Source organism: Vibrio ordalii ATCC 33509, assembly GCA_000257205.1.
Lineage (GTDB): Bacteria > Pseudomonadota > Gammaproteobacteria > Enterobacterales > Vibrionaceae > Vibrio > Vibrio ordalii.
Genome location: AEZC01000083.1, coordinates 1 through 57671, shown reverse-complemented (window position 1 = coordinate 57671; position 57671 = coordinate 1). Strand labels below are relative to the sequence as shown.

The 57671-nt window shown below is 45.6% G+C and carries 58 protein-coding genes and 1 pseudogene (1 of these 59 running past the window's edge); 48 read left to right on the top strand and 11 right to left on the bottom strand.

The window, feature by feature from the left end; genetic code table 11:
- From VOR_RS0105485 to flhB, 24 genes are all read left to right on the top strand, one after another.
- On the top strand, positions 1 to 519 hold the final stretch of the coding sequence (locus VOR_RS0105485; RefSeq protein ID WP_010318723.1) for a flagellin. Its footprint begins 615 nt before the window's first position; the window shows 519 of its 1134 coding nt (coding positions 616-1134); the start codon falls outside the window, past its left edge; its stop codon occupies positions 517 to 519.
- A gap of 284 nt (positions 520 to 803) precedes the next feature.
- Positions 804 to 1934: a flagellin gene (locus VOR_RS0105480; RefSeq protein ID WP_010318722.1), complete on the top strand. Its 1131-nt coding sequence runs from the start codon at positions 804 to 806 to the stop codon at positions 1932 to 1934.
- A 74-nt stretch (positions 1935 to 2008) separates the two neighbouring features.
- The gene (flaG, locus tag VOR_RS0105475) at positions 2009 to 2437 is read left to right on the top strand and encodes a flagellar protein FlaG (RefSeq protein ID WP_010318721.1); all 429 of its coding nucleotides are present in this window, start codon (positions 2009 to 2011) and stop codon (positions 2435 to 2437) included.
- A gap of 21 nt (positions 2438 to 2458) precedes the next feature.
- Positions 2459 to 4459, top strand: coding sequence for a flagellar filament capping protein FliD (gene fliD / locus VOR_RS0105470; RefSeq protein ID WP_010318720.1), 2001 nt, complete (start codon positions 2459 to 2461; stop codon positions 4457 to 4459).
- A gap of 1 nt (position 4460) precedes the next feature.
- Positions 4461 to 4766 (top strand): flagellar protein FliT, encoded by a 306-nt coding sequence (fliT, locus tag VOR_RS0105465; protein WP_010318719.1) that lies wholly within the window; start codon positions 4461 to 4463, stop codon positions 4764 to 4766.
- A gap of 10 nt (positions 4767 to 4776) precedes the next feature.
- Positions 4777 to 5187, top strand: a complete 411-nt coding sequence (fliS, locus tag VOR_RS0105460) for a flagellar export chaperone FliS (protein WP_010318718.1) — start codon at positions 4777 to 4779, stop codon at positions 5185 to 5187.
- A 248-nt stretch (positions 5188 to 5435) separates the two neighbouring features.
- Positions 5436 to 6902, top strand: a complete 1467-nt coding sequence (locus VOR_RS0105455) for a sigma-54 dependent transcriptional regulator (RefSeq protein WP_010318717.1) — start codon at positions 5436 to 5438, stop codon at positions 6900 to 6902.
- 128 nt (positions 6903 to 7030) lie between these two features.
- Entirely contained in the window at positions 7031 to 8089 is a 1059-nt protein-coding gene (locus tag VOR_RS0105450) for a sensor histidine kinase (RefSeq protein ID WP_010318716.1), read from the top strand.
- Positions 8089 to 9498: a sigma-54-dependent transcriptional regulator gene (locus VOR_RS0105445; RefSeq protein WP_010318715.1), complete on the top strand. Its 1410-nt coding sequence runs from the start codon at positions 8089 to 8091 to the stop codon at positions 9496 to 9498. Before VOR_RS0105450 ends, VOR_RS0105445 begins: the two co-directional genes overlap by 1 nt.
- Positions 9499 to 9582: 84 nt before the next feature.
- On the top strand, positions 9583 to 9894 hold the full coding sequence (gene fliE, locus VOR_RS0105440) for a flagellar hook-basal body complex protein FliE (protein WP_010318714.1): 312 nt from the start codon (positions 9583 to 9585) through the stop codon (positions 9892 to 9894).
- 14 nt (positions 9895 to 9908) lie between these two features.
- A complete protein-coding gene (gene fliF, locus VOR_RS0105435; RefSeq protein WP_010318713.1) occupies positions 9909 to 11651 on the top strand; it encodes a flagellar basal-body MS-ring/collar protein FliF in 1743 nt (580 codons plus the stop codon).
- Entirely contained in the window at positions 11644 to 12687 is a 1044-nt protein-coding gene (gene fliG / locus VOR_RS0105430; protein WP_010318712.1) for a flagellar motor switch protein FliG, read from the top strand. The genes fliF and fliG overlap by 8 nt, the downstream gene beginning before the upstream one ends.
- Positions 12688 to 12717: 30 nt before the next feature.
- Positions 12718 to 13521, top strand: coding sequence for a flagellar assembly protein FliH (gene fliH / locus VOR_RS0105425; protein WP_010318711.1), 804 nt, complete (start codon positions 12718 to 12720; stop codon positions 13519 to 13521).
- Positions 13521 to 14843, top strand: a complete 1323-nt coding sequence (fliI, locus tag VOR_RS0105420) for a flagellar protein export ATPase FliI (RefSeq protein ID WP_010318710.1) — start codon at positions 13521 to 13523, stop codon at positions 14841 to 14843. The genes fliH and fliI overlap by 1 nt, the downstream gene beginning before the upstream one ends.
- A 3-nt stretch (positions 14844 to 14846) precedes the next feature.
- Complete coding sequence (gene fliJ / locus VOR_RS0105415; protein ID WP_010318709.1) at positions 14847 to 15299, top strand: flagellar export protein FliJ; 453 nt, start codon at positions 14847 to 14849, stop codon at positions 15297 to 15299.
- Positions 15300 to 15535: 236 nt separating this feature from the next.
- Positions 15536 to 17581: a flagellar hook-length control protein FliK gene (locus VOR_RS0105410; RefSeq protein ID WP_029626936.1), complete on the top strand. Its 2046-nt coding sequence runs from the start codon at positions 15536 to 15538 to the stop codon at positions 17579 to 17581.
- Between the two features lie 33 nt (positions 17582 to 17614).
- On the top strand, positions 17615 to 18112 hold the full coding sequence (gene fliL, locus VOR_RS0105405) for a flagellar basal body-associated protein FliL (protein WP_010318707.1): 498 nt from the start codon (positions 17615 to 17617) through the stop codon (positions 18110 to 18112).
- A gap of 7 nt (positions 18113 to 18119) precedes the next feature.
- Positions 18120 to 19172, top strand: a complete 1053-nt coding sequence (gene fliM, locus VOR_RS0105400) for a flagellar motor switch protein FliM (RefSeq protein ID WP_010318706.1) — start codon at positions 18120 to 18122, stop codon at positions 19170 to 19172.
- Positions 19173 to 19189: 17 nt separating this feature from the next.
- Complete coding sequence (fliN, locus tag VOR_RS0105395) at positions 19190 to 19600, top strand: flagellar motor switch protein FliN (RefSeq protein WP_010318705.1); 411 nt, start codon at positions 19190 to 19192, stop codon at positions 19598 to 19600.
- A gap of 33 nt (positions 19601 to 19633) precedes the next feature.
- Positions 19634 to 20014, top strand: a complete 381-nt coding sequence (gene fliO, locus VOR_RS0105390) for a flagellar biosynthetic protein FliO (RefSeq protein ID WP_010318704.1) — start codon at positions 19634 to 19636, stop codon at positions 20012 to 20014.
- A complete protein-coding gene (fliP, locus tag VOR_RS0105385; RefSeq protein WP_029626935.1) occupies positions 20001 to 20900 on the top strand; it encodes a flagellar type III secretion system pore protein FliP in 900 nt (299 codons plus the stop codon). Before fliO ends, fliP begins: the two co-directional genes overlap by 14 nt.
- 11 nt (positions 20901 to 20911) lie before the next feature.
- Positions 20912 to 21181 (top strand): flagellar biosynthesis protein FliQ, encoded by a 270-nt coding sequence (gene fliQ, locus VOR_RS0105380; RefSeq protein WP_010318702.1) that lies wholly within the window; start codon positions 20912 to 20914, stop codon positions 21179 to 21181.
- Positions 21182 to 21189: 8 nt separating this feature from the next.
- Positions 21190 to 21972 (top strand): flagellar biosynthetic protein FliR, encoded by a 783-nt coding sequence (gene fliR / locus VOR_RS0105375; RefSeq protein ID WP_010318701.1) that lies wholly within the window; start codon positions 21190 to 21192, stop codon positions 21970 to 21972.
- Positions 21973 to 21981: 9 nt separating this feature from the next.
- Entirely contained in the window at positions 21982 to 23112 is a 1131-nt protein-coding gene (gene flhB / locus VOR_RS0105370) for a flagellar biosynthesis protein FlhB (RefSeq protein WP_010318700.1), read from the top strand.
- A gap of 56 nt (positions 23113 to 23168) precedes the next feature.
- Here flhB and smrB read toward each other — a convergent pair whose 3' ends face one another.
- Positions 23169 to 23699: an endonuclease SmrB gene (gene smrB, locus VOR_RS0105365; RefSeq protein WP_010318699.1), complete on the bottom strand. Its 531-nt coding sequence runs from the start codon at positions 23697 to 23699 to the stop codon at positions 23169 to 23171.
- 63 nt (positions 23700 to 23762) lie between these two features.
- Between smrB and prmB the strand changes: the two genes are divergently transcribed.
- From prmB to VOR_RS0105340, 5 genes are all read left to right on the top strand, one after another.
- On the top strand, positions 23763 to 24695 hold the full coding sequence (gene prmB, locus VOR_RS0105360; RefSeq protein ID WP_010318698.1) for a 50S ribosomal protein L3 N(5)-glutamine methyltransferase: 933 nt from the start codon (positions 23763 to 23765) through the stop codon (positions 24693 to 24695).
- Positions 24696 to 24891: 196 nt separating this feature from the next.
- On the top strand, positions 24892 to 25977 hold the full coding sequence (gene aroC / locus VOR_RS0105355) for a chorismate synthase (RefSeq protein WP_010318697.1): 1086 nt from the start codon (positions 24892 to 24894) through the stop codon (positions 25975 to 25977).
- A gap of 353 nt (positions 25978 to 26330) precedes the next feature.
- Positions 26331 to 26861, top strand: coding sequence for an elongation factor P hydroxylase (locus VOR_RS0105350; protein WP_010318696.1), 531 nt, complete (start codon positions 26331 to 26333; stop codon positions 26859 to 26861).
- Positions 26862 to 26893: 32 nt separating this feature from the next.
- On the top strand, positions 26894 to 27169 hold the full coding sequence (locus VOR_RS0105345) for a YfcL family protein (RefSeq protein WP_010318695.1): 276 nt from the start codon (positions 26894 to 26896) through the stop codon (positions 27167 to 27169).
- Positions 27170 to 27286: 117 nt separating this feature from the next.
- Positions 27287 to 27811, top strand: a complete 525-nt coding sequence (locus VOR_RS0105340) for an NADPH-dependent FMN reductase (protein ID WP_010318694.1) — start codon at positions 27287 to 27289, stop codon at positions 27809 to 27811.
- Positions 27812 to 27924: 113 nt separating this feature from the next.
- Here VOR_RS0105340 and mnmC read toward each other — a convergent pair whose 3' ends face one another.
- Positions 27925 to 29952 (bottom strand): bifunctional tRNA (5-methylaminomethyl-2-thiouridine)(34)-methyltransferase MnmC2/FAD-dependent 5-carboxymethylaminomethyl-2-thiouridine(34) oxidoreductase MnmC1, encoded by a 2028-nt coding sequence (gene mnmC, locus VOR_RS0105335; RefSeq protein ID WP_010318693.1) that lies wholly within the window; start codon positions 29950 to 29952, stop codon positions 27925 to 27927.
- Between the two features lie 127 nt (positions 29953 to 30079).
- Here mnmC and fabB point away from each other — a divergent pair, with 127 nt between their 5' ends.
- The 3 genes from fabB (at position 30080) to VOR_RS0105320 (ending at position 33660) form a co-directional block, all read left to right on the top strand.
- Positions 30080 to 31291 carry a beta-ketoacyl-ACP synthase I gene (gene fabB, locus VOR_RS0105330; protein ID WP_010318692.1) on the top strand — a complete coding sequence of 404 codons (1212 nt, stop codon included), beginning with the start codon at positions 30080 to 30082 and terminating at the stop codon, positions 31289 to 31291.
- Between the two features lie 226 nt (positions 31292 to 31517).
- Entirely contained in the window at positions 31518 to 32663 is a 1146-nt protein-coding gene (locus VOR_RS0105325; RefSeq protein ID WP_010318691.1) for a 4-phosphoerythronate dehydrogenase, read from the top strand.
- On the top strand, positions 32647 to 33660 hold the full coding sequence (locus VOR_RS0105320) for an aspartate-semialdehyde dehydrogenase (protein WP_010318690.1): 1014 nt from the start codon (positions 32647 to 32649) through the stop codon (positions 33658 to 33660). The genes VOR_RS0105325 and VOR_RS0105320 overlap by 17 nt, the downstream gene beginning before the upstream one ends.
- A 114-nt stretch (positions 33661 to 33774) precedes the next feature.
- On the opposite strand, the gene fcrX is transcribed toward VOR_RS0105320, so the two are convergent.
- Positions 33775 to 34224 (bottom strand): ferric iron uptake transcriptional regulator FcrX, encoded by a 450-nt coding sequence (gene fcrX, locus VOR_RS0105315; RefSeq protein WP_010318689.1) that lies wholly within the window; start codon positions 34222 to 34224, stop codon positions 33775 to 33777.
- A gap of 214 nt (positions 34225 to 34438) precedes the next feature.
- On the opposite strand from fcrX, the gene VOR_RS0105310 reads away from it, so the two are divergent.
- Positions 34439 to 34957, top strand: coding sequence for a DUF4442 domain-containing protein (locus tag VOR_RS0105310; RefSeq protein WP_010318688.1), 519 nt, complete (start codon positions 34439 to 34441; stop codon positions 34955 to 34957).
- Here VOR_RS0105310 and VOR_RS0105305 read toward each other — a convergent pair.
- Complete coding sequence (locus VOR_RS0105305; RefSeq protein ID WP_010318687.1) at positions 34954 to 35838, bottom strand: LysR family transcriptional regulator; 885 nt, start codon at positions 35836 to 35838, stop codon at positions 34954 to 34956. The two genes, VOR_RS0105310 and VOR_RS0105305, sit on opposite strands and share 4 nt — an antisense overlap.
- A 117-nt stretch (positions 35839 to 35955) precedes the next feature.
- Between VOR_RS0105305 and VOR_RS0105300 the strand changes: the two genes are divergently transcribed.
- Both VOR_RS0105300 and VOR_RS0105295 read left to right on the top strand, forming a co-directional pair.
- The gene (locus tag VOR_RS0105300) at positions 35956 to 36402 is read left to right on the top strand and encodes a CidA/LrgA family protein (RefSeq protein ID WP_029626934.1); all 447 of its coding nucleotides are present in this window, start codon (positions 35956 to 35958) and stop codon (positions 36400 to 36402) included.
- Positions 36399 to 37100: an LrgB family protein gene (locus tag VOR_RS0105295; protein ID WP_010318685.1), complete on the top strand. Its 702-nt coding sequence runs from the start codon at positions 36399 to 36401 to the stop codon at positions 37098 to 37100. Before VOR_RS0105300 ends, VOR_RS0105295 begins: the two co-directional genes overlap by 4 nt.
- Before the next feature lie 70 nt (positions 37101 to 37170).
- Here VOR_RS0105295 and fldA read toward each other — a convergent pair whose 3' ends face one another.
- From fldA to VOR_RS0105280, 3 genes are all read right to left on the bottom strand, one after another.
- On the bottom strand, positions 37171 to 37704 hold the full coding sequence (fldA, locus tag VOR_RS0105290; protein ID WP_010318684.1) for a flavodoxin FldA: 534 nt from the start codon (positions 37702 to 37704) through the stop codon (positions 37171 to 37173).
- A 48-nt stretch (positions 37705 to 37752) separates the two neighbouring features.
- The gene (locus tag VOR_RS0105285) at positions 37753 to 37974 is read right to left on the bottom strand and encodes a DUF2788 domain-containing protein (protein WP_010318683.1); all 222 of its coding nucleotides are present in this window, start codon (positions 37972 to 37974) and stop codon (positions 37753 to 37755) included.
- Between the two features lie 108 nt (positions 37975 to 38082).
- On the bottom strand, positions 38083 to 38853 hold the full coding sequence (locus tag VOR_RS0105280; RefSeq protein ID WP_010318682.1) for an alpha/beta fold hydrolase: 771 nt from the start codon (positions 38851 to 38853) through the stop codon (positions 38083 to 38085).
- A 92-nt stretch (positions 38854 to 38945) separates the two neighbouring features.
- Between VOR_RS0105280 and seqA the strand changes: the two genes are divergently transcribed.
- Both seqA and pgm read left to right on the top strand, forming a co-directional pair.
- On the top strand, positions 38946 to 39491 hold the full coding sequence (gene seqA, locus VOR_RS0105275; RefSeq protein ID WP_010318681.1) for a replication initiation negative regulator SeqA: 546 nt from the start codon (positions 38946 to 38948) through the stop codon (positions 39489 to 39491).
- A 110-nt stretch (positions 39492 to 39601) separates the two neighbouring features.
- Complete coding sequence (pgm, locus tag VOR_RS0105270; protein ID WP_010318680.1) at positions 39602 to 41248, top strand: phosphoglucomutase (alpha-D-glucose-1,6-bisphosphate-dependent); 1647 nt, start codon at positions 39602 to 39604, stop codon at positions 41246 to 41248.
- A gap of 194 nt (positions 41249 to 41442) precedes the next feature.
- Here pgm and VOR_RS0105265 read toward each other — a convergent pair whose 3' ends face one another.
- The gene (locus VOR_RS0105265) at positions 41443 to 42201 is read right to left on the bottom strand and encodes a DUF1853 family protein (protein ID WP_010318679.1); all 759 of its coding nucleotides are present in this window, start codon (positions 42199 to 42201) and stop codon (positions 41443 to 41445) included.
- Between the two features lie 86 nt (positions 42202 to 42287).
- On the opposite strand from VOR_RS0105265, the gene VOR_RS0105260 reads away from it, so the two are divergent.
- Positions 42288 to 43043, top strand: coding sequence for a Nif3-like dinuclear metal center hexameric protein (locus VOR_RS0105260; RefSeq protein ID WP_010318678.1), 756 nt, complete (start codon positions 42288 to 42290; stop codon positions 43041 to 43043).
- 85 nt (positions 43044 to 43128) lie between these two features.
- On the opposite strand, the gene VOR_RS0105255 is transcribed toward VOR_RS0105260, so the two are convergent.
- Positions 43129 to 44418 (bottom strand): citrate synthase, encoded by a 1290-nt coding sequence (locus VOR_RS0105255; RefSeq protein ID WP_010318677.1) that lies wholly within the window; start codon positions 44416 to 44418, stop codon positions 43129 to 43131.
- Between the two features lie 404 nt (positions 44419 to 44822).
- Here VOR_RS0105255 and sdhC point away from each other — a divergent pair, with 404 nt between their 5' ends.
- From sdhC to sucD, 8 genes are all read left to right on the top strand, one after another.
- The gene (gene sdhC / locus VOR_RS0105250) at positions 44823 to 45215 is read left to right on the top strand and encodes a succinate dehydrogenase cytochrome b556 subunit (protein WP_010318676.1); all 393 of its coding nucleotides are present in this window, start codon (positions 44823 to 44825) and stop codon (positions 45213 to 45215) included.
- Positions 45209 to 45556: a succinate dehydrogenase, hydrophobic membrane anchor protein gene (gene sdhD, locus VOR_RS0105245; protein WP_010318675.1), complete on the top strand. Its 348-nt coding sequence runs from the start codon at positions 45209 to 45211 to the stop codon at positions 45554 to 45556. Before sdhC ends, sdhD begins: the two co-directional genes overlap by 7 nt.
- On the top strand, positions 45557 to 47323 hold the full coding sequence (sdhA, locus tag VOR_RS0105240) for a succinate dehydrogenase flavoprotein subunit (RefSeq protein ID WP_010318674.1): 1767 nt from the start codon (positions 45557 to 45559) through the stop codon (positions 47321 to 47323).
- Between the two features lie 15 nt (positions 47324 to 47338).
- On the top strand, positions 47339 to 48052 hold the full coding sequence (locus VOR_RS0105235) for a succinate dehydrogenase iron-sulfur subunit (RefSeq protein ID WP_010318673.1): 714 nt from the start codon (positions 47339 to 47341) through the stop codon (positions 48050 to 48052).
- An 89-nt stretch (positions 48053 to 48141) separates the two neighbouring features.
- Positions 48142 to 50952, top strand: coding sequence for a 2-oxoglutarate dehydrogenase E1 component (gene sucA, locus VOR_RS0105230; protein ID WP_010318672.1), 2811 nt, complete (start codon positions 48142 to 48144; stop codon positions 50950 to 50952).
- A 30-nt stretch (positions 50953 to 50982) separates the two neighbouring features.
- Positions 50983 to 52191 carry a 2-oxoglutarate dehydrogenase complex dihydrolipoyllysine-residue succinyltransferase gene (gene odhB, locus VOR_RS0105225; protein WP_010318671.1) on the top strand — a complete coding sequence of 403 codons (1209 nt, stop codon included), beginning with the start codon at positions 50983 to 50985 and terminating at the stop codon, positions 52189 to 52191.
- Positions 52192 to 52392: 201 nt separating this feature from the next.
- Positions 52393 to 53559, top strand: a complete 1167-nt coding sequence (gene sucC, locus VOR_RS0105220; protein WP_010318670.1) for an ADP-forming succinate--CoA ligase subunit beta — start codon at positions 52393 to 52395, stop codon at positions 53557 to 53559.
- Positions 53559 to 54431 (top strand): succinate--CoA ligase subunit alpha, encoded by an 873-nt coding sequence (sucD, locus tag VOR_RS0105215; protein ID WP_010318669.1) that lies wholly within the window; start codon positions 53559 to 53561, stop codon positions 54429 to 54431. Before sucC ends, sucD begins: the two co-directional genes overlap by 1 nt.
- Before the next feature lie 77 nt (positions 54432 to 54508).
- Here sucD and znuB read toward each other — a convergent pair whose 3' ends face one another.
- The gene (znuB, locus tag VOR_RS0105210) at positions 54509 to 55288 is read right to left on the bottom strand and encodes a zinc ABC transporter permease subunit ZnuB (protein ID WP_010318668.1); all 780 of its coding nucleotides are present in this window, start codon (positions 55286 to 55288) and stop codon (positions 54509 to 54511) included.
- On the bottom strand, positions 55281 to 56063 hold the full coding sequence (gene znuC, locus VOR_RS0105205; protein WP_010318667.1) for a zinc ABC transporter ATP-binding protein ZnuC: 783 nt from the start codon (positions 56061 to 56063) through the stop codon (positions 55281 to 55283). Before znuC ends, znuB begins: the two co-directional genes overlap by 8 nt.
- A gap of 84 nt (positions 56064 to 56147) precedes the next feature.
- Between znuC and znuA the strand changes: the two genes are divergently transcribed.
- The gene (gene znuA, locus VOR_RS0105200; RefSeq protein WP_010318666.1) at positions 56148 to 57026 is read left to right on the top strand and encodes a zinc ABC transporter substrate-binding protein ZnuA; all 879 of its coding nucleotides are present in this window, start codon (positions 56148 to 56150) and stop codon (positions 57024 to 57026) included.
- A gap of 171 nt (positions 57027 to 57197) precedes the next feature.
- Positions 57198 to 57671, top strand: a pseudogene (locus tag VOR_RS16810) (AraC family transcriptional regulator); the annotation flags it as partial.

Below are 57671 nucleotides of genomic sequence, written 5' to 3'. Positions count from 1 at the left end.
GATCAAACCATCGATATCTCAGCAAAAGAAGGTGATGATATTGAAGAGTTGGCGACTTACATCAATGGTCAAACCGATATGGTGAAAGCCTCTGTTGATCAAGATGGCAAGCTGCAAGTCTTTGCTGGTAGCAATAAAGTCGAAGGGGCTGTCTCTTTTGCTGGTGGTCTTGCTGGTGAGCTTGGTATTGGTGCAGGTAAAACGGTTACTGTTGATACTATTGACGTAACCTCTGTTGGCGGTGCGCAAGAATCAGTTGCCATTGTTGATGCCGCTCTACAGTTTGTCGATAGCCATCGTGCGCAACTAGGTGCATTCCAAAATCGCTTTAACCATGCAATCAGTAACTTAGATAACATTAATGAAAATGTTAGTGCATCTAAGAGCCGTATTAAAGATACTGATTTTGCCAAAGAAACAACAGCGCTTACTAAGTCGCAAATTCTTTCTCAAGCATCAAGTTCAGTGCTTGCTCAAGCAAAACAAGCGCCACAAGCGGCACTTGGTTTACTCGGCTAAAGAACTCAATAGCCCAAGAGTCATCTCTAATGAAAATCCAGCTTCGGCTGGATTTTTTGCTTTAGTAGCAAAGTGGAAAAAGTGTTAGTTGATGTAGCATTATTTTGCCGAATTTTTAAAACCAATCACACTTTCCATACTCGTTACATAAATTTTAAAAAAAGGCTTATTTTTTTCTAAAGGATATAAATCTTTCGCCGTTAAAGGATACGAGAGAAATGAGATGTATTGACGTGAGGTGAGAGACACCGAAGTACATCAACACAATGCCTAAGGAGATCAATATGGCAATTAATGTAAACACTAACGTGTCTGCAATGACCGCGCAGCGTTATTTAAATAACGCCGCCGATGGTACGCAGAAATCAATGGAGCGTTTGTCATCGGGCTATAAAATCAATAGCGCGCGTGATGATGCAGCGGGCCTACAAATCTCAAACCGTTTGACTTCACAAAGCCGTGGTTTGGACATGGCAGTGAGAAACGCAAACGATGGTATCTCTATTGCACAAACCGCAGAAGGTGCAATGAATGAAACCACCAATATCTTGCAACGTATGCGTGATCTTTCTTTGCAATCCGCAAACGGTTCTAACTCAAGTTCAGAGCGCCAAGCGATCCAAGAGGAAGTCTCAGCACTCAATGATGAATTAAACCGTATTGCTGAAACAACCTCATTTGGTGGTAACAAACTGCTGAATGGTTCGTTTGGTCATAAATCTTTTCAAATTGGTGCCGGCTCTGGCGAAGCAGTGATGCTTTCCATGGGCGACATGCGTTCTGATACTAAAGCGATGGGCGGGAAGAGTTATGTTGCTACAGATGGTCAAGCGCCTGATTGGACCGTTACCACTGCGACAGATTTGACGCTGAGCTATACTGACAAGCAAGGAGAGGCTCGCGAAGTCACCATTAACGCTAAAGTGGGAGATGACTTAGAAGAGGTGGCTACTTACATTAATGGCCAAAATGGAGACATCAAAGCTTCAGTTGGAGATGAAGGCAAACTGCAACTGTTTGCTGCGAATCAGAAAGTCTCAAGCGATGTCACTATCGGTGGTGGCTTGGGTACTGAGATTGGTTTTGCAGCGGGTAAAGATGTAACCGTCAAAGACATCAATGTCACAACGGTTGGCGGCTCTCAAGAAGCAGTCGCTTTGATTGATGGTGCATTGACGGCCGTTGATAGCCAGCGCGCTTCCTTGGGTGCATTCCAAAACCGTTTCGGTCATGCCATCAGTAACCTTGATAATATCAACGAGAATGTGAATGCGTCTCACAGTCGAATTAAGGATACTGATTATGCTCGTGAAACAACCCAAATGACGAAGTCGCAGATTTTGCAGCAAGCGAGTACGTCAGTTTTGGCACAGGCGAAGCAGTCACCATCTGCAGCTCTTAGTCTATTGGGTTAACCCATAGGCGAATGGAGCTTTGTGGGGAAAGTAGTGTTTTCACTGCTAACCTATGAGGTGGAAGGGAGATTGTTATGGAAATACCATCCTACACATCGAACATCCAGCCTTACGGCTCGCAAAGTGGCATTAAATTTGCTTCAGAAAACGATGGTGCGACACGCGTTTCCTCGAAACAAAATGAGGCGAATCGTGCTGAACAGTTAAGAGATAGGCAAAACCAAAGCGTTGAAGCGGCAATCGAGCTTACACAGCAACGAGAGCAGCTCAACAAAGCGGAAAGAGCCAAAATGGTAGATCAGATGAATGAATTTATCTCATCTATCAACAAAGACTTAGCGTTTAGAGTCGATGAAGAATCAGGACGGGATGTTGTGACGATTTATGAAGCCAGCACTGGTGACATCATTCGTCAGATCCCGAACGAGGAAATGTTAGAGGTTTTGCGACGCCTTGCCAGACAAAAAGACCACAGTACAGGTTTATTGGTTGCTAAGGTGTAATCGTAGTTTTGAGGTGATTTAATGAGCTTAGGCCCGATGGGTATGAATACTGGCATGGATATCAATTCCTTGGTCAGCAAAATTGTCAATGCAGAGCGCGTTCCTAAGCAGCAACGTATTGATAATGAGCTTGGCCAAATTGATGCCAGTATCAGTGCCTACGGGAGACTCAAAGAGTCGCTGGATACGATGAAAAATCTTATGACGAATTTTCGTCAGGAGAAGGCTTTTGCGCTGCGAAAAGTTGATACTACTGATGAAAATGTCGTCTCCGCGACAGCCACCACTGACGCAATAGCGGGTAAATATGCTATCGATGTGTTGCAGCTTGCACAGAGCCATAAAGTTGCCTCGGATGTTTTAGATAAAGAGGCAAAGTTTGGCCCTGGTAAGCTGCAGATTTCGCTCGGTGATCAGAAGTTTGATGTTGATGTCCAAGCCAATTCAAAATTGATTGATATTGTTCGCAGTATCAACAGTACGAAAACCAACCCCGGAGTCCGAGCTTCGGTAATCAATGATGTAGAAGGACCACGTTTGATTGTGGCCTCTAACCTCTCTGGAAAAAATCATGGCATTAAAATTAATGCTCAGTCTGATGCCGGAAATCCTCTCAAAAATCTAGAATACAAAACGCTGGAAGAACGCGTTAAAGATTTAGAAAAAGCACGCGCTACAGCGCAACAAGTCATTGCACCACTCACGCCAGCTCAACAAGCTATCGCAGCAAAAGTCGCCGAGAAAATAGGTGCAGCGGCGCGTGAAGTTGACCAAAGCATGGCGAGTGGTGTTCAAGAAGTCGCAGGGCAAGTTGCAGCCGACGGTAAAACCGCTAATGCTGCAGGTGAATTAACCGACGTCGCCATTAAAGCCGCCGCCGCCGCCGGTGTTGCTGCCAATAAATATTTGAAACCGCAAGATCGTATTCCTGGATGGACTGAAACCGCCTCTGGCACGTTACTCGATTCCTACTATGAACCTGAGCCAGAGTTAGATGCGACTGCTCTAGAGAAAGCACAAGATGTGCCCGGTTGGACTAACACCGCTTCTGGTACTTTGGTTGACTCCTATGTGACACCTAAAGAAGCGCAAGCTAAGTTTGAGCAACAGCTGGCAGCTGAAAAAGCCGCGGTTGCGGCGGCAGTGCGTAGTGGTGAACTGACGTCAGAGCAAGCCAAGCAGAAAGAGCGTGAAAAGCTTGACCCGCAAGAGCGTGAGTATTTAGATAAAGTCGACAAAGCGGATGCTGAACTTAGGGCGGCACAAGCATCGTTTGACGCCTATCAAGGCATGACCCAAGTACAAGCAGGCCAAGATTCCGTGGTGGTTTTGGACGGTGTTGCGACCCTTTCTAGCAACAACAATGTGATTGAAGATGCGATTGAAGGGGTTGATTTGACCCTTAAAGGGCAAACAGTCAAAGGCAAACCACCGGCTGAAATTGGGATCGAGTATGATCGCAAAACAGTGCGCGATGATATTGAGCAATTTGTCGCTGCGTACAATCAGTTTTATCAGGTTTCTAAAGAGCTTGGAGGCGTTGACCCTCGGACTGGGCAAGCTGGGCCGCTGGCGGGGGATAGCATTGTACGCAGTGCCGATTCCCGTCTACGCAGTGTTTTTTCAGCTAGAATTGAGCAAGCCCCTGAAGAGATCAAAAGTCTGATTGAGTTTGGTATTACCACCACACGGCAAGGAACACTTGAAATTAACTACGACATGTTAGATCGCCAACTCAATAACAACTTTAATAAGCTAGGTGAATTTTTTGGTGGAAACCAAGGATTTGCTAAACGAGTTGAAGATGCTATTCAGAGCATGACGGGGGTGACGGGGTCGATTCGTACACGCGAAAAAAGCTTAGTAGAACGCAACTACCGTATGGTGGACGACCAAGCGGCACTTGATCGCCGCATGGACAGTTTGGAGAAGCGAACGCATTCTAAGTTTTCAGCAATGCAAGATGCGACCAGTAAAATGCAGAACCAGTTAGCTGGTATGATGAATGCGCTAGGCGGCTGATATGGAACAGCAACTCGACCTTTTAAGTGATCTAGATCACCAAATAACAGCAATGCTTGTCATTGATGAAATTAATACTGAAGAAATCAATCATCTTGTCGATAAAAGGGAACGGATATTGCAAAACCTACTGACGCATGCGTCAGAAAACCCACAGTTTGCAATGTCGAGCCAATGGCGAGAGGCTATTGATGAAACTAAACATCTTGTTGAACTGATGCAGTCAAAAACGGTGGAGATCGGTAGAACGCTCCAAAAATACCGGCACGGTAATAAATCCGTTCAGCAATACAAAAAGTTTTTATAAGAGGAAGACTATGCGCGGTTCTTTACAGGCATACAAAAAGGTATCAGTGGATAGCCAGCTCAGTGCGGCCTCGCCGCATAAAGTCGTACAAATGTTGATGGCGGGTGCCATTGAACGCCTTATTCAAGCAAAAGCAGCAATGCTACAGGGCAATATTCCAAGCAAGGGCGAGCGCCTTGGTAAAGCGTTGGATATCATTATTAGTTTACGCAGCTGCTTATCGATGAGTGATGGCGGAGATATTGCGAAAAATTTAGATCAGCTTTATGAATTTATGATCACTCAGATCACCGAAGCGAATCATCAAAATGATCCCCAACCGCTGGATGATGTGATCGACATCATTCGAGAAATTAAATCGGCATGGGATCAAATCCCTCCTGAATACCACAATCTGACGGCAAGCGAAGTGGGTATATAAGTTATTTATAAAACTTTAGGCACTTATTTTTTAAAGTTTTAACTGATGTCACACCAGCTCATTGCTTGGTTGCCTTATTTTTTTTATTCCATAGAATAGAAGCCATTACTAGCCTAATGGCTTTTTTTGTTGCTGAATTCCACAAATTGTCTATCGTTTAATCAAGTGATTATAGAAAAACAAAACTGGATAACGATTTTCAGAAGTGCGGCCACAATTTCTCTGATTTAAGGCAAATATTCTCACCTATGCAAGGTTTAGCAAAACTGCTTGTGATAGAGGACGATCTGCAGATCCGTCTCAATATAAGTAACATTTTAGAATTTGTTGGAGAGCACTGCGAGGCGATCGAGTCATCCCAAATCAAGGATATTGATTGTTCAAGATTGTGGGGCGGCTGCATTATTGGATCGCTAAAAAGTGAGCGGTTAACTCATGAGCTAAATCAATGGTTAACCAAAGCCAATCATATTCCACTTCTAATGGCAAACAAGCAGCCATATTCATTGGAAGAATTTACTCAATACGTCGGTGAACTTGAGTCACCCCTTAATTATCCTCAACTGAGTGACGCACTAAGGCATTGCAAAGAATTTTTAGGGCGTAAAGGTGTTCTCGTTCCTTCCACATCGCGTAAAAATACTTTATTTCGCAGCCTTGTAGGCCAAAGCCATGGCATACAAGAAGTTCGTCATTTGATTGAGCAAGTCTCGGGTACAGAAGCCAACGTGCTGATCTTGGGTGAGTCTGGAACGGGCAAAGAAGTGGTTGCGCGGAATATCCATTACCATTCTGCACGTCGCAACGGTCCGTTTGTGCCGATTAACTGTGGTGCGATTCCGGCTGATTTACTTGAAAGTGAATTATTTGGTCATGAAAAAGGGGCCTTTACCGGAGCGATAACCGCGCGCAAAGGTCGTTTTGAGCTTGCCGAAGGCGGTACTTTATTTCTCGATGAGATCGGTGATATGCCGATGTCGATGCAGGTAAAGTTGTTGCGTGTGTTGCAAGAACGCTGTTTTGAACGTGTGGGCGGTAACACCACCATTAAAGTGAATGTGCGTGTGGTTTCAGCGACTCACCGCAATTTAGAAAACATGATTGATGATGAATCATTCCGTGAAGATCTTTACTATCGACTCAATGTTTTCCCAATTGAAATGCCAGCGCTAAAAGATCGCAGAGACGACATCCCACTGCTGTTACAAGAACTGATGACACGTATGGAAGCGGAAGGTGGACAGCCATTTTGTTTTACCCCGCGAGCAGTCAATTCGTTAATGGAACATAATTGGCCGGGCAATGTCCGTGAGCTAGCGAATTTAGTTGAGCGGATGATCATTCTCTATCCAAATAGTCTCGTCGACGTCAATCATTTACCAACTAAATACCGCTATAGTGATATTCCAGAATTCCAGCCAGAGCACAGTTCCTATGGCTCTGTTGAAGACCAAGAACGTGATGTTCTGGCGGGTATTTTCTCTGAAAACTTCAGTTTTGAAGACGTCGAAGAGATGCACGAGAATCTTAACGCACCGCAGTCATTGCCCCCTGAAGGGGTGAATTTGAAAGAGCTATTGGCTGATTTGGAAGTCAATATGATCAACCAAGCCCTTGAAGATCAAGGCGGAGTGGTAGCGCGTGCCGCTGATATGCTGGGTATGCGCCGTACCACTTTGGTTGAAAAAATGCGTAAATACAATATGCAACGGTGATCAATAACAGCATGGGTAAAGTTTAGTCAATATATTGGCAATGGATTAATTCTTTGATTTTAAAGAAAAATAGCCTGGCATGTATTTTGCGTGTTAGACTATTGTTGTTTTATAGGTAGAATTTCGACATGCAGTCTCCTGACACACCCATTAATCAATCTCACTTAGATTCTGTCGAGGATCAAGTTGAGCGTTATAAACAGGTTCTTGATGTGATGCCTGCTGGCGTCATTTTGCTCGATACTCAAGGCGTAGTCAGAGAGGCTAACCCTGAAGCTCAGCGGTTATTGCAAGTCCCATTGGCAGGTGAAAAATGGTATTCCGTCATTCAAAGCGCTTTTGCGCCAAGAGAAGATGATGGGCATGAAATCTCGCTGCGCAATGGTCGTAAAGTTAGATTAGCCATTTCAGCATCAGCAACAGGCCAATTGATATTAATCACCGATTTAACCGAAACTCGGTTACTTCAATCACGCATCAGTGATTTACAGCGCTTATCCTCACTCGGTCGAATGGTGGCGTCTTTGGCACATCAAGTTCGCACACCGTTATCCAGTGCCATGCTCTATGCCTCAAATTTAGCTGTGCCTAGCTTGCCAAACGCTACAAGAGAGCGTTTTCAGTCTAAGCTGATGGATAGGCTTCATGATCTTGAAAAACAAGTCAATGATATGTTGTTGTTTGCCAAAGGTGGTGACAATAAAGTCATTCAGCCGTTTACAGTGACAGACTTGGTCTGCGAATTTGTTCCCATGGTGGAAACGGCATTAAAAAATAGCGCAATTGATTATCACCAAGAAGTGGAACAAGAAGGGACTGTGGTGTTAGGCAATGCAAATGCTATCGCCTCTGCACTGAGTAACTTAGTGATGAACGCAATACAAATTGCGGGTAAGGCGTCGCAAATTGATGTCTTTTTTCGCCCGGTAAATGGTGAGCTGAAAATCTCGGTACAAGACAGTGGCCCGGGAGTGCCTGCGGCGTTGCAAAGTAAAATTATGGAACCGTTTTTTACCACTCGCTCACAAGGAACGGGGTTAGGGTTAGCGGTGGTACAAATGGTCTGCCGCGCCCATGATGGGCGATTGGAATTAATTTCAGAAGAAGGGGAGGGTGCCTGCTTTACTATGTGCATTCCACTCGAGCGTCATGCCCCTTCTTCACCAACAGAGACTGGAGAAGGATGATGGCTCAAAGCAAAGTCTTAATCGTTGAAGATGATGAAGGTCTACGCGAAGCGTTAGTCGATACTTTGGCGCTGGCCGGTTATGAATGGCTGGAAGCTGATTGCGCCGAAGATGCACTGATTAAACTCAAAGCACATCCTGTTGATATTGTTGTCTCTGACGTTCAAATGGCTGGCATGGGTGGCCTTGCACTGCTGCGCAACATCAAACAGCACTGGCCCAATTTACCCGTGTTGCTGATGACGGCGTACGCCAATATTGAAGATGCGGTCTCGGCGATGAAAGAGGGTGCCATTGATTACATGGCAAAACCCTTTGCTCCCGAAGTGCTGCTCAACATGGTTAGTCGTTACGCGCCAGTGAAATCGGATGATAACGGTGATGCGGTTGTTGCTGATGAGAAAAGCCTGCGCTTATTGTCACTTGCCGACAAAGTGGCAAAAACCGATGCTAACGTCATGATTTTGGGCCCAAGCGGCTCAGGAAAAGAGGTCATGTCTCGCTACATTCATAACTCATCTCCGCGTAAAGATGGGCCATTTGTGGCGATCAACTGCGCCGCCATCCCAGACAACATGCTCGAAGCCACCTTATTTGGTTATGAAAAAGGGGCATTCACAGGAGCGGTACAAGCTTGTCCGGGCAAATTTGAACAAGCGCAAGGTGGGACCATTTTACTCGATGAGATCAGCGAGATGGATCTGAACCTACAAGCAAAACTGCTGCGCGTACTCCAGGAGCGTGAAGTGGAACGCTTGGGTGGGCGTAAAAGCATTAAGCTTGATGTCCGCGTCTTGGCGACCAGCAACCGCGACCTAAAGCAGTATGTGCAGGAAGGCAATTTCCGTGATGATTTATATTATCGCCTTAACGTCTTTCCAATCTCATGGCCAGCGCTACGTGACCGCAAAGGGGATATTGAACCGCTTGCTCACCACCTTGTGGAGCGTCACTGCACTAAGCTTGGTTTACCTGTGCCTCGTATCGCGCCGCAAGCCATTAACAAGTTGCTTAGTTACGCTTGGCCGGGCAACGTCCGTGAACTTGATAACGTCGTGCAACGCGCGCTTATCTTGAGTGGGCAAGGAGACATTGCAAGTGAACATATCTTGTTGGAAGGAGTTGATTGGCAAGATGCTAGCAGCCTGCAACAAGTCGTAGAGCGCAGCGATATTGCCACACCAGAGATTAAGCCTGTAGCACAAGCCGAAGTGAATAAGCTGTTTAATAACAATGGCGCTGCACTAGGCGATGAGCTGAGGGATCAAGAGTACACCATTATCATGGATACTTTAGTTGAGTGCCAAGGTCGTCGTAAAGAGATGGCTGATAAGCTCGGGATTAGCCCTAGGACACTGCGTTATAAATTAGCGAAAATGCGTGATGCAGGAATCGATATCCCCAATTAAACAAAAAGCAGGCGATGGCATATAAATTGCTGTATTACTGAAAGAAGCAGCACAGCAGTCAAAGATTTGGCGTTGGAGGTAGCAATGAGACTTGATGGTTTAAACAGCGAAATGCAAACAATGATGTTGGAAGCAACCAATGCTCGTCCTACGGCAACCGGACAAAGTGTGAGCGCTGATTTTGGCGATATGCTTTCCAAAGCCATTAATAACGTGAACAGCTTGCAAAAGACCTCAGGTAATCTACAAACCCGCTTTGATCGGGGAGATGAAAATGTCTCACTATCGGATGTGATGATTGCTCGTAATAAGTCGAGTGTAGCCTTTGAGGCAACGATTCAAGTTCGCAATAAACTTGTTGAAGCCTACAAAGAACTCATGAATATGCCTGTATAAATTAGGTAGATGCCGTGACAGAAGATAAGCAAACAACCGATCTTACCGTGACCAGTGGTGCTGACCACGCTTTGATGGCGAGCTCAGAGCTAGACATGGACACGCAAAACCCAGATCTTGAAGAGAAGAGTTCATCCAAAAGCGATTTTGCGATGGGTGATCTAGACTTGTTGCGCCAAGTGGTGTTAGTCCTCTCTATTTCCATCTGTGTCGCGTTGATTGTCATGTTGTTCTTTTGGGTTCGAGAACCTGAAATGCGCCCGCTTGGTGCTTATGAAACCGAAGAGCTTATACCCGTCCTTGATTATCTTGACCAGCAGAAACTGACCTACAAATTAGATGGCAACACTATTTTGGTGCCATCGGGTGAATACAACAGCTTAAAACTCAACCTTGTCCGTGCAGGGTTAAATCAAAACAAGCAAGCGGGCGATGAAATCTTGATGCAAGACATGGGCTTTGGTGTATCACAACGTCTTGAACAAGAGCGGCTAAAACTTAGCCGTGAGCGTCAACTTGCTAAAGCAATCGAAGAGATGAAGCTCGTCAACAAAGCTCGTGTGTTGCTGGCGCTGCCAAAGCAGAGCGTATTTGTACGGCATAACCAAGATGCATCCGCAACTGTCTTTCTTACCTTACGAACTGGCGCGAACCTCAAACAAGAAGAGGTCGACTCTATTGTCGATATGGTCGCCAGTGCTGTACCTGGGATGAAGCCCAACCGAATTACCGTGACGGATCAACATGGTCGTTTACTCAGCTCAGGTTCTCAAGACCCTGTGTCGTCAGCCCGTCGTAAAGAGCAAGAACTTGAGCGTAAGCAAGAAGAAGCTTTACGTGAAAAAATTGATTCGGTATTAATCCCAATTCTAGGTTTTGGTAATTATACCGCCCAAGTGGATATCCAACTGGATTTCAGTGCCATTGAACAAACGCGTAAACGTTTTGATCCCAATACCCCCGCAACTCGCAGTGAATATACGCTTGAAGATTATAACAACGGTAGTATGGTCGCTGGTGTTCCGGGTGCATTAAGTAATCAACCCCCAGCGGATGCTTCGATTCCTCAAGACGTTGCGCAGATGAAAGATGGTTCGATACTCGGGCAAGGTTCTGTGCACAAAGAAGCCACTCGCAATTTTGAACTCGATACTACCATTAGCCATGAGCGCAGGCAGTCCGGTGTTGTTAACCGACAAACGGTGGCGGTAGCGATTAAAAACCGTTCTTCAGTGAATCCAGAGACAGGAGAAGTCACCTACACTTCGCTGAGTGAAAGTGAAATTAATGCCGTGCGTCAAGTGTTAATTGGGACGGTTGGGTTTGATGAAAACAGGGGCGATTTATTGAATGTGCTTAGCATGCAATTTGCCGTGCCTGAAGTTGAAACTATGGCTGATGTGCCTATCTGGGAACATCCTAACTTCAACGACTGGATTCGTTGGTTCGCCAGTGCGCTAGTGATTGTCGTTGTGATTTTAGTGTTAGTTCGTCCTGCATTGAAAAAACTGCTCAACCCTGCTGCGGATGATGATGACCCAATGTACGGACCTGATGGTTTACCGATTGGTGCGGATGGAGAGACTAGCTTAATTGGTAGTGGTATTGACGGCGGTGATCTCTTTGAGTTTGGTTCCGGTATTGATTTGCCAAACTTACACAAGGATGAGGATGTACTGAAAGCGGTGCGTGCTCTGGTGGCTAACGAGCCTGAACTTGCGGCTCAAGTAGTGAAGAATTGGATGCAAAATGCCTGAAAATAAAAATGGAACCGAAGTGGAAGAATCAAAGATCGATATATCAACGATTTCTGGTGATGAAAAAGCCGCTATTTTGCTGCTGAGTTTAAACGAACAAGACGCTGCAGGTATCATTCGTCATCTTGAACCTAAGCAGGTACAACGAGTCGGTAGCGCGATGGCGAAAGCGAAAGAGCTCAGCCAAGAAAAAGTGGGCGCGGTGCATCGTGCTTTCCTCGAAGATATTCAGAAATACACCAATATCGGTATGGGTAGTGAAGACTTTATGCGTAATGCGCTTATTGCTGCATTAGGTGCCGATAAGGCCAATAACTTGGTCGATCAAATTTTGTTGGGTACGGGATCAAAAGGCTTGGATTCATTGAAATGGATGGATCCGCGACAAGTAGCGAGCATCATTGTTAATGAACACCCACAAATCCAAACCATTGTTTTATCGTATTTAGAACCAGATCAATCGGCTGAAATTTTGGCGCAGTTTGCACAGCGTGACAGTTTAGATTTACTAATGCGTATCGCTAACCTTGAAGAAGTACAACCTTCTGCATTAGCTGAGCTAAATGAAATCATGGAGAAACAGTTCGCAGGCCAAGCGGGTGCGCAAGCCGCGAAAATTGGTGGTTTGAAAGCGGCGGCCGATATCATGAACTACCTCGATAATAATCTTGAGGGCTTGCTCATGGATCAGATGCGTGAGCAAGATGAAGACATGGCAACGCAGATCCAAGATCTGATGTTCGTGTTCGAAAACTTAGTCGAAGTCGACGACCAAGGTATTCAAAAATTGCTGCGTGATGTACCGCAAGATGTGCTGCAAAAAGCACTCAAAGGTGCTGATGATGCCTTGCGCGAGAAGATCTTCAAAAACATGTCAAAACGTGCTGCTGAGATGATGAAAGATGATCTTGAAGCCATGCCACCCATTAAAGTCTCTGACGTTGAAGCGGCGCAAAAAGAGATTCTGGCGATTGCACGTCGCATGGCCGACAGCGGTGAAATCATGCTGTCTGGCGGCGCGGACGAATTCTTATAATCTAACCCTGACTCAACAATAGGTAGCATTATGTCTGGAGAAAGAAAACGCGGCTTTTTACGTTTAGATGCAGACGCTAATATTGAACAAGCCAAAAAGTGGGGGTTGCCTGACTACGGCGCAGAGATCAATAAAAAAGCCAAAGAAACGGCAATGAACTACGACCCCGGTTGGATGCCAAGTTTTGATGAGCCAGTGGCTGAAGAGCCGCTGCAACTCAGCGAAGAAGAGATTGGCCAGATCAAACAAGGGGCTTATCAAGAAGGTTTGCATCAAGGTCAAGAAGCCGGATTCAAACAAGGCTATGAAAAAGGCAAAGAAGAAGGGCTGATTGCAGGACACCAAGAAGGTGTTGAGCAAGGAAAAATAGACGGTATCGCTGAAGGGCAAACCCTCATCCAGCAGCAGGTCAATATTTTCGTTGGTCTTGCCAATCAATTTGCTCAACCGCTAGAGTTGATGAATGCCCAAGTTGAAAAACAGCTGGTCGATATGGTTTTAACCTTGGTCAAAGAAGTCGTTCACATTGAGGTACAAACCAATCCACAAGTGATCTTAGATACCGTCAAATCGTCGGTTGAATCCCTGCCTGTATCCGGCCATGCCATCACATTAAAACTCCATCCAGAAGATGTCGAAGTGATTCACTCTGCTTATGGCGAAAAAGAGCTGGATTTCCGAAACTGGACATTGGTCAAAGAGCCAGCGTTAAATCGCGGTGACGTCCAGATTGAAGCAGGTGAATCGAGTGTGAATTATCGAATGGAAGATCGTATTCGTAGCGTGTTGAAAAGTTTTTGTGGCACCAATCGTCACCAACAAGGTGATCAATAGTGTTGTCTCTTGCCGATCGCCTTAGTCAATACAAAACGGAAGGGTTAACCTGCCGCCCAATGGCATCGGGCAAATTGGTCCGTGTGGTTGGTTTAACCCTTGAGGCTACCGGTTGTAAAGCCCCCATTGGCAGCTTATGTAAAGTAGAAACCATGTCCGGAGAAATGGAAGCGGAAGTGGTTGGCTTTTCTGGCGATAACCTCTATCTGATGCCCAGCGAACAGATAACAGGCGTACTGCCCGGAGCTAAAGTTACCCCAATGACAGGGGACACGGGCCTGCCTGTTGGGATGGAACTGCTTGGACGGGTGATTGATGGTGTCGGTAACCCACTCGATGGGCTAGGGCCTATTTATACCGAAAAGCGCGCATCGTTTAATGCTGACCCTATCAATCCATTAGCTCGCAAACCCATAACAGAACCTCTGGACGTTGGCCTAAAAGCGATCAACGGTTTACTCACGGTGGGTAAAGGGCAGCGGATTGGTTTATTTGCTGGTTCTGGTGTCGGTAAGTCGGTAACGCTTGGCATGATGACCCGTGGCACAACCGCTCAAGTGGTGGTGGTGGGGCTGATTGGTGAACGTGGCCGAGAAGTAAAAGAGTTTATTGAAGAGATTTTAGGCGTTGATGGACGTCAACGTTCAGTGGTGGTAGCCGCGCCTGCGGACTCCTCGCCACTGATGCGTTTAAAAGGATGTCAAACCGCGTTAGCGATTGCGGAATACTTTCGTGATCAAGGGTTAGATGTGTTGCTACTAATGGACTCGTTGACTCGTTTTGCCCAAGCGCAACGTGAAATTGCGTTATCTGTGGGTGAGCCGCCAGCCACAAAAGGTTATCCGCCATCGGTGTTTGCTAAACTGCCCGCCTTGGTTGAACGAGCGGGAAATGGCGGTCCTCACCAAGGATCAATTACCGCTTTCTTTACCGTGCTCACCGAAGGGGATGATCTACAAGACCCGATCGCTGACGCATCGCGAGCCATTCTTGATGGTCACATTGTTTTATCACGAGAAATGGCCGATGCCGGGCATTACCCAGCGATTGATGTAGAGAAATCGGTCAGCCGTGTCATGCCACAAATCACCACCGATGAACATCTGTTGATGTCGAAAGCGGTGCGTCAAATACTCTCCATCTGTCGGAAAAATCAAGATCTCGTTTCTATCGGTGCTTACAAGCCGGGGACGGACCCTGCGATTGACAGTGCATTTACGCTAAAACCTAGGCTGGATGAATATTTGCAGCAAGGGATGAAGGATTCGGTTCCTTACGACATGTGCGTCAATATGCTCAAGCACGTTTTGCAAGTGGGGTAATCGATGGATAACGCACTCGAGTTTTTGCTTGATCAAGCCAAAGACAAAGAAGAAAAAGCCGTGATGGCGTTATCTAAATCGCGTGATGAGCTAGAGAGCTATTACAAGCAGTTGGCGCAGATTGAACAATACCGACTGGATTATTGTCAGCAGCTTATGGAGCGCGGCATGTCAGGTTTGACGGCGAGCCAATATGGACACTTAAACCGATTTCTTACCCAGTTAGATGAAACCCTTGTCAAACAAAGAGATGCAGAACAACACTTCAAAAATCAGGTAGAGAACTGCCAAGAGCATTGGATGGAAGTGAGAAAACAGCGACGCTCTTACGAATGGCTCATTGAAAAAAAACAGATAGAAGCGCAACGTCTGCAAGATAAACGAGAGCAGAAGCAGATGGATGAGTTTTCTACACTGCTCTTTAGTCGGCAACGTTCTAATCAACACAAGTTTTAAGCAACATAAGTTTTAAGCAACATAAGTTTTAAGCAACATAAGTTTTAAGCAACATAAGTTTTAAGCAACATAAGTTTTAATCAAAATAAGTTTTAAGTCACTGACGCCTCAAGTCGTCAATGTGTCCAATTAGATGGGTGTCATACTTTCTTATCGATATTGAAGGCTTGGCTTATTTCTTGCTTCTGACTAATCACGGAGTTCATTAGGTTAATCCACTACGCCATCGTCAAAAAATGATGAAACATGGCTTACTGGCCAATAATGAATCCGCGTCATCCTCTGTTTTTAGTGCGAGCATCATGGATATGAATGTAAATATTACAACACCATCCGACACCTCTAAAATGGCCAGCGTGAGTAAAGCAGGCTCTGATACGGTGAGTGAAGGTTCTGAATCTCAAGGTTTTTTTGAAAAGCTGACCACCCTCATTATGGGTCGTAGCACTGAATCTTCGGCAGAAACTGACTTTAAGGCGCTGGATGAGGGAGCTGTGCTCACCGATGAGGTGGCTGCCCAAAGTAGCGATGCCTTGTTAGATAAAGAACTTGGTGAGGCCTTGAGTGAAGAGGCCGATGTTGCTACCGTGCAAACAAAATTACCCCCTTCAGCAGAGGTTGATGACTCCGCTCTTCAGCAGAAAACAGCACAAGTTATGAGCGATGGCGATGAAATCCTTGGCCGTTTAAATAGCGCCAATCAAGCACTTGCTGACCAAAACGGCAAAACCTTGCCACAAAACCCTCATCCAGTAGAGGTGCAAATCGATGACAATGCAGGTGACTCTGCGGATCAAGCTGAGCAAAAAGCGCTAGCGACTGCACAAATCCCAGTACCGGATGCATTCGCTAAACCCACTACTGAACTAGTAGCACCGACGTCAGTGAATGAGCAAGCTCCATTATCTGATCAGCACATCACGGAACAAGATGCAGAGCGTGTGCTGCCTATTCATCAGGGCAAAGAGCGTTCTATGGCTGCGGAAGGTTCACCTACGGCATCAGGCTTAAGCGCAGAGACTGAAGAGAGTGGTGAACTCATCCTGCCGGAATCAGTCCGAAAATTCATTCAGCCGCCTCAAGATACAAAGTCAGTGCAAGTAAGCGCTTTGTCGCAAGCGATAGAGGATGAGGCCACTTTACTTACCACAACTGAAGTTGGCGATGTAGCAGCTAACGCGGCGACAAAAAGTGATAACGGCATGCCCATGGAGCCATCATCTTTAGTTGAGGCAAAAGCGCTTGATTCACAATTGACGACAAATTTAGCACAGAGCAAGCTGCCACTCTCTCCATCTACGAATACAACACAAACCGATGCGGAAAATGATCAGCAAGGTTTGCCCACAGAGATGTTATTGGCTTCTGCAGCCATTCCTTGGGCCAACACAGCTGTTGCCGAAGGGCAAGCATTACCTCTAGACGTGGCACAAAGTGAAACGGTCCTCAAGGGTAAAAATACGCCGGTTTCATTAGCCCATTCTGTTCAGCAAGCCTTAGCTCAGCAACAATCTCAAACCATGCAGGCCGCCGTGGTGGCAGACAAAGCCGCACTAGCATCGTCACCTCTTGTGACAGCAAGCAATGAGTTATCCAATCTACAAATACAACAGTTAGCGAATGCGGCCGCGATACCAGCTGCAACACATGCAGAATTACCACTCAACCCCGCGCTACTCAAAGCCGGATTAGGCGCGAAAGCGTTATCGGGTGTGAATGATGCAGGGTCTGCTCAAGAGCAAAAAGAGGGCACATTAGCGCAGCAGCTTTCGAGTGCTTTGGGGCAACATGGTTTGAACGCGACGCAGAGCCGTGCTGACAACTTACAAGCCGCGCAACAGCCCCCTTTATTGTTCAACCGAGAAATGGCCAGTGAGCAAATGGCGGAACGGCTGCAAATGATGATGTCGAAAAACCTCAAGCATGTTGATATTCGTTTGGATCCTCCCGAATTAGGGCGTTTGCAAATTCGTATGAATATGAATGGTGATCATACGACGGTCCATTTTACGGTCGCTAACCATCAAGCTCGGGATGTGATTGAACAATCGATGCCAAGGCTACGAGAAATGTTGGCACAGCAAGGTGTACAGTTGGGTGAGACTTCTGTTCAACAACAGAGTGCTGGTCAGCAACAAGCGCGCTACACTGCCGATGGGGATGCTCAATCTGGTCAATTGGCGCGCAACGGAAGCTATTTAGACGAAGAAAACCTTGATACAGACGTCAAACTTGATTTGAATGTCGCATCAAAGCGTGATGGAATCAGTTATTACGCTTAAACTAACATTAAAATAACGACATAGAGAAACATTATGGCCGATGAAGAGTTAGGAGCGGAAGCCCCAAAAGGGAACAAAAAACTGCTGATTATTGTTATCGCTGCTGTAGTGTTACTGCTTGGTGGTGGTGCCGCTCTCTTTTTGATTGGGGGAGGTGAGGGTGAAGCCACGAGCGATCAAGCACCTGCAGCGCAGCAAGCTTCGCCGACAGATCCAGTGGCTTACGTCAATATTGCACAACCGTTTGTATTTAACGTCACGGGTGATAAAAAAGATCGTTTGGTGCAAATCAAAGTGCAGTTGATGGTGCGAGGTTCAAAAAATGAAGGCCTTGCACGTTATCATTCGCCTTTGGTTGAAAGTTCATTGCTGGCCACTTTTGCGTCTGCCACTGTGGAGCAGCTTCGTAGCCCTACCGGGCGAATTGAGCTGAGAGATAAGGCGACCGATGACATTAAAGCGGCACTCACTAAAGCGGTTGGGCAACCTGTGATCGAAAAAGTGTTGTTTACCGATTTTGTAATGCAGTAGGTGAGAAGTGACTGATTTATTAAGCCAAGACGAAATTGATGCTCTACTTCATGGTGTAGACAGTGTTGATGAGGCGGAAGACGATGACGATGTTGCCGGTAAGCCGGCGATTAACTTTGACTTCTCTTCACAAGACCGCATCGTCCGTGGGCGTATGCCTACGCTGGAGCTTATCAACGAACGTTTTGCTCGTCACATGCGTATTAGTTTATTCAACATGCTACGCAAAACGGCTGAAGTGTCGATCAACGGCGTGCAGATGATGAAGTTTGGTGAATACCAAAATACGCTTTATGTTCCAACCAGCTTGAACATGGTGCGTTTTCGTCCGTTAAAAGGGACCGCGTTGGTCACAATGGAAGCGCGTTTAGTCTTCATTTTGGTGGAAAACTTTTTTGGTGGCGATGGCCGTTTCCACGCTCGAATTGAAGGGCGCGAATTTACGCCAACAGAACGACGAGTCATTCAATTACTGTTAAAAATTGTTTTCGGTGACTACAAAGAAGCTTGGTCACCGGTGATGGGCGTTGAGTTTGAATATTTGGATTCAGAAGTGAACCCAAGTATGGCTAATATCGTCAGCCCAACGGAAGTGATCGTAGTGAGCTCGTTTCATATCGAAGTCGATGGCGGCGGCGGCGATTTCCACGTGGTTATGCCTTATTCGATGGTTGAACCCATTCGTGAGTTGCTCGATGCGGGTGTCCAGTCGGATAAAATGGAAACCGACGTACGTTGGAGTTCTGCGCTGCGCGAAGAGATCATGGATGTACCCGTCAATTTCCGAGTCAATTTATTAGAACAAGACATTTCACTGCGTGACTTAATGGACCTGCAAGTCGGTGATATTATTCCAATTAAAATGCCAAAACACGCGACAATGTTTGTTGAAGAGCTGCCAACTTACCGAGTAAAAATGGGCCGCTCTGGTGAGAAAATGGCGGTTCAAGTCTCTGAAAAAATTAAACGCCCTGATGTAGTAAAAACGGATCTCGCCTTTTTAGGCAAAGACATCATGTCTGAATTTGAAGATGATGACGAAGAAGATAACGAAGAATAATAGAGTAGGTAACGAAGATGGAACCAAGTGACGACCAAAGATTGGCAGACGAATGGGCCGCCGCATTAGGCGAGGACCCATCCGCACCTAGTATTGATGTAGATGAAATTCTGGCAGCGCCTCTTGATGAATTAAAAGATACTTCGCCACCGATCACCGAAGATGAGCGCCGCAAACTGGATACGATCATGGACATTCCGGTGACCATTTCGATGGAAGTGGGGCGTTCGAAGATCAGCATTCGTAACTTACTGCAATTGAACCAAGGTTCTGTAGTTGAGCTTGATCGCATCGCGGGTGAGTCATTGGATGTGATGGTTAACGGTACTCTGATTGCTCATGGAGAAGTGGTGGTGGTTAACGATAAATTTGGTATTCGTTTAACCGATGTAATCAGCCAAACTGAGCGTATTAAAAAGCTGCGTTAGCATAACGTTAGTTCACGAAAAAGAAGTCTTTGGATGAAAAAACTGATCGGTTTATGGCTTTGTTCAAGCCAAGCGATGGCAGCGACGAATGATCATTTAGATTTAGCGACCACTTTCGGGTCGCTTTTGTTCGTTATTGCGCTAATTCTCTTTTTGGCTTGGGTGTTAAAACGCATGCGAGTGCCCACGTTCGGTAATCAAAAAGGGCTGAGCATTGTACGTCAACTGCCGGTGGGCACCAAAGAGCGTATCGTTATTGTGCAAGCGGGAGAAGAACAATTTCTCGTCGGAGTCACGCCACAATCCGTCCAATTGATCGCCAAATTAGATGCCCCACTCAAACAGGAGGAGGCTGAGGTCAGTCCGTTTGCCGGTCAACTGACTCAGCTACTAAAGAAAAATGACAAGAAATAGTCGCACGGCCTTATTGGGTTACCTTGGTCATCTATGGCATCTTTCTATGTTGCTGATGGCTCTATTGTTTACTCCGTTTGCCTTTTCAGAGCAAGAGTTAGCCACGCCAATTCCTTCCAGCGCCGTAGGCGCAGAAACGGTGACAGTAACGGCGATGAATAAAGACAGCGGTGCATCTAAAACCATAGCCGCTGGTAGCGTCAGTGGTGGTGGCGGTATTCCAGCATTTACCATGACGACCAATCCAGATGGCAGTCAAGATTACTCGATCAATCTACAAATTTTAGCCTTGATGACCATGTTGGGTTTTTTGCCTGCCATGGTCATTTTGATGACTTCCTTTACACGTATCGTGATTGTGATGTCGATCTTGCGCCAGGCAATGGGCCTGCAACAAACGCCGTCAAACCAAGTAATTATCGGCATCGCTATTTTTCTCACTTTTTTCATTATGTCACCAGTCATCAACGCCATTAATGAGCAAGCTGTGCAGCCGTATCTCAATGAGCAGATGACGGCGCGTCAAGCGTTTGATACGGCTCAAGAGCCGCTGAAAGCCTTCATGCTAAAACAGACGCGAGTCAAAGATTTAGAAACCTTTGTTGAGATATCGGGCTCTGACGCAACCAATCCTGAAGAGGTCTCGATGGCGGTGCTGATCCCTGCGTTCATCACCTCTGAGTTAAAAACGGCGTTTCAAATCGGCTTTATGCTATTTTTGCCCTTTTTAATCATTGATTTAGTGGTGGCGTCTGTTTTGATGGCGATGGGTATGATGATGCTTTCGCCGATGATCGTCTCATTACCTTTTAAACTCATGCTGTTTGTACTAGTGGATGGATGGAACTTGATCCTCTCAACGCTAGCCGGCAGTTTTGCTTTATAGCGGGGGCTCGAATGACTCCTGAAATCTTTGTTGAGCTATTTCAAGATGCACTGTGGATGGTGCTGATTATGGTGTGCGCCATCATCATCCCGAGTTTGCTGATTGGATTAGTGGTCGCCATTTTTCAAGCGGCGACCTCAATCAACGAACAGACGTTGAGCTTTTTACCGCGTCTCATTGTGACCTTACTGGCACTGATGTTCTTTGCCCATTGGATGACGCAGATGATGATGGAGTTTTTCTTCTCTATTATTGAACGGCTACCACAGGTGCTGTACTAGGAGCTTGAATGGAGTACCCAACAAGCCTCGTTTTAGAGTGGATTGCCAACTATTTTTGGCCCTACACTCGTATTTCCGCCATGCTGATGGTGATGTCAGTCACAGGGGCTCGTTTTGTTCCGACTCGAATGCGGCTCTATTTAGGTTTGGCTATTACCTTCGCCGTGATGCCTGCGATTCCTGCCGTTCCTGAGAGCGTTGAACTACTTTCCTTTGAAGGTTTTTTGACTACCTTTGAGCAGATCGTTATCGGTGTAGCAATGGGGATGGTTACCCAGTTTATAATCCAAACTTTTGTCATGCTTGGTCAAATATTAGGTATGCAAGCCAGCCTAGGTTTTGCTTCAATGGTTGATCCTGCAAACGGCCAAAACACCCCTTTGCTTGGTCAACTGTTTATGTTTTTAGCGACCTTGTTTTTTCTCGCAACTGATGGTCATTTAAAGATGATCCAACTGGTGGTGTTCAGTTTTAAAACCTTGCCTATTGGTGGCGGGGCGTTGACCACTGTGGACTTTCGTGAACTCGCGCTGTGGCTTGGCACCATGTTTAAAGTAGCGCTGAGTATGTCTCTTTCTGGCATCATTGCGCTATTAACGGTTAACTTAGCGTTTGGCGTGATGACTCGTGCGGCTCCTCAGCTTAATATTTTTTCTTTGGGCTTTGCGTTTGCACTTTTAGTCGGCTTGTTGCTCTGTTGGTATATTTTAGGCGGCTTGTATAGCCACTATGATCTATTCTGGTTAGAAGGCGAGCAGCAAATTTGTCGCCTAATCCGCATGAATTGTTAGGAGGCGCGTTTGGCAGAGTCAGACGGTCAAGAACGTACCGAAGACGCCACGCCCAAGCGATTGGACGAGGCGAGAAAAAAAGGTCAGGTTGCTCGTTCAAAAGAATTGGCTTCTGTTTCGGTATTAGTGATTGGCGCAATTGCATTAATGTGGTTTGGGGATGCATTAGCACGAGCTTTATATATTGGGATGGGGCGAACCTTTACCTTAAGCCGAGAAGAAGTGTTTGATCTTGGTAAGCTGTTTGATATTGCCGCAGGTTCGTTGGTGGTGTTGATATTGCCCTTAGTTCTTATTTTGTTAACTCTATTTATCGCTGCATTAATTGGAGCCGCCGGTGTAGGGGGGATTAATTTCTCTGTGGAGGCTGCGATGCCGAAAGCCTCCAAAATGAACCCGCTCAGTGGTTTAAAACGTATGTTCGGTTTACAAAGCTGGGTTGAGTTGTTTAAGTCCATTTTGAAAGTACTGCTTGTTTCTGGCGTTGCTTTTTATCTGATCAATGCATCAAAAGAAGATCTCTTCCAATTGAGTCTAGATGTCTACCCACAAAACATTTTCCATGCGCTCGATATCTTGCTCAACTTCGTGTTGCTGATCAGTTGTTCTTTACTGGTCGTAGTGGCCATCGATATTCCTTTTCAGATTTGGCAGCACGCTGACCAACTAAAAATGACCAAGCAAGAAGTAAAAGACGAATACAAAGATACGGAAGGAAAACCGGAGGTTAAAGGCCGAATTCGGATGTTGCAGCGTGAAGCGGCTCAGCGGCGGATGATGGCGGAAGTGCCACAAGCGGATGTAATCATCACCAACCCAGAACACTTCTCCGTTGCGCTGCGCTATAAACAGAATACGGATAAAGCACCGATTGTGGTGGCTAAAGGCGTCGATCACATGGCGATGAAAATTCGTGAAGTAGCACGTGCGCATGATATACACATCATCCCCGCACCGCCTTTGGCTCGAGCGCTTTATCACACAACCGATCTTGAGCAGGAGATCCCCGACGGGCTTTTCGTGGCGGTCGCGCAGGTACTTGCTTATGTCTTTCAGCTTAAGCAGTATCGTAAACGCGGTGGCCAAAGACCCAAACTCGATGAGAATAACATGCCGATCCCACCGGATTTACGACATTAATCCTCATCGTTATACTGGAGCAAAAGCGTCGATGCTGAAGTTAGCGTCAGTTTAAATCACTTATCAGGAATAGAAAGCAGCACCAGCACCGCGCCATGCCCGCCAAATTCAAGAGGGGCTTGATGAAACGCCATCACATCAGGGTGTTGAGCGAGCCAGAGAGGAACTTTTTGTTTGAGAATGTGTTTACCGATCCCATGCTGGACACAAGCGCAGTGAATATTTTCTTTCACACAATAAGCCACCATCGCCCCGAGCTCTCGTTTCGCTTCTTGCTGTGTCATGCCGTGCATATCTAAAAATACATCCGGCACATAGACGCCACGTCTTAACCGTTTGACTTCATATTTCGACACATCATCACGAGCATAGCGCGTTGGGCCTTCATCGCTGAGTTTTGGTATAAACTCATCGGAAAAATAAAATTCAGTGTCGCTGGCTTCCCGCGCAATGCGGCGGATTTCTTTTTGTTTGGGGTTTCTGTTTGGCGGCTGGATTATGGTATCCTGTCGCAACTTTTTAACGCCCTTTACTGCATCCCGAAACAAGTCGAAAGCGTTATCGTGTTCGGTCTCTTTTTGGCTCATTGGGTTTGGTCATTTTCTAACAGATCGATATTGGCAATATTGTAGCGCTTTTCGGAGGCAATTTTGGATAAGATTTTTGTAGAAGAGGCGGTTTCTGAACTTCACACGCTTCAAGATATGATTCGTTGGACGGTCAGCCGTTTTAATGCCGCTAACTTATTTTATGGTCATGGGACCGATAATGCGTGGGATGAAGCCGTTCAGCTAATCCTACCGACACTCTATCTTCCGATTGATGTTCCTCCGCATGTACTGAATTCTCGTTTAACAGGCAGTGAACGTCTGCGTATTGTTGAACGGGTGATTAAGCGCATTAATGAACGTACTCCTATCGCCTATTTAACCAATAAAGCCTGGTTCTGTGGCCTTGAGTTTTATGTGGATGAGCGAGTGCTGGTGCCACGTTCACCGATTGGCGAATTGATTGAAGCGCAGTTCCAACCTTGGTTGATCGACGAGCCTGTACGCATTATGGATTTGTGTACTGGCAGCGGTTGCATCGCCATTGCGTGCGCCCACGCGTTCCCTGATGCTGAAGTGGATGCGATTGATATCTCAACCGACGCACTGCAAGTGGCAGAGCAAAATATTCAAGACCACGGTATGGAGCAACAAGTTTTCCCGATCCGTTCCGATCTGTTCCGTGATTTGCCAAAAGAGAAATATGACCTAATCGTGTCGAATCCACCGTATGTGGATCAAGAAGATATGAATAGTTTGCCCAAAGAGTTCAAACACGAACCAGAGCTCGGCTTAGCCGCCGGTACCGATGGTTTGAAATTGGTGCGTCGTATTTTGGCCAATGCGGCAGATTATCTCACCGATAACGGTATTTTGATCTGTGAAGTGGGCAATTCGATGGTGCATATGATGAACCAATACGACCACATTCCGTTTACTTGGCTTGAGTTTGAAAATGGTGGGCATGGCGTATTCATGCTGACTCGCCAGCAGTTGGTTGATTGCGCTAGCGACTTTGCGCTTTATATCGACTAATGCCGTACGCACAATAAAAACGCCAGCCCCAGCCCCAGCCCCAGCGCTGGCGTTTTTTTATCGATTAGAAAAATACACATTGCTTTATTTTGGGGCTTTACATCATTTCGTAATAAAGCCACTATGAATCCACGAACAATAGAATGAATCGGTGATAGGGAGCATGTCGCTCTGTGTCATCAATATTGAGGAAGTAATGGCAGGAAACAGTATCGGACAACATTTTCGGGTGATGACATTCGGAGAAAGTCACGGTATCGCACTAGGATGTATCGTCGACGGATGCCCTCCGGGCTTAGAAATTACAGAAGCTGACTTACAGATAGACCTAGATCGTCGCCGTCCTGGCACATCTCGCTATACAACGCAGCGTCGTGAAGCGGATGAAGTCAAAATTCTTTCTGGTGTATTTGAGGGGAAAACCACAGGTACATCGATTGGTCTATTAATTGAAAATACCGACCAACGCTCAACCGATTATTCAGACATTAAAGACAAGTTTCGCCCCGGTCATGCCGATTATACCTACCATCAAAAATATGGCATTCGCGACTATCGTGGTGGTGGCCGTTCATCAGCACGTGAGACAGCGATGCGAGTGGCAGCGGGAGCCATTGCAAAGAAATATCTCAAACAAGAATTTGGGGTTGAAATTCGCGCTTACTTGTCACAAATGGGTGACGTTTGTATCGATAAAGTGGATTGGAACGAAATTGAGAATAACGCCTTTTTCTGCCCAGATGCAGATAAAGTGGCGGCATTCGACCAGTTGATCCGTGATTTGAAAAAAGAAGGTGACTCGATCGGCGCGAAGATTCAAGTCGTGGCGACAAATGTCCCTGTTGGTTTAGGTGAGCCAGTCTTTGATCGTTTAGATGCGGATATTGCGCACGCTTTGATGAGCATCAATGCGGTCAAAGGAGTAGAGATTGGGGACGGTTTTGATGTTGTGCAGCAAAAAGGCAGCCAGCATCGTGATCCTCTAACACCGAACGGCTTTCGCTCAAATCATGCCGGCGGTATTTTAGGCGGCATTTCGACCGGGCAAGAGATTGTTGCCAGTATTGCGCTTAAACCCACCTCAAGTATTACAGTACCTGGCGATACCATTACTCGCACGGGAGAACCCACACAACTTATCACGAAAGGTCGCCATGATCCTTGCGTTGGTATTCGCGCTGTGCCCATCGCCGAAGCAATGCTGGCGATTGTGTTGATGGACCACTTACTTCGTCATCGCGGGCAGAATTTTGCGGTTCAAACCGAAACGCCTAAAATCTAATCCAGCATAACCGAATTAAAATGAAAAGCGCCCTTTTTGTAAGGGCGCTTTTGTTTAGCTATTTTCTAAAGACCAGCACTTAATACACCATTCATCGCTTATAAATCACTGAGCAACATAATGCGGTACTCCGATAACACTTATTTGGGTATCTAAGCACCGAGAAAGCGGTTGAACTTAAAAATGGAGGCGCAAGTGTAGTAGTAAAGTCAGGCGATGGCGAATGAGATTTTATGCCAAGAAACCGTTTGACCGATTAATAAAACTAATGAAGTGGGGTGATTGAATGGCTTTACCTGACTACAGAAAAATAAGAGAATGCGTTGAGAAATTTTTGCCTGCATGACTGAGTGATGACACATCAATACCAAGACTTGATCTCCCTGTTCAATGACACTTTTTTTGAGCCATTCAATACGCGTTTAGAGCTCGGTGGTGATGAGCCGATTTACTTGCCTGCTGATGCGCAAATCAATCATCACCGCATCATTTTCGCACGAGGCTTCTTTGCCTCGGCACTGCACGAAATCGCGCATTGGTGCGTCGCCGGCCCTGAACGACGATTGATGGAAGATTTTGGCTATTGGTATCAACCAGACGGGCGAACCGCGCAAGTCCAAGCCGAATTCGAAAAAGTCGAGATCCGCCCTCAAGCGTATGAGTGGATTTTATCGGTCAGTGCTGGCTTTCCTTTTACTGTGAGTTGTGACAACCTACACGGCGATTTTGAACCAGACCGCATCGCCTTTATGACTCAGGTACATCGTGAGGTAGTCTCTATTTTACAGGGAGGCCTTCCACCCCGAGTAAAGATGCTGTCAGATGCATTGCGTGCTTTTTATAGTACGACAGAATTAAGGCTAGAGCACTTTGTTATCAGGTAACTGGCTAAATAATAAGAGAAAATGAGAGTTGTATGATTATTGGATTTGAAGAAAAACTGCTGGAAATGATTGATGCACGTATTGCGACGGCATCGGACGATGAATTGTTTGCGGGTGGTTATTTGCGAGGTCATATTTCTTTGTCTGCGGCCGCGTGTGAAGATGAAGGAATTGATGATCTATCTTTGTTCAAAGCACGTATTGAGCAAAGCTTAGAGCAAGCGCGCACAGAGCTGACGCCTGCAGACCGCGTGATTGTGTTCGATTTATGGACAGAACTTCACAACCAAGTTTACAACCAAGCTTAAGGTACAAGTATTAAACTCATTCGAATTCTTTGAATGAGTCCGTAAAATTTTTATGGTTGTTGTTAATTTGTGCGATCGCTATGCTTAAGCCATATTCGAACACACAAGGGCAACACCATGAAAGTCATCGCATTTGGAGCATCAAACAGCTCAACTTCAATCAATAAAGCATTGGCCACTTACACTGCTCACCTTATTGACGGTGCCGATGTGGTGGTGCTTGATATCAACAACTATACCGTTCCTATGTTTAGCGAAGATCTTGAAAAAGAGCTTGGTCAAGCCGAAGGCGCTCAAGCTTTTCTGCGTGACCTTGCTCAAGCAGATGCGTTTGTTATCTCTTTTGCTGAGCATAATGGTCACTACCCAGCGGAGTACAAAAATTTATTTGACTGGGCAACACGCATTGAGCGTGAACTATTCAAAGGCAAACCTGCTGTTTACCTAGCCAGCTCTCCTGGTCCTGGTGGCGCGCAATCGGTTTTGGCGGCGGCAAATAATTCCGCTCCTTATTTTGGTGGTAATGTAAAAGCGTCTGTCTCGGTACCGAGTTTTTATGACAATTTTGACTTGGCTACGGGTCAAGTGACTAACCCAGAAGTGGCGGCACAATTGAAAGACGCGGTTGCGAAGCTCGTATAGCTTTCTTGTCTCGTTTTAAGTTTGTCTCACGTTAAGTTTTACGCCTTTTCGCGTGAAAAAGTGAGCATTAAAAAGCCTTGCTGGATAAGTAAGGCTTTTTTCTATGACGGGTTTTATCGAGGAGTACGTTCGGTGATGGCTTTGCCTTTTTTGAGTTTTATCACCCACATTCGACTTGGATGAAGCGTTTCGAGAACATCAACAGCAAGCGGTAGCGGATCGCCACTCATTTGTGAAGCCAGCAACTCAGCCATTAATGGCGCAGAACTTAGCCCTCGCGATCCTAGCCCGAGCATGCAGTACAAATGAGGATAGTGAGCCACAGATGGAGTCTGTTGCGGATCTTGGGACGGTAACGGCTGATAGTCGAGCTTGATCTGTTCAAAGTTGCCCACATTCCCGACAAACGGCAAATGATCGCGGCTGACGCAGCGAACGCCTTGGCGAGATTGATTGCTAGATGTATCGACTTGCTGTGTCCAGTTTTGTTCGTTAATACAACGGGTTAATCGTTGTCCATTCTCTTGCTGCGCCGCCGCATCGAATGCTTGGTTGATTTGACTTCGGTCATAACTTGCGCCAATGCAGTGCTGTTGAGTGTTGGGGTTGTGCGGTGTCATATAGCCGTCGTAACACAACACGCTGCTCAGCTTTTGCAATGTTTCTGAGGTTGGAATATGGCTCACTTGTCCTTTCACTTTGCCAAGTGGCAACGCTTGAGTTTGCTCGAAATAGTCAAATTGATGACCGTTTGCAATGACCACACACTGATGGTGCTTTTCGTTACCATTAACACTTAATGTCCACTGCCGCTGTATTTCATCCCAGCGCAAAGACTCCACCTTGTGATTGAAATAGACGTTGAATCGCTCACTTTGGCTTAATTGGTCAAACAGGCCTTGTGTCAGTTGAGCAGGGCAAAGCCATCCTCCGAGTGGGTAATGTAAGCTGACCATGTCAGTCGGTAAGCCGACGTTTTGTAACGTTGCTTGTTGATCGCAGTAGTGCATTAGCTGAGGGTTAAATTTCCCTTCAAGCATCGCCATCTGTTTTTGGGTCGATTTTTCATCCCACATCAATTGGGTCACACCACACCAATCATGATCAAAAGGGACGGTTTGCGCCATTTGCTCAACAAATTGCCGAGCAAACAGAAAAGCGGGCGCAAAAACACGCGATACACCACTGTGGTTTTTATTCAGCAGTGGGTAAACCGCACCTTGTCGGTTACCTGAAGCACCTTGAGCGGCCTGAGGATCGGCGCAATACAGGCTGACATTGATACCGCGGCGATTGAGCATTTTAGCTAATGTGGCACTAGCAATGCCGCCGCCGATGATCGCCACGTCGGTAACATTGGTCGTCGGCGCAATCGCAAACCAAGGTTTTATATTGCTGTACGGTGCTTTGTGTTCCAGTTGACCAGCAATCATCTCTCTTTTGGTGCCAAAGCCTTTCACTTTTTTCATCGAAAAGCCTGCTTCTATCAATCCGCGTCGTACAAAACCTGCGGCGGTAAAAGTGGCGCACGTGGCTTTGTGTTTCGCCAGTTTGGCCATATTCTCAAACAGCGTTTGATTCCACATTTCAGGGTTTTTACTAGGAGCAAAACCATCCAAAAACCATGCGTCTACCACGCCTTGCTCAGTCGTGGGAACTTGCGGCATACACTCTTTGATATCACCGAACCAAAGATCAAGGGTAATGGCGCCATTATCAAGAACAATGCGATGACATTCTGGTACTGCAATCGGGTAGTGTTGTTGAAGCTTTTTCGCATAAGTCGCTAATTCAGGCCACGCTTGGTGCGCGGCTATCAAGTCGTGTTTATTGAGCGGATATTTTTCAAAACTGATAAAATGCAGCGCTTGCAATGGCGCATTGGGGTTGTGTTGCCTAAACGCATCAAATTCTTGCCATACAGCGAGAAAGTTTAACCCAGTGCCAAACCCCGTTTCGGCAATCACAAACCGTTTTTGGTCATATTGGTGCCATCTTTGTGGTATATGATTTTGGGAAAGAAACACGTAACGCGTCTCTTCTAGGCCGTTAACGTTGGAAAAGTAAACGTCATCGAATTGGTCGGAAACGGGTGTGCCCGCTTCATTCCAACCCAGTGTTGCGTTGGTTATGCTGGTCATAATGGTGTAATTCTGTGAAATCGGGCGATATATAGCTCGAGATTGTACGAATTTCTGGGAAAGCTGACCACTTTTGTTATTCTTCTTAGTTATTATCTAAGCGAATTTTGAATTATAGGAATGTCACATGAAACGAGTCGTAATCACCGGTATGGGTATTGTTTCAAGTATCGGTAACAACGTCGAAGAAGTTTTAGCGTCTCTAAAAGCAGGCAAATCAGGTATTACCGCTTCTGAGCAGTTCAAAGAGAACGGTTTACGCTCTCAAGTGTGGGGTAGCCTGAAAATGACCCCTGCCGACCATATTGATCGCAAACAGATGCGTTTTATGGGTGATGCGGCCGCGTTTGCATACCTATCAATGGAACAAGCGATTGCTGACTCAGGCTTAGCTCCCGAGCAGGTCTCTAATGACCGTACTGGCATCGTAGCGGGCTCTGGTGGGGCGTCGTCTTACAACCAAGCAATTGCTGTGGATATGCTACGTGAGAAAGGCGTAAAGCGCGTTGGCCCTTATATGGTTCCACGCACTATGTCTTCGACTGTTTCAGCCTGTCTTGCTACGCCATTTAAAATCCGTGGCGTCAACTACACCATGAGCTCCGCTTGTGCGACGTCGGCTCACTGTATTGGTCACGCAATGGAACTTATCCAATTGGGTAAGCAAGATGTTGTGTTTGCAGGTGGTGGTGAAGAGCTCGATTGGACCTTAACCATGATGTTTGATGCGATGGGTGCGTTGTCAACCAAGTACAACGAAACACCAGAAAAAGCGTCACGTACTTATGATGCTGACCGCGATGGTTTCGTGATTTCAGGCGGCGGCGGTATGGTTGTGGTTGAAGAGCTTGAGCATGCACTGGCTCGCGGCGCAAAAATTTACGGTGAAATCGTCGGTTACGGTGCGACATCCGATGGCTACGACATGGTGGCTCCATCAGGTGAAGGTGCTGTGCGTTGCATGAAGATGGCAATGCAAGCGGTAGATAGTGTGGATTATGTCAATACACATGGTACTTCCACACCTGTCGGTGATGTAAAAGAGCTGGGCGCCATTCAAGAAGTGTTCGCTGGCAACAGCCCGGCTATCTCGGCAACAAAAGCAATGACTGGCCACGCATTGGGTGCGGCAGGTGTGCATGAAGCCATCTACTCTACCTTGATGCTTCACCACGGCTTTATCGCGCCAAGCATCAACATTGACAATTTAGATCCAGCCGCTGATGGCCTTGATATTGTGACCGAAATGCGCGAGCAAGAGCTAACCACTGTGATGTCTAACAGCTTTGGTTTTGGCGGTACCAACGCGACGCTAGTGATCAAAAAGTATCAAGGCTAATGAGCCTACACACCTCTTATAAAAAGGTTTCCAGAGCGGGTCAGCTTAGCTGATCGAACAGACGCAGACTCTGTCCCATGGAGATCGGGACGGGATCCTTTTGTTCTGGGTTTTTGCCCGGTTTCCGTGAGGAGCCGGGCATTTTTATGGAAAGCGGGATTTCTTCTCGACAGTCTGTGCGCTTTTCTGCACAATTCCTTCAATTTCGAAAATTGTGAACTCCGCTATGAAAATCCTTATTGATGAAAACATGCCTTATGCTGAAGCGTTATTTAGCCAGCTTGGTGAGGTGGTGTTGAAACCCGGTAGAAGCTTAACGGCTGATGATCTTATCGACGTTGACGCCTTGATGATTCGTTCTGTTACGAAAGTAAATCAAGCACTATTAGCGAAAGCCAATAAATTAAAGTTTGTTGGTACGGCGACGGCAGGCATGGACCACGTTGATCAAGCGCTTTTGGCTGAAAGAGGCATCTTTTTTACTGCCGCACCTGGGTGTAATAAGGTGGGAGTGGCTGAGTATGTTTTCAGTGTATTGATGGTGCTAGCACGGCAGCATGGTTTTTCTGCCTTAGAGAAAACCGTTGGTATTATTGGTGCTGGTCAAGTCGGCAGCTATTTAGCCGAGTGTTTGGCGGGGATTGGCATCAATGTGCTGCTCAACGATCCCCCAAAACAAGCACAAGGTGATTGCCGCGAGTTTACTCATCTTGATGTTTTACTTGATAAAGCGGATGTCATTACGCTGCATACACCCATTACTAAAAGTGGTGAATGGCCAACTCATCACTTGATTGATGAAGTTCGACTTGCCCAGTTGCGCAGTGATCAGATCTTGATTAACGCGGCTCGTGGCCCTGTGGTGGATAACCAAGCGCTGAAACAACGCCTACAGAAGAATGATGGTTTTATTGCCGCTTTAGACGTGTTTGAATTTGAACCTGAAGTGGATATGGAACTGCTGCCTTTGCTCGCGTTTGCGACGCCGCATGTGGCTGGCTATGGGTTAGAAGGTAAAGCCCGAGGCACGACCATGATTTTCAATAGTTTTTGTGAGTATCTTGGTGATGACCATTGCGCGAATGCCAGCAACTTATTACCCGAGGCTCCCATTGCCCAAGTGCATCTATCACGCGGTTGGGATGAGGAAACATTACACAGTTTAACCCAATTGATTTATGACGTACGCAAAGATGACGCCTTATTTCGCCGTGAAATAGGCAAATCAGGTGCTTTTGATCAAATGCGTAAACTTTATTGGGATAGAAGAGAATATAGCGCGATGACTGTCGTCGGTAGTGAGTCGTGTGATCTCACTCCCTTAGCTAAATTAGGTTTTAAAACAGAGGTAACAAATGAGCCAAGAATTTAATATCGCTATTTTAGGAGCAAGCGGCGCGGTTGGTGAAACCATGCTTGAAGTGCTCAAAGATCGCAAATTCCCCGTTGGTGAACTTTACCTACTTGCTAGCGAGCGTAGTGAAGGTAAATTCTACCGCTTCAATGGTAAGACTATACAAGTACAAAATGTTGAAGATTTCGATTGGTCACAAGTTCAGATTGCACTGTTTTCCGCTGGTGGTGAATTGTCCGCAAAATGGGCACCTATTGCCACAGAAGAAGGCGTGGTAGTCATCGATAACACCTCACATTTCCGCTATGAGTATGATATCCCACTTGTTGTGCCTGAAGTGAACCCTGAAGCGATTACGGATTTCCGTAACCGCAATATTATTGCGAACCCAAACTGCTCAACCATTCAAATGTTGGTGGCGTTAAAGCCGATTCACGACGCTGTGGGTATTGAGCGAATTAACGTGTCAACTTATCAGTCCGTTTCAGGAGCCGGGAAGTCAGGCATTGATGAGTTGGCGGGACAAACCGCAAGGCTGTTAAACGGTGTTTCAGCCGATCCTGATGTTTTTAGCCAGCAAATTGCGTTTAACTGCATCCCACAAATCGACCAGTTTATGGACAATGGTTACACCAAAGAAGAGATGAAAATGGTGTGGGAAACGCAAAAAATATTCAATGACTCAACCATTATGGTCAATCCAACTTGTGTACGTGTGCCTGTTTTTTACGGCCATGCAGAGTCACTGCATATTGAAACATGCTTACCGATTGATGCTGAGCAAGTTATTGAATTATTAGAGAAAACGGAAGGTATTGAAGTCTTCATCGGGAATGATTTCCCAACGCAAGTTCGCGATGCGGGAGGAAAGGATACCGTTCTTGTTGGGCGCATTCGCAACGATATCAGTCACCACAGTGGCATTAATATGTGGGTAGTGGCAGATAACGTGAGAAAAGGCGCTGCAACAAATGCGGTACAAATTGCGGAAGTGTTGATTCGAGATTATTTCTAATTCATACCTAGTAAAAAGGAGTGGCTTACCACCCTTTCTCTCTACACAAAAAAGCCGAGTGATTGATTCACCCGGCTTTTTTATTATCGTCCAGCTCAAGGCTGAGAATGATGGCTATCTTTTTGACTTGTGCGCGTTAGGGTTCTGCTTGCAACTGCCGTCGGCACATTTACCATATAGATAAAGGCTGTGATTGGTGAGCTGTACATTATATTGCTCGGCAATCTCTCTTTGGCGTTGTTCGATCACCTCATCTGAAAACTCAATCACTTCACCACAATCTAAGCACACTAAGTGGTCGTGGTGGTGTTGTGTTGAAAGTTCAAAAACGGATTTTCCACCTTCAAAATGGTGACGAGTGACAATACCCGCATCATCAAATTGGTTTAATACTCGATAAACAGTCGCAAGACCGATTTCTTCACCAAGATCAATCAATTTCTTATACAGCTCTTCAGCGCTGATATGTTGGCATTCAGGCTGCTGTAGCACTTCTAAAATTTTTAGCCTAGGAAGGGTAACTTTAAGACCTGCATCCTTGAGCGCTTGGTTATTATCTGACATACACTTTCCTGTTGATGATCTGCAGCAGTTAACAGAATTCATAATTGCGATCATTATAGGGGAGTCACTGCTAACAATAAACCACGAAGTTCAAAGGGTTACTTTATATTTGTCACAAAGCCGCGCAATATCACTGATATAACAGCTCTTACCAGTTACAATCGTGTAACATTTATTAGTGATTGAGTCGATAGGTTTAAAAGGTGAGCACGGAATGAATCACTCTTTAGCAAGATTTTATAAGCCAAATATTGTTAAGTGGGCGTTAAACAGTTGGCCCCCTTTTTGGGGGGCAGGTATACACATTGATGAAATCAGTAGTGACTTTCGTCAGGTAAAAATGCGCCTAAAGCTGCGGTGGTGGAACAAAAATGCCAATCGCACTCAGTATGGTGGCAGCATTTTCTCTCTCACTGACCCTGTTTACTCTTTGATGTTAATGGGGATTTTGGGTGAGCAATATTATGTATGGGACAAAGAGGCCAGCATCAACTTTATCAAACCGGGCCATTCTGATTTGTATGCGGAGTTTCTGATAACGCAAGACCAACTGGATTCAATCTTAGTGAGCACGGCCAATGGCGATAAATGCTTTCCGGAATTTGTTATCCATGTTAAGGATGCCAAAGGCGAAGTGGTCTCTGAAGTACAACGTAAATTGTACGTGCGCAAAAAACCTAAATACAGAGAAGAGAGTGATGCAGACAAAATGGTAACTTTTTGTGACCGCTAAGGTTGCTGTTTCTGCATTTTGCACAGTTCAATCCAAGCTTCGGCAGTACGAGAAACGTACCGTTCCGCGTGCCATATTAATCCTAAGTGCCAATCAATACTGGGTGTTATCGGTTTGACTAATACGCCTTCTCCTTGAATTCGTCGACAAAGTGGTTCGGGTAAAAAGGCAACGCCGACGCCACTTTTGACCAACGCGACTAAAAAATCCCACTGGCTACTGCGCGCTGCAACTTGTGGTGTAAATCCGTGTTGTAGGCAGAATGAGTGGATGTAGTCACTCAGCGTAAAATCATGGGTATAGAGGTAAAATGGCTCATTTTGTAGTTGCTCCCAACCGATAGCTTCTTGCTGCTTCCAAGGGGATGAATCGGGGAGTACGGCGCAAATGGGGTAACTGTCTAGGGAGAGTGACCGCAGATTATCAATCGGATGAGGTGAAAGCATAGTTACGGCTACGTCAATTTCGCCATTGAGGATGGCTTGCTCTATTTTACGTCCGCCATACTCTACGATGTTGAGCTCTACATGAGGGTAGGTTTGACGGTATTGGCGGATCAGACCTGCATAAAGGTGTCCAACCATCGGTGGAATACCGAGATGCAGTTGTCCACGCTTTACCTGATTGAGATCGACCAGTTCGGCTTCTAACTGAGACATCTGCGCTAAGATCTCTAGCGCTCTTTGATAGACAACCTCTCCTGCATCGGTAAGCCAGAAACGTCGACCTTCACGATGTAATAGTGGCTGTTCAATTTCCTGCTCTAAACTGCGGATCATCTTACTGATGGTGGGCTGGGTAACAAACAGTTGCTCGGATGCGCGGGTAAAGCTTTGTTGATTGACCAACTCAACAAAATAGCGCAGTGCTTTAATGTCCATAATATCTCCTTTATATCATTCCATTTTGGCATGAAGATGATAATAAAAAGTCATTTTACGATGGTTTTATCGCTTAATACAATGTGACTAATTTCACAAAACGGCATTGGTCTCATCATGCAAAGAATAAGAAACAGCCAAAGGGTAAAAAACAATCTGCAGACAGTGGTACAAGTTGTTGCGCTATCAATGATCTGGTTTTTGGCGGATTTTCTAGTCAGCACTTTTCATATTCCTTTACCCGCAAATTTAACGGGCATGCTATTGCTGTTAGCTTTAGTGGCTGTACGGATTGTAAAAGTTGATTGGCTGCGCAAGGGAGCAACTTGGTTATTGGCGGAAATGCTGTTGTTCTTTGTACCAGCGGTCATTGCAGTCGTTAACTATCAAGAGTTAATGCAACAGCAAGGATTACGAATTATGGCGGTACTTGTCATCAGTACCATCATGGTCATTGCTATTACTGCTTGGACCGTTGATAAAATGTATCGTTTAGAGCTGATATTAGCGCGTAGAAAAAGCAACCGGGCAATACGCCTAACTAAAGCGGAGCGTTCATCATGAGCTCACTACTTACCTCAACGCTGCTTGGTGTATTTTGCTTGCTGTTAACCTTGGCTTTTTACTATGGCAGCAAGTGCCTTTATCAACGTAAACGTTCTATTTTTTTGATGCCGCTGCTATTGGCCCCCATATTGTTAGTGGCTGTTGTGATGATCTTTCACATCCCTTACCAAACCTATATGGCAGAATCTCATTGGTTATTGTGGCTACTTGGTCCGGCGACAGTGGCTTTTGCTATTCCGGTCTATGACAACCGATGGTTGATCAAGCGCCACTGGCTCTCTCTGTCTATTGGAGTGATCGTATCGGTTGTGGTGGCTGTCGGAAGCACGGTTTTATTGGCTCGTTGGTTTGAATTACCCGATATGCTTCAGCGCAGTTTAGCGATGCGCTCGATTACCACGCCTTTTGCTGTTGAGGCGACGAAGTCAATTGGTGGGCAAAGTGATCTGACCGCTCTGTTTGTGGTACTTACTGGGGTGATAGGCATGGCGGTAGGTGAAGTGGTGTTAGCGTTATTATCCATTCGCTCTGGGCTTGGTAAAGGAGCCAGTCTTGGTGCTTCCGCGCACGGTGCAGGAACGGCAAAAGCGTATCAAATTGGCAATGCTGAAGGGGTCGTGTCGAGTGTGGTAATGATGATTGCGGGCATGGTCACTGTGTTGCTTGCTCCATTTATCGGCCGTCTACTTTGGTAAAGAAAAGAGTGTTGTTGTATATGGGTCAATAAAAAATCCCCTCGCAAGGGGATTTTTTATGTTTAAGAGATTAGCCTTCAAGTTCGGCTAAACACATCTCTTCATAAATCTGCTTAACCCATGCGCTGACGCGCTGTTCAGTCAGCTCTGGTTGACGATCTTCATCGATGCATAAACCAATAAAGTGGCTATTGTCACCTGCAACCAAGGATTTAGAGGCTTCGAATTCATAACCTTCAGTTGGCCAGTGGCCAATAATCGTTGCGCCTTTGCTTTCGATAATGTCACGCACTGTACCCATCGCGTCACAGAAGTATTCAGCGTAGTCTTCTTGATCGCCGCAACCGAAAATAGCGACCAATTTAGTCGAGAAGTCGATTGCTTCTAATTCTGGGAAAAAATCATCCCAATCACATTGTGCTTCGCCGTAGTACCAAGTAGGGATACCCAGTAACAATAAGTCAAAATTATCAATGTCTTCTTTGCTGCTTTTCGCAATATCTTGAACGTGAACGAGCTGCTTACCCAGTTGCTTTTGAATCATTTTCGCAACGGCTTCAGTATTACCGGTATCGCTACCAAAGAAGAGGCCTACACTTGCCATAGAATCATTACCTTTAATTTGTCATTTTCTGGCGGATGAGCGTGTTCTTTACCCCAGTCCGGTGCCTTCCCAACTGAGTTGGATAAGTCCTTTAAGGATAAAGCCAGCACAACCTAAAAACAGAACTAGCCATACAATACGGCGCCCAAATGGCGGTACATTACCTTGCTTAAGGACATCTTTTATTGCCATACCGATAAGGAAAAATATAGACGCAAAAAGAAGATCGAGTCCAATTGACTCAAGCATGTTCATGTAGTCGTACAGCATGGGTATCCTTTATGCCAATTTGCTTGAGCGCACTATAACACTGTTATTCGTCAAAGTTAATGCGCGCATTGGTACCTATTTCACACTTGTTGTTTCACAGTAAAGCGGCTAGCTGCCAATGAACTTTCTGATCGCTCGTAAAACTTCAACGGGCTTTTCTGCATGTAGCCAGTGCCCTGTGTTGGCGATGACGTGCGCTTTCGCTTGGCTAAACTGCTGCTGGATCATTTCTTGGTGTTCCGGTAGTAGATAGTCAGAGTCGCTGCCTTTAACCAATAAGGTTGGAATAGAGCTGCAAGGAATTGGCTCCCAGCCTAAAATATTCCAATAATTTTTTTCAATAGCGGGAACATTAAAACGCCAGCTCATTACACCATCTTCTCGTTTAAATAATGATTTACTGAGAAATTGTCGTACGCCTTCTAGCTCAATATGTTGCGCTAAAATGGCCATGACCTTTGTTCGCGAGGTAGGCTGCTGCGCAATAACCGCGTTGAGCCCCGCCAGTACGTTATCATGTTTCCGATGCTGATAGCTGACGGGTGCCATATCTAAAACCACCAGTTTGGCGACTTTGGATGAGGCGATGTCAGTCAGCTTCATGGCAACTTTACCGCCCATTGAATGGCCAATCAGCGTGACTGAATCACAAGCTAACTCTTCGAGTAAACTCGCAACATCGAATGCCATGCTCGCGTAATCATGTTCCTCACTGTGAAATGATTGACCGTGATTACGCAAGTCAATACTCAATACTTGGTGATCGGCTTTTAGGTCTCTTGCTAGCAAACCTAGGTTGTCTAAATTGCCGAATAAACCATGGATCAAAACAACGGTGTGACCTTCACCTTCGAGTTTGTAATTAAGAAGTGCTGACATTTTATCTTATTAGTGATTGGTTTAACGTAGAGTATCAGTGAAGATCTCGCTATAATCCCTCAGAGTTTAAACATTGAGATTGTGAAAAGCGAATGAAAACAATTGAGGTTGATGAGGATCTATACCGTTATATTGCCAGCCAAACCCAACATATTGGAGAAAGCGCGTCGGATATTTTACGCCGTTTGCTCAATGTTGACGGTAAAGTGTCTGCAGCAGCGGTCGTGACGCAAGTAAGTACCGAGCCCAAGGGCATTGTTGTGAGTAAAGATGCCGTACAAGAGATACAGATTGATAGCGTAAAAGAGATGCGTTCTTTGCTCATTTCTGATGAGTTTGCGGCTTTGAAAAAAGCAATTGATCGTTTTATGTTAGTGCTTTCAACCTTATACCGTATCGATCCAGTAAGTTTTGCTGAAGCGACCTTAGTGAAAGGACGTAAGCGTGTGTATTTTGCTGACAACGAGCAAACCTTGCTTGCTAGTGGGCAGACAACCAAGCCAAGAGCGATTCCAAACACACCATTTTGGGTCATTACTAATAATAATACTAGCCGCAAACAACAGATGATCGAGCAGCTGATGGTATTGATGAATTTCCCGAGTGATATTATTGAGAAAGTGACACACTCAATCTGATTTGTGCCCATTCATAGATAAAAATCTGATTCAAGCCTCATACTGCGGACCAATAAATCCGTATGATGAGGCTTTTTATTTCATTGTTATTTTAAGAAAGGATGTCAAAAATGGCTATGCACCCACGCGCCGGACAAAAAGCACGGCAGGAAGACTTACATAATATCCCTGCGCTCGTTGCAAACTACTTTTTACTTCAACCTGATGCGGCTAACCCAGACCATAAAGTGCAATTTGGTACTTCGGGGCATCGTGGTTGTGCGGATAAATCGACATTTAACGAAAACCATATTCTTGCTATTGCTCAAGCGGTAGCAGAAGTGCGCGCTCAGCAAGGAACCACTGGGCCGATTTTTGTCGGAAAAGACACGCACGCACTCTCTGAGCCTGCTTTTTCTAGCGTACTTGAAGTGCTGATCGCTAATGGAATTGAAGTGATCGTTCAACAGGATAATGGCTATACGCCAACTCCGGGTATTTCACACGCAATCTTGACTCATAACTTGAAGCACGCGCAAAAAGCTGATGGCATTGTGATCACACCTTCTCATAATCCACCACAAGATGGCGGTATTAAATACAATCCTACCCATGGCGGCCCCGCTGAAGGGGAAATCACCCAAGCGATTGAGAACCGGGCCAATGAGATCATTGCAGAAGGCATGCAAGGGGTGAAGCGTCTGCCTATTATGTCGGCAAAGCAATCGCCACTGTTTAAACAAGTTGATCTTGTGAAACCTTATATTGATGACTTAGTGAATGTGATTGATATGGAGGCCATCCAAAAAGCCAATCTAAAACTGGGTGTTGATCCGCTCGGTGGCAGTGGTATTGACTACTGGCGTCAAATTGGCAAAGCGTATCAGCTTGATTTGACACTGGTGAGCGAAGCGGTGGATCCGACATTCCAATTTATGTCACTCGATAAAGATGGCGTAGTGCGTATGGACTGCTCTTCGCCTTACGCGATGGCGGGGTTATTAGCGTTAAAAGATCAGTATGATCTCGCGTTTGGTAATGACCCTGACTACGACCGCCACGGCATTGTCACTCCGAAAGGTTTGATGAACCCGAACCATTTCTTAGCCGTATGCATCGATTATTTGTACCGTCACCGCAAGCAATGGCGTAAAGAAGTCGCTGTTGGTAAAACGTTAGTATCAAGTGCATTGATTGACCGTGTGGTTGCCGATCTTGGCCGTGAGCTGTGCGAAGTACCTGTCGGCTTTAAGTGGTTTGTTGATGGCTTATACAGTGGTCACTTCGGTTTTGGTGGTGAAGAGAGCGCAGGTGCGTCATTCCTGCGTAAAGACGGAACGCCTTGGTCAACGGATAAAGACGGTATTATCCTTTGCTTACTGGCGGCGGAAATCACTGCTGTCACAGGTAAAAACCCACAACAATATTATGAAGATCTGGCTGCCAAACATGGAGAGTCTAAATATAGTCGTATTCAAGCTGTCGCAAATGGCCCGCAAAAAGCAGTGCTGAGCAAATTATCACCAGAGATGGTCTCTGCGCAAACATTAGCGGGAGATGAGATCACAGCCCGCTTGACGCATGCTCCCGGCAATGGCGCAGTCATCGGTGGATTAAAAGTGACCACTGATTATGGCTGGTTTGCTGCTCGTCCATCAGGCACAGAAGATATTTATAAGATCTATTGTGAAAGTTTTAAGGGCGATGAGCACCTCAAGCAAATCGAAGCGGAAGCGCAACAGATTGTTAATCAAGTCTTTGCCGACGCTGGTTTGTAAGCAAACTTATCAATTCCAATAGGCGGCCAGAGGCCGCCTATTTTATATCTATCCCCTTCCTACTTGAAGCTGCAGCGGTGTTGGCTACGTTCGTTCACCCCAATCACATAGTTTACCTATGCTCATGGGGACTCACTCACTTGCCGCCTACCTGCAACTCCAAGTTGTTTGGGTATAGTTGTCTATTATTTTGGTTAAAGCTGAGGCCAACTGTCTGGTACGACAAACCAGAATTTTCCGCTGTCACTTTGGCAATGTACAAACTCGGGCTTTTTACTTGCCATATAACGTGCGGAGTGTTCGTTTTTCCCACTGATCCATTGAGGCTTTTCCAGTAAGAATAAGGTTTCATCTATTTGATGAGACTGGCTTTGATAACACCAAAAACCAGCAATTTGTGACGGATTGAGTTGATAACCTAGGCATTCACTAGGAACAGGCTCATCGTGAAAAGGGTTTACATATAAGCGCCCTTGCATCAGCAAATGGCGGCTGATATCACGCCATAGTGGGTAAGTGTCGCTAAATTGGGCTGATTGAGAAAGGGGCAATTGATGGTTTAGCATATGTTCAAGTTTGAGATCTAATCGATCTTGAGCATTAGGACCATACCACAGACCTTGATGCAGCAGGTAAAACTTGACCGCCACTTCCCAATGTTCATAACGCTGACTGCGTTTATTTTTGATGACAAAATCTAACGAACCTAGTGTACTTCCTGCTTCGTTCAATTGAATTTCTTCAGAAACGGCGGAATAAGTGGGGTTTAGCGTAAACAATAAAGAACATAAATGCTGGTAGAGAAAGCCTAACCTAGGGTTCCCTCTATATTCTTCTTTCAATATCGGAACATTGGGTAAAAAAGGAGTACGCGCCGCGACCACACCCTCTCCTTGGAAAAGAGTAGGGGTTGTCGACACCCAGTGTGCCAGTGTGTTGAGGTCCATTGCCATTAATTGTTCTCGTCCTTATTTTTCGACATTCTAGCCTGAAATTGTTATAACCACGCTAATGATAAAACTCAATTTTGGAATGAAAGATGGATAATTTAAAACTTGAAGCTCTGCTCAATCAAAAGCTTAATCCTCAATTGATTAAAGACTATTGCCCTAATGGATTGCAAGTGGAAGGCCGTACTGAAATCAAAAAAATTGTTACAGGGGTGACAGCCTCTCAAGCTTTGATCGAACAAGCGATTGAGCATAATGCTGATGCTTTGCTGGTACACCATGGTTATTTCTGGAAAAGTGAGCCTGAGTCCATCCGTGGAATGAAAGGGCAACGGATCCGATCTTTGATACAAAGCGATATCAACTTATACGCGTATCATTTGCCGTTAGACATCCATCCAGAATTAGGTAATAACAAATTGCTAGCTGATTTATTGGGGATTCATGTTGATGGTGGATTAGAAGGGCACCCGCAGTCGCTCGCCATGTATGGCCATTTTGAACAAGCGTTGACAGCCGATGAACTCAGTCAACGAATCGAACAAGCTTTGCAACGACGGCCACTGCACGTAGCACCGAACTCAAACAGAATCATCAAAACGGTGGGTTGGTGTACTGGTGGTGGGCAAGATTACGTCGATCTAGCGGCGCAGCACGGATTAGATGCGTTCATCTCTGGTGAAATATCAGAGCGGACTACCTATTCAGCAAGAGAGCAAAACGTCCATTACTTCGCAGCTGGCCACCATGCAACAGAACGGTATGGAGTGAAAGCTCTCGGAGAATGGTTAGCGAACGAATATGATTTTGAGGTCGAGTTTATCGATATCGATAATCCTGTCTAATGGGCTGTTTCTTTTTGTAAAGGTACCAAGTAAAAAAAGAGCGAGTGTTAACTCGCTCTTTTCAATGAAGTGTTATAACTGATTACTATGCACGTTCGTGTAATGGCTTGAAATCACGCATTTTTTGGCCAGTATAAAGTTGACGAGGTCGACCAATTTTATTGTCTGGGTCACTGTGCATTTCATTCCAGTGAGCAATCCAGCCGATAGTACGAGACATTGCAAAGATAACGGTAAACATTGAGATTGGAATACCGATCGCCTTTAGAATAATGCCTGAGTAAAAATCTACGTTGGGGTAGAGTTTTTTCTCAACAAAGTATGCGTCAGAAAGGGCAATGCGCTCAAGTTCCATTGCGACATCCAACAATGGATCCTGAATATTGAGCTCTTTGAGTACATCATGGCAAGCTTCACGCATTACCGTTGCTCGCGGATCGTAGTTTTTATAAACACGGTGACCAAAACCCATTAAACGGAATGGGTCATCCTTATCTTTTGCTCTGACCACATACTCAGGAATGTTATCAACGTTGCCTATCTCCTCTAACATACGCAGACAGGCTTCGTTAGCCCCACCATGAGCAGGCCCCCACAAAGAGGCAATGCCAGCCGCAATACAGGCAAACGGGTTAGCACCAGAAGAACCAGCAAGGCGAACCGTTGAGGTTGATGCGTTTTGTTCATGATCAGCATGCAGAGTGAAAATTTTATCCATCGCACGAGCAACTACAGGATTAACCTCATATTCTTCACATGGTGTTGCAAACATCATATGCAAAAAGTTTTCAGCGTAGTTTAAGTCATTACGTGGGTAGATAAATGGTTGGCCGACAGAGTACTTGTAGCACATTGCAGCCAGTGTTGGCATTTTTGAGAGTAGCCTATAAGCCGCTATTTCTCGGTGTATATCATTATTAATATCAAGTGAATCATGGTAGAACGCGGCAAGCGCTCCAACCACACCACACATTACAGCCATTGGATGAGCATCACGGCGGAAGCCGTGGAAGAAACTTGCAATTTGCTCGTGGACCATAGTGTGACGCGTCACCGTATGTTTAAACTCTTCATATTGATTACGATTAGGGGCTTCACCGTAAAGAAGAATATAACAAACTTCCAAGTAATCAGCGTTATTGGCTAATTGATCAATAGGGAAGCCGCGGTGCAGTAACACCCCTTTTTCGCCATCGATATAAGTAATTTGAGATTCACAAGATGCAGTGGCAAGAAAACCAGGGTCAAAAGTGAAATATCCGTTGGCTCCTAGCTTACGAACGTCGATTACTTGTGGGCCTACAGTCCCATCCATAATCGGCAGTTCGATTGGCGCTTTCCCTTCGATATGAAGGGTCGCTTTCTTATCTGCCATAACAATCTCCTTTGTTTATTATTTAATCCGTCCAGGATGTTTGTGTGACATTTTTGTACGTGTGTTCTTAATTAAAGTCAATTTTTCTCGTCTGATGTGTGCACTTGTTTTGATTTTTTATACATATAAAGTTAAAAATCTGTTCTGTGTAGCAAAAATTGTTACATCAATTGTATTAGAATGTTGCGAGCCGTATAGTGGCACTGAAAATTTTGGTGAACACCTTATAAATAAAAGGCTAGAAACTGTATTTAACTGTTGTACTCTGCCTTTCTTGTTAACGTTTTAACGTTTTTTTTACATTTAACCGCGCCAGAACGGGCCATTTATGTTAAAATGATGTTAGCTTTTGTAGGTTTTACAACCAAAATTCATTTATAACTATAAATGCTCAATGGAGCTGAGTGAGCAAGCCCGTGAAAGAAAGAAAGTCAAGACCTGTTAATTTAGATTTACAGACCATTCACTTTCCGATCAGTGCGATTGCATCCATCCTACACCGAGTGTCTGGGGTGATGATGTTCGTTGCGGTCGGAATTTTGTTGTGGTTACTCTCCCTCTCGTTAAGTTCTCCGGTAGGTTTTATGGAAGCCAGCAACATTGTGAATGGCTTTTTCGCAAAATTTATTTTATGGGGAATTTTAACCGCACTGTCTTACCACATTGCAGGTGGTATACGCCATTTGCTGATGGACCTGGGCCACTTTGAAGAGTTGGAGTCAGGGGCTATGAGTGCCAAAGTCGCCTTCATCGCAACAGCAGTGCTTTCCGTTTTAGCGGGAGTATTGGTATGGTAAAACATGTTTCTTCTTTTGGTCGTAACGGAGTGCATGATTATCTGCTGATCCGTGCTTCTGCGATCATTATGACTCTTTATACTATCTACCTAGTCAGCTTCTGTGCTTTCTCTGGTGATATCTCCTATGTCTCATGGACACAGTTTTTTGGTGGAACCTTTACCAAAGTCTTCACAATGCTGGCGTTAGTCTCTGTCCTTATCCATGGTTGGATCGGTTTATGGCAAGTATTAACGGATTATATTAAGTGTTCTAAATTGCGTGGCGGCCTGCAATTGGTCGTTATCGCAGTGCTTTTTGGATACTTCTTCTCTGGCTTATTTGTATTGTGGGGTGCGTAAGTGACTATTCCAGTTCGTGAATTTGATGCCGTAGTGATCGGCGCTGGTGGTGCTGGTATGCGTGCAGCACTGCAAATTTCAGAGCAAGGTTTATCCTGTGCTCTGCTCTCAAAAGTTTTTCCAACACGTTCTCACACGGTTTCAGCTCAAGGTGGTATTACCGTTGCGTTAGGCAACGCGCATGAGGACCATTGGGAACAACATATGTATGACACGGTAAAGGGTTCTGACTATATCGGTGACCAAGATGCTATCGAGTACATGTGTAAAAATGGCCCAGAGTCGGTGATTGAACTAGAGAAAATGGGTTTGCCTTTTTCTCGTTTTGACAATGGCACCATTTATCAGCGCCCATTTGGTGGGCAATCCAAAAATTTTGGCGGTGAACAAGCGGCTCGAACCGCTGCTGCCGCTGACCGTACTGGTCACGCACTACTTCATACCTTGTATCAACAAAACATTAAATATAAGACCACTATTTTCTCTGAGTGGTACGCACTTGATTTAGTGAAAAATGAAGAGGGTGCAGTACTTGGCTGTACCGCATTGTGCATGGAAACAGGCGAAGTTTGTTATTTCAAATCTAAAGCCACAGTGTTAGCGACTGGCGGAGCTGGCCGTATCTATGCTTCAACCACCAACGCGCACATCAATACGGGTGATGGCGTGGGTATGGCTATCCGCGCTGGCGTCCCGATGAAAGATATCGAAATGTGGCAATTCCACCCAACAGGGATTGCTGGTGCTGGCGTTTTGGTAACGGAAGGGTGTCGTGGTGAAGGTGGCTATCTTTTAAATAAAGATGGCGAACGTTTCATGGAACGTTATGCACCAAACGCGAAGGATTTGGCTGGCCGCGATGTAGTAGCCCGCTCAATGATGATTGAGATCCGTGAAGGTCGTGGCTGCGATGGTCCATGGGGTCCGCACATCAAGCTCAAACTGGATCATCTTGGCAAAGAAACTCTGGAATCTCGTCTGCCGGGCGTATGTGAGTTGTCACGTACGTTTGCTCACGTTGATCCAGTTAAAGAACCGATTCCAGTGATCCCAACCTGCCACTACATGATGGGAGGAGTACCGACTCAAGTTTCAGGTCAGGCGATTAAGCAAGATGCCAACGGGGCTGATGTGGAAGTTCAAGGTCTGTTTGCGTGTGGTGAAATTGCATCAGTATCGGTGCATGGCGCGAACCGTTTGGGGGGTAATTCTCTACTGGATTTAGTGGTCTTTGGCAGAGCAACAGGCTTGCATTTGGGCGAAACGTTGAAAAAGCAAGCGGACGCAAAACCTGCCACAGAAGCGGATATTGAAAAATCCCTAGAACGTTACAACCGCTGGGAAAACAGTACAGGTGGTGAAGATCCCGCGCAAATTCGTAAAGATCTGCAACGTTGTATGCAAAATAACTTCTCGGTGTTCCGTGAAGGTGAAGCGATGGCTAAAGGTCTTGAAGAGCTTAAAGTGATTCGTGAACGTTTGAAGAACGCACATCTTTCAGACAAGTCAACCGAGTTCAACACTCAACGGATCGAGTGTTTAGAGCTGGAAAACTTGATGGAAACAGCATTTGCTACCGCGGTTGCTGCAAATTATCGTACCGAAAGCCGTGGAGCCCACGCTCGCTTTGACTATCCTGAACGCGATGATGCTAATTGGTTATGCCATTCAATTTACAACCCTGAGACTGAAAGCATGTCGAAGCGTAGCGTAAATATGGAACCAATTTATCGTGAAGCGTTTCCGCCTAAAGCGCGCACATACTAAGGAGAAGGCACTATTATGAAATTGAAATTCTCTTTGTATCGCTATAATCCGGATGTCGATCAAAAGCCTTACATGAAGGATTATCTGCTTGAAGTCGAAGAGGGCTCTGACATGATGTTGTTGGATGCGCTCATTTTGCTGAAAGAGCAAGATCCAACTATCGCTTTTCGTCGTTCGTGTCGTGAGGGGGTATGTGGTTCTGACGGTTTGAACATGAATGGTAAAAATGGGTTAGCGTGCATCACTCCATTATCCGCGCTTTCGGCCAAAGGCACGATCGTTATTCGACCTTTGCCTGGGCTGCCTGTCGTCCGTGATTTAATTGTCGATATGGCCCAGTTTTATGAAAATTACGAGAAGGTTAAACCTTATCTTGTGACTGACGGAAACTTGCCTCCGGCTCGTGAGAACTTGCAGTCACCAGAAGAGCGAGCGCATTTAGATGGTTTATATGAGTGCATTATGTGCGCTTGCTGTACAACTTCATGCCCTTCTTTCTGGTGGAACCCGGATAAGTTTATCGGCCCAGCAGGTTTGTTGGCGGCTTATCGTTGGCTAATTGACAGCCGCGATACCGCAACAGATGAACGTTTATCTAATCTTGATGATGCTTTTAGCGTTTTTCGTTGCCATGGCATCATGAATTGTGTAAGTGTTTGTCCTAAGGGATTAAATCCGACGAAAGCTATTGGACATATCAAATCAATGCTTGTGAACCGTTCGGTTTAAAATGAATAAAAATTGCAGGTCTTCGGACCTGCCTTTTATAGCTCGGCATAGACCGAAGCAAACGTGAAAACTACTGGTTAAGGGAAAATATGCACAACGGCGTGATGAAGGCATGGCTCGAGTCTTCACACTTGGCTGGCGCCAATGCAACTTACGTAGAGGACCTCTACGAACTGTATCTAAGTGATCCTGATCTGGTAAGTGAGGAGTGGAAACGTGTTTTTGATGGCTTGCCTGCGCAAGCTGACAATGTGGTTGAACAGCCACATTCACGTGTCCGTGACTACTTCCGACGACTCGCGAAAGAAACAAAGCATTACAATGTCCAAGTTAGTGATCCTGATGTCGATGCTAAACAAGTAAGAGTCTTGCAGCTGATCAATGCTTACCGTTTTCGCGGTCATGAAGCGGCTCAACTCGATCCTCTAGGTTTATGGCAACGTCCAATCGTGGCGGAATTAGACCCCGCGTTCCACAATTTGAATGAAGATGACTTGGAAGAGACTTTCAATGTTGGCTCTTTTGCTATTGGGCAAGAGACAATGAAATTGAAAGATATTTATCAAGCCCTCAACAAGACCTATTGCGGTTCCATCGGTGCAGAATACATGCACATTATCGACACTGAACAAAAGCGTTGGATACAACAACGTCTTGAATCAGTCGTTGGTCAACCTTCTTTCAGTAAAGAAGAAAAACGAATTTTCCTCGAAGAATTGACAGCCGCAGAAGGCCTTGAGCGTTATTTAGGCGCGAAATTCCCTGGTGCGAAACGCTTTTCTTTAGAAGGTGGCGACGCACTCATCCCAATGATGAAAGAGTTGATCCGTCATGCCGGTAGTACAGGCATGCGTGAAGTTGTGATTGGTATGGCGCACCGTGGTCGTCTTAACATGCTTGTTAACGTTTTGGGTAAAAAGCCTCAAGATCTGTTCGACGAGTTTGCGGGCAAGCATGGTGAAAGCTGGGGAACGGGTGATGTTAAATATCACCAAGGTTTCTCTGCTGACTTTGCGACACCCGGCGGTGATGTGCATCTAGCCTTAGCCTTTAACCCTTCACACCTTGAAATTGTAAACCCAGTAGTGATTGGTTCAGTCCGTGCTCGACAAGACCGACTGGGAGATGAAGACGGTTCGACAGTACTGCCTATCTCTATTCATGGTGACTCGGCTATCGCTGGTCAAGGTGTCGTTGCCGAGACATTTAACATGTCTCAAGCGCGTGGCTATTGCGTGGGAGGGACGGTACGTATTGTTATTAACAACCAAGTTGGTTTTACCACCTCAAACCCTCGTGATACACGCTCGACTATGTATTGTACTGACATCGCTAAGATGGTTCAGGCCCCTATTTTCCACGTCAATTCTGATGATCCAGAAGCAGTTGCTTTCGTCACCCGCATTGCACTTGATTATCGTAATGAATTTAAGCGTGATGTCGTCATTGATCTGGTTTGTTATCGCCGTCACGGCCATAACGAAGCCGATGAACCCAATGCTACTCAGCCGTTAATGTATCAAAAGATCAAAAAGCATCCTACGCCGCGTAAGCTTTATGCCGATGTTTTGATAGAGCGTGGTGAGTTTGATATTGAGATTGCCACACAGTTAGTCAACGAATATCGTGATGCTCTGGATCATGGTGAAGTCGTGGTGAAAGAGTGGCGTCCAATGGTACTGCATTCTGTTGATTGGTCACCGTATATTGGCCATGAATGGGATATGTCATGGAATAGTAAAGTTGACCTTGAGCGTTTAAAAGAGCTAGGTAACCGAATTTGTCAGTATCCAGAAAGCCATAAACTACAAAGTCGTGTGGATAAAATCTATACCGACCGACAAGCGATGGTTAATGGAGAGAAGCTTCTCGATTGGGGTATGGCTGAAACGCTGGCTTATGCAACCTTAGTTGATGATGGAAAGCGAATCCGCATTTCGGGGCAAGACTCTGGGCGTGGAACCTTCTTCCACCGTCACTCGGTATTGCATAACCAAAGTGACGCAAGTACCTATATTCCATTAGCGAATATCCATGATAAACAGGGTCCTTTTGAAGTATTGGATTCGGTTTTGTCGGAAGAAGCAGTGCTAGCTTTTGAATATGGCTACGCGACAGCGGAGCCGAGTGGTTTGACGATTTGGGAAGCTCAGTTTGGTGATTTCGCCAATGGAGCTCAAGTCGTGATTGACCAGTTCATCTCTTCCGGTGAACAAAAATGGGCGCGTTTGTGTGGTTTAACCATGCTGCTACCTCATGGCTATGAAGGGCAAGGCCCGGAACACTCATCAGCACGCCTAGAGCGTTATTTGCAATTGTGCGCCGAACAAAACATGCAAGTGGTGGTTCCCTCTACGCCAGCGCAGGTATACCACATGCTGCGTCGTCAGGTTGTTCGTCCAATGCGTCGACCATTGATTGTTATGTCACCAAAATCGTTGCTGCGTCACCCACTATGTATCTCAACACTCGAAGACTTGGCTGACGGATCGTTTTTGCCAGCCATCGGCGAAGTTGACGATCTCAACCCAGCAAACGTCAAACGTGTTGTGTTCTGCTCTGGTAAGGTTTACTACGACCTGCTTGAACAGCGCCGCAATAACGAACAAGGTGATGTTGCTATCGTCCGTATTGAACAGCTATATCCATTCCCGAAAGAAGAAGTGGAAGCGGTTATCGCTCAATACACTAATGTTGTTGACTATGTATGGTGCCAAGAAGAGCCTCAAAACCAAGGTGCTTGGTACAGTAGCCAACATAACTTCCGTTCTGCCATTCCAGCCGGTGCTGATCTTAAATACGCAGGTCGCCCTGCATCAGCATCACCAGCCGTTGGTTATATGTCGGTACACTTGAAACAACAAAAAGCGTTGATTGAAGACGCTCTGACCCTAGCTTAACGAACTAGAAGTAAAAGGAAGACACAGATTATGACAATTGAAATTCTGGTTCCAGATCTACCTGAATCAGTGGCTGATGCAACAGTCGCTACATGGCATAAAAAGCCAGGTGAAGCCGTCGCTCGTGATGAAGTTCTTGTTGAGATTGAAACCGATAAAGTCATTCTTGAAGTGCCAGCACCAGAAGCGGGTGTTCTTGAAGCCATTATCGAGCAAGAAGGTGCGACGGTGCTTTCGAAACAGTTATTGGCGAAATTACAACCCGGTGCCGTTGCAGGTGAACCGACGAAAGACACCACCAACGATACAGAGCCGTCTCCTGATAAACGCCACAAGGCCACATTGACAGACGAAACGAATGATGCGCTTAGCCCTGCGGTACGCCGTTTACTCGCCGAGCATGGTTTGGAAGCAAGTCAAGTGAAAGGCTCTGGTGTGGGTGGACGTATCACGCGTGAAGATATTGATGCTCATCTAGCGGCCGCAAAATCAGCGTCAGTAGTTGCTCCAAGTCAATCTGAACCTGTCGTTGCGATGGCGCGCAGTGAAAAACGTGTACCGATGACGCGTTTGCGTAAACGTGTTGCGGAGCGTCTGCTTGAGGCAAAAAATAGCACGGCGATGTTGACGACGTTTAATGAAGTTAACATGAAACCTATCATGGATCTTCGTAAGCAATATCAAGGTCTGTTTGAAGAGAAACACGGTATTCGTTTGGGCTTTATGTCTTTCTATGTAAAAGCGGTAACAGAAGCGTTAAAACGTTACCCAGAAGTAAATGCATCTATTGATGGCCAAGATATTGTGTATCACAGCTATTTTGATATTAGCATGGCAGTTTCAACGCCTCGTGGCTTAGTGACTCCGGTTCTTAAAGATTGCGATACGCTAAGCCTTGCTGAAATTGAGAAGGGCATTAAAGAGCTTGCACTCAAAGGAAGAGACGGCAAATTGACGGTTGAAGAACTGACTGGCGGTAATTTCACGATTACGAATGGCGGTGTGTTTGGATCGTTAATGTCAACACCGATCATCAATCCGCCACAAGCGGCCATATTTGGCATGCACAAAATCCAAGATCGCCCAATGGCTGTAGATGGCAAAGTAGAAATTTTACCAATGATGTACCTAGCACTTTCTTACGACCATCGTTTGGTGGATGGCCGTGAGTCAGTTGGTTTCCTTGTGACAGTGAAAGAGCTACTTGAAGATCCAGCACGTTTGCTACTGGACGTGTAACCTCACTGAACGTTGTTCAGTGAATTTAAGGCTAGGCAGGCTCACGTCTAGCCTTCATTTAAGCAAAATGCGACAAGCTATCCTCTTGGATAAATTGCAACCGCTTAATTTGAGAAGCACCCTACAGATATATGGCGCAGCATAGCTGCCGCTTTATGGAAATAATAAATCCCCTAAGGGATAAACAAACGGAAGAACATAATGAATTTGCATGAATATCAAGCCAAACAGCTGTTTGCAGAATTCGGTTTGCCTGTACCGGAAGGTTATGCCTGTGATACTCCACAAGAAGCTTTTGAAGCGGCGGGTCGGATTAGTACAGCGAAGAAAGTTGTTAAGTGTCAAGTGCATGCAGGTGGTCGCGGTAAAGCGGGTGGCGTTGAGTTGCACGACACTAAAGATGGTGTCAAAGAGTTTGCTCAAAAATGGCTAGGTAAAAATCTGGTTACTTATCAAACGGACGCAAATGGTCAGCCAGTATCAAAAATTTTGGTCGAAGAAGCCTCTAATATCGCGAATGAGCTTTACCTAGGCGCAGTCGTCGATCGTGCGACTCGTCGTGTCGTGTTTATGGCCTCAACAGAAGGCGGCGTGGAAATTGAAAAAGTAGCGGAGGAGACTCCTGAGCTGATTCATAAAGCCGCGATTGATCCTTTGGTTGGTCCGCAAGCCTATCAAGGTCGCGAACTTGCTTTCAAACTTGGCTTGGAAGGCGACCAAATTAAGCAATTTGTGAAAATCTTCCTTGGCCTTGGTGCTATGTTTACCCGGTATGATCTTGCACTGCTAGAAATTAACCCTTTGGTTGTTACCGCTGAAGGGAACTTGTTATGCCTTGATGGCAAAATCAACATCGACTCAAACGCACTTTATCGCCAACCTAAACTTCGTGAAATGCATGACTCATCGCAAGAAGATGAGCGCGAAGCTCATGCTGCTCAGTGGGAACTGAACTATGTTGCTCTTGATGGCAATGTTGGCTGCATGGTGAACGGTGCTGGTCTTGCAATGGGTACTATGGATATTGTTAACCTTCATGGCGGCAAACCTGCAAACTTCCTTGATGTTGGTGGTGGCGCGACCAAAGAGCGTGTTGCTGAAGCGTTCAAAATCATTTTATCTGATCACAACGTGAAAGCCGTATTGGTGAATATTTTCGGCGGTATCGTACGTTGCGATATGATTGCAGAAGGCATTATCGGCGCGGTGAAAGAAGTTGGTGTAACGGTTCCCGTTGTCGTGCGTTTGGAAGGTACAAATGCGGAATTAGGACGCAGAGTACTTGCAAATTCTGGTCTTGATATCATTGCAGCTGAGTCGTTAACGGACGCAGCTCAGAAAGTTGTTGCTGCGGCGGAGGGTAAATAATGTCGGTACTTATTAATAAAGACACCAAAGTAATCTGCCAAGGTTTCACTGGTGGTCAGGGAACTTTCCACTCCGAACAGGCAATTGCCTACGGTACACAAATGGTCGGTGGGGTTTCTCCGGGTAAGGGTGGTCAAACTCACCTTGGTCTGCCTGTATTTAATACGGTGCGTGACGCGGTAGAAGCAACGGGTGCAACGGCAACCGTTATTTATGTACCTGCACCATTTTGTAAAGACGCTATTTTAGAAGCAATTGACGCTGGTATTGAACTTATTGTGACGATCACTGAAGGTATACCGACTACCGATATGATCGACGTAAAAGTGAAGCTCGAAGAGACTGGTGTGCGTATGATTGGTCCGAACTGTCCGGGTGTGATTACACCAGATGCGTGTAAGATAGGCATCATGCCAGGCCACATTCATAAGAAAGGAAAGGTGGGTATTGTTTCACGTTCAGGAACGCTAACTTATGAAGCCGTTAAGCAAACAACAGATGAGGGCTTTGGTCAGTCAACGTGTGTTGGTATCGGCGGTGACCCAATTCCTGGTTCTAACTTCATTGATATCTTGAAACTATTCCAAGACGATCCTGAAACTGAAGCGATAGTGATGATTGGCGAGATCGGTGGTACAGCCGAAGAAGAAGCGGCGGCATTCATTAAAGAGCATGTTACTAAACCGGTGGTATCTTATATTGCTGGTGTGACCGCGCCTCCAGGTAAACGCATGGGCCATGCTGGCGCTATCATTTCTGGTGGTAAAGGCACTGCCGATGAAAAATTTGCAGCGCTTGAAGCCGCGGGTGTGAAAACCGTCAAAAGCCTTGCTGATATCGGAAAAGCATTGCGTGAAGTGACGGGTTGGTAATTACGCCTCCCTCTGTTTGAAGAAAAACCCCGAACCTTGTTTCGGGGTTTTTACTTTAGATTCAATAGGTTTTGATACTAGCGTTTTACTAGTTGACTGCACATAAACATCGTTGTAGCCGTTACGACAACCGAAGGGCCTGCGGGTGTGTCAAAGTGCCACGAGAGGATTAGCCCGCCCAGCACAGCTAAAGCGCCAACCAAAGAAGCCAATATTGCCATTTGCTCTGGGGTTTTTGTGAGTCGCCTAGCGGTCGCCGCGGGAATAATCAGCAGCGATGTCATAATCAGAGCACCAACAAATTTCATTCCGAGTGCAATCACCACCCCAATCAATAGCATTAGCAGCAAACGCATTAAATCAACGTTGATACCCTCAACAAACGCAAGTTCTTCGTTCACTGTAGTTGAAAGTAATGGCCGCCAAAAAAGAAATAGCAGTGCACTTACTGCAATCGCTCCCCCCCAAATGAAGGCTAAATCGGTAAAGTTCACTGCCAATAAATCGCCAAAGAGATAGCTCATTAAATCGATGCGAACGTTATCAAGGAAGCTTACTGCAATGAGGCCAATAGATAACGAGCTGTGAGCGAGAATGCCGAGCAAAGTGTCTGTCGCCACAAGCTGCTGTTTCTGCATAGTAACCAAAATGATTGCAAGCCCAAGACAGCAAACGAGCAACGCAAGATAAAGGTTGATATCAAGTAAAAATCCTAGTGACAATCCCATCAGCGAGGCGTGTGCGAGGGTATCGCCAAAATAAGCCATTTTTCGCCAAACCACGAATGACCCAAGGGGACCTGCGATAACGGCAATACCAAGGCCTGCTAATATTGATGGAAGAAGAAATTCAATCATGATGGTGACCGTGTGAATGATTTGAACAGCAAGTTGCATCACCTTTTACAGGTTGGCCTGCTAAGTCGTGATGATGCTGATGCTTGTGATGGTAAAAAGCTAAGGCTTCGCTATTGCGTGTACCAAATAATGCGATATAGCTTGGGTGTTGAGTAATCGTTGCTGGTGAGCCAAAACAGCAAACATGGTGATGAAGACAGATAACATCATCCGTTTTTGCCATCACCAGATGCAAATCGTGAGAGACCATGAAGACACCACAGCCGAAACGATGTCGTATGGCATCGATAAGATCATACAGATCAATTTGCCCTTGCACGTCAACACCTTGGGCTGGTTCATCAAGAATTAGAATATCTGGGCGCTGTAGCAATGCACGGGCGATAAGAATCCGTTGCGTTTCACCACCGGACAGCTTATGCATATCATAATCAAGAAGATGCTCGGCCCCGACAAGCCTGAGTGCGTCTAGTAACTCTTGTTGACTAAAACGTCCGGCCAAACTTAAAAATCGTTGAACGGGGAGTGGTAACGCGTCATTAAGCTTTAACTTTTGAGGAACATAACCAATTTTAAGGTTTTTTACGCGCGTCATGGTTCCGCTATGGACGGGCTGTAGCCCGAGCAATACTTTAACGAGCGTCGACTTGCCGGCACCATTAGGACCTATCAGTGTGGTAATCTTCCCTTTTTCTAGGTTGATACTGACATTGTCCAAAACACGGCGGTTGTTGAATTCGACACAAATGCCTTGCAGCTGAATTAAGTTGGACATGAATGGAACTTATTTGCAATTCGGAAGTGTTATAATGTAACATTTCGTTCCCTTTAACGCTATATACTGAATGGAAAAACCATCATGTTGCGTCAGATTATGCTCCTTCTTTGCCTAATAACATTATCGCCTTTGGCGTGGTCTACGGTCATTTTGACCAGCATTAAGCCGATTCAGATGATCACGTATGAGTTGACTCATGGTGTGAATGAGCCACAAGTATTATTGGGGTCAAATACCTCACCACATGATTATGCGTTACGTCCTTCTGATGTAAAAAAAGTCAGAGCGGCGGATTTAGTGATTTGGTATGGAAAAGATCTTGAGCCATTCTTAAGTAAGACATTAGATAGCCATCACAATGTTTTGACCATCAGCCAAATTGATGGCTTAAAGCTGAGGGAGTTTAACGGTGAGCAACATGAGCATGATGGGCATAATCATGGCACACATGATCCCCATTTCTGGCTAGGGATAGAGCCAGTGAAACAAGTGGCAGAAGCGATTACCAAAAGACTGGTGCAAAGTGATAATCGTCATGCCGAGCAATATCAAGCTAACTTAGCACAATTCTTAGCTCAGTTAGATTCAAACCACCAAACCATCTTGCAGAGGATGGGTACAATTATCGGTAAAGGATATTATGTTTTTCATGATGCATACGGCTATTTTGAGCAGCAATATCATCTCAATAACCTTGGCCATTTTACCGTGAGTCCTGATAGAAAACCGGGGGCTAAAACGCTCATCACTATTAAAAATTCCATTATTAATAATGAAGCAAAGTGTGTCTTTTCAGAACCTCAGTTTACTCCTGCGGTGATTGATACTGTGACTCGTGGTACAGAGGTCAAAACAGGAGTACTTGATCCATTAGGTGTCGATATTGAGGTGAAAAGCGGTAGTTATTTTGAGCTGTTAAATCAGATAAGCAACAACTTTTATACTTGTTTGTCTCAATAGATATACGCTGTATTGTATGTTGTACGATTTGCACTGAAATCTACGATAAAAATTCATAGATTGCTGCTTTCTTAGCTTCAAAAAGCCTTATCTTTGGTTAGAATGTTTTGATAATTATCGCAACAAAAAAACAGTTTTCATGTGGCGTGTTATTGACTAAGGCTTTGTCTGTTGAAAGGAAAGAACGATTATTACAAACCTTTGTTCTGGATCTTGGGTTTTCTGTCGCTTTTATTAGCACAAGGAACACAAGCTCTAGACAAAGCACCTTCTATCTTTTATCCGTTGCCAGCTCAGGCTCAAGGGAAGATTTTCGCCGCGCAAAATTTATTTCTAGGAGAAGAGGGGGGGATTTGGATACACGATGTGCACGGCAAAGTGGTTTTCTTTGATGGGAAAAGTACCCTTCCTCGACGTGGCTCAGTGCTCTCGCAAGAGAGCGAAAATATCGTTTATCTGAATAATGATTTTTGGACGTTTATAGATAATGAACTCTACCGCACTTATCCCGCACAAGATCGCGAATTAATATTCAGTTTGACCCCAGGCGTTATCATAAAAAAAATAGGTTCATCTGGTGTTTTCATTTGGTTAGCCGATAACACACATTTCTATACATACAACACGCAAACCCATGAACTGGTT

Coding starts and splice junctions, on each gene's coding strand:
- VOR_RS0105480 (WP_010318722.1), top strand. CDS start 804: ATGGCAATTAATGTAAACACTAACGTGTCTGCAATGACCGCGCAGCGT.
- flaG (WP_010318721.1), top strand. CDS start 2,009: ATGGAAATACCATCCTACACATCGAACATCCAGCCTTACGGCTCGCAA.
- fliD (WP_010318720.1), top strand. CDS start 2,459: ATGAGCTTAGGCCCGATGGGTATGAATACTGGCATGGATATCAATTCC.
- fliT (WP_010318719.1), top strand. CDS start 4,461: ATGGAACAGCAACTCGACCTTTTAAGTGATCTAGATCACCAAATAACA.
- fliS (WP_010318718.1), top strand. CDS start 4,777: ATGCGCGGTTCTTTACAGGCATACAAAAAGGTATCAGTGGATAGCCAG.
- VOR_RS0105455 (WP_010318717.1), top strand. CDS start 5,436: ATGCAAGGTTTAGCAAAACTGCTTGTGATAGAGGACGATCTGCAGATC.
- VOR_RS0105450 (WP_010318716.1), top strand. CDS start 7,031: ATGCAGTCTCCTGACACACCCATTAATCAATCTCACTTAGATTCTGTC.
- VOR_RS0105445 (WP_010318715.1), top strand. CDS start 8,089: ATGGCTCAAAGCAAAGTCTTAATCGTTGAAGATGATGAAGGTCTACGC.
- fliE (WP_010318714.1), top strand. CDS start 9,583: ATGAGACTTGATGGTTTAAACAGCGAAATGCAAACAATGATGTTGGAA.
- fliG (WP_010318712.1), top strand. CDS start 11,644: ATGCCTGAAAATAAAAATGGAACCGAAGTGGAAGAATCAAAGATCGAT.
- fliH (WP_010318711.1), top strand. CDS start 12,718: ATGTCTGGAGAAAGAAAACGCGGCTTTTTACGTTTAGATGCAGACGCT.
- fliJ (WP_010318709.1), top strand. CDS start 14,847: ATGGATAACGCACTCGAGTTTTTGCTTGATCAAGCCAAAGACAAAGAA.
- VOR_RS0105410 (WP_029626936.1), top strand. CDS start 15,536: ATGATGAAACATGGCTTACTGGCCAATAATGAATCCGCGTCATCCTCT.
- fliL (WP_010318707.1), top strand. CDS start 17,615: ATGGCCGATGAAGAGTTAGGAGCGGAAGCCCCAAAAGGGAACAAAAAA.
- fliN (WP_010318705.1), top strand. CDS start 19,190: ATGGAACCAAGTGACGACCAAAGATTGGCAGACGAATGGGCCGCCGCA.
- fliO (WP_010318704.1), top strand. CDS start 19,634: ATGAAAAAACTGATCGGTTTATGGCTTTGTTCAAGCCAAGCGATGGCA.
- fliP (WP_029626935.1), top strand. CDS start 20,001: ATGACAAGAAATAGTCGCACGGCCTTATTGGGTTACCTTGGTCATCTA.
- fliQ (WP_010318702.1), top strand. CDS start 20,912: ATGACTCCTGAAATCTTTGTTGAGCTATTTCAAGATGCACTGTGGATG.
- fliR (WP_010318701.1), top strand. CDS start 21,190: ATGGAGTACCCAACAAGCCTCGTTTTAGAGTGGATTGCCAACTATTTT.
- smrB (WP_010318699.1), bottom strand. CDS start 23,699: ATGAGCCAAAAAGAGACCGAACACGATAACGCTTTCGACTTGTTTCGG.
- aroC (WP_010318697.1), top strand. CDS start 24,892: ATGGCAGGAAACAGTATCGGACAACATTTTCGGGTGATGACATTCGGA.
- VOR_RS0105350 (WP_010318696.1), top strand. CDS start 26,331: ATGACACATCAATACCAAGACTTGATCTCCCTGTTCAATGACACTTTT.
- VOR_RS0105345 (WP_010318695.1), top strand. CDS start 26,894: ATGATTATTGGATTTGAAGAAAAACTGCTGGAAATGATTGATGCACGT.
- VOR_RS0105340 (WP_010318694.1), top strand. CDS start 27,287: ATGAAAGTCATCGCATTTGGAGCATCAAACAGCTCAACTTCAATCAAT.
- mnmC (WP_010318693.1), bottom strand. CDS start 29,952: ATGACCAGCATAACCAACGCAACACTGGGTTGGAATGAAGCGGGCACA.
- fabB (WP_010318692.1), top strand. CDS start 30,080: ATGAAACGAGTCGTAATCACCGGTATGGGTATTGTTTCAAGTATCGGT.
- VOR_RS0105325 (WP_010318691.1), top strand. CDS start 31,518: ATGAAAATCCTTATTGATGAAAACATGCCTTATGCTGAAGCGTTATTT.
- VOR_RS0105320 (WP_010318690.1), top strand. CDS start 32,647: ATGAGCCAAGAATTTAATATCGCTATTTTAGGAGCAAGCGGCGCGGTT.
- fcrX (WP_010318689.1), bottom strand. CDS start 34,224: ATGTCAGATAATAACCAAGCGCTCAAGGATGCAGGTCTTAAAGTTACC.
- VOR_RS0105310 (WP_010318688.1), top strand. CDS start 34,439: ATGAATCACTCTTTAGCAAGATTTTATAAGCCAAATATTGTTAAGTGG.
- VOR_RS0105305 (WP_010318687.1), bottom strand. CDS start 35,838: ATGGACATTAAAGCACTGCGCTATTTTGTTGAGTTGGTCAATCAACAA.
- VOR_RS0105300 (WP_029626934.1), top strand. CDS start 35,956: ATGCAAAGAATAAGAAACAGCCAAAGGGTAAAAAACAATCTGCAGACA.
- VOR_RS0105295 (WP_010318685.1), top strand. CDS start 36,399: ATGAGCTCACTACTTACCTCAACGCTGCTTGGTGTATTTTGCTTGCTG.
- fldA (WP_010318684.1), bottom strand. CDS start 37,704: ATGGCAAGTGTAGGCCTCTTCTTTGGTAGCGATACCGGTAATACTGAA.
- VOR_RS0105285 (WP_010318683.1), bottom strand. CDS start 37,974: ATGCTGTACGACTACATGAACATGCTTGAGTCAATTGGACTCGATCTT.
- VOR_RS0105280 (WP_010318682.1), bottom strand. CDS start 38,853: ATGTCAGCACTTCTTAATTACAAACTCGAAGGTGAAGGTCACACCGTT.
- seqA (WP_010318681.1), top strand. CDS start 38,946: ATGAAAACAATTGAGGTTGATGAGGATCTATACCGTTATATTGCCAGC.
- pgm (WP_010318680.1), top strand. CDS start 39,602: ATGGCTATGCACCCACGCGCCGGACAAAAAGCACGGCAGGAAGACTTA.
- VOR_RS0105265 (WP_010318679.1), bottom strand. CDS start 42,201: ATGGCAATGGACCTCAACACACTGGCACACTGGGTGTCGACAACCCCT.
- VOR_RS0105260 (WP_010318678.1), top strand. CDS start 42,288: ATGGATAATTTAAAACTTGAAGCTCTGCTCAATCAAAAGCTTAATCCT.
- VOR_RS0105255 (WP_010318677.1), bottom strand. CDS start 44,418: ATGGCAGATAAGAAAGCGACCCTTCATATCGAAGGGAAAGCGCCAATC.
- sdhD (WP_010318675.1), top strand. CDS start 45,209: ATGGTAAAACATGTTTCTTCTTTTGGTCGTAACGGAGTGCATGATTAT.
- VOR_RS0105235 (WP_010318673.1), top strand. CDS start 47,339: ATGAAATTGAAATTCTCTTTGTATCGCTATAATCCGGATGTCGATCAA.
- sucA (WP_010318672.1), top strand. CDS start 48,142: ATGCACAACGGCGTGATGAAGGCATGGCTCGAGTCTTCACACTTGGCT.
- odhB (WP_010318671.1), top strand. CDS start 50,983: ATGACAATTGAAATTCTGGTTCCAGATCTACCTGAATCAGTGGCTGAT.
- sucC (WP_010318670.1), top strand. CDS start 52,393: ATGAATTTGCATGAATATCAAGCCAAACAGCTGTTTGCAGAATTCGGT.
- sucD (WP_010318669.1), top strand. CDS start 53,559: ATGTCGGTACTTATTAATAAAGACACCAAAGTAATCTGCCAAGGTTTC.
- znuB (WP_010318668.1), bottom strand. CDS start 55,288: ATGATTGAATTTCTTCTTCCATCAATATTAGCAGGCCTTGGTATTGCC.
- znuC (WP_010318667.1), bottom strand. CDS start 56,063: ATGTCCAACTTAATTCAGCTGCAAGGCATTTGTGTCGAATTCAACAAC.
- znuA (WP_010318666.1), top strand. CDS start 56,148: ATGTTGCGTCAGATTATGCTCCTTCTTTGCCTAATAACATTATCGCCT.